We start from the raw sequence: 57,671 nt of genomic DNA, 5'->3' as shown, positions 1-57,671 counted from the left end.
GGTAAAGCCAAAAGTGATGGCGCAGGTGTCAATGAACCGGCCCTGCAGAATGGTATCGTCCATATCGAAGATGGCCATTTTGTGAAAGCCGGATAATTTCTCGCGCAGGGTTTTGTTCATTTCCCGGTTAATGGCTTCCAGGGAATGAATTTCTTCTTCGCTGATCTCTTCGGGATGTTGTAATTGCGCCTTGCTGATGATGGCCTTTGATACTTCCTTGCTCATTTTTCCCAATGCCTGCCAGGGTTTGCTCTTATTTTCTATGTATCCGATGTTCACTTCGGTTACCCGGGCTTTCATCAGGTACATATCTATGAGGATACCAATATCAACGCCGTAGTCATTGAAGAAATCGATCGTTTTGAAATACGACTTTTTACCGGCTATCATGCCACTGAGCGGTTGTGAGAAATGAGAGAGGCCGGGATAAAAGATATTCAGCAGGGGCTTGGCCACCAGTTCGGTTACCCGGCCGGCATTGCGGGCGAAGCTGCCTTTTACAAAGTCGGCTTCATCTGCCAGCAGGGGGGCGGCCAGGTTGGTAATGGTACCTTCCGGATAGGGATCAATATCGCCATCGAGGAAAATGATGAATTCATTGGTGGTAATGGCAATGCCATCTTTCATGGAAATGCCTTTTCCACGCACCTGACTGATAATGACAGTAGCACCGGCTTCCTCGGCAATTTTTACCGTATTGTCTTCCGACTTATCGTCAACCACAATGATCTCCGTTACCAGCGGGAATTGCTGGCAAAAGCGGATCACATTACCAATAGTTTTCTCTTCGTTTAATACAGGAATAATTACAGTTAGCATATTTCTATGATTTCTCCGGTTTATGATTCTACAGTGTGTATACGGGTGAGGAAAAATGCTTCTTGAAAATGAGCCTGCCTGGGACGTAATTCCGATGTTCCGGTAAAGTGGCAAAAGATGTGCCTTTCCTTTCACCGGACATTAAAATTGGTTATGTGTGGGGAAAAATCCACACATACTAACCCCTATACACCCCATTTTTCCTGCGTTGAAGATCAACTGTGAATATTGACTGGGCGTTAATTTGCTATTAAAAGACAATTAAATAAAACCCTGTGCCAGCTTGTTTCCAATGAGGGTGTGGGTTAGGGTAGGAACGTTGATAAAGTTGATATTGTTGACGGGGTTGATAAAGGTTGACTTCGAGTTTCAGTTCTTAGGTTCTTAGGTTCTTGGGTTCTTAGGTTCTTGGGTTATTGAGTTCTGTGTTTTTGAGTCGGGGGGAATTGCTTAGCAGTGACGTATTGCTTGTAGATTGTGGCGTTTTCCTATCTGACGTTTGCTTCGCCCGCCGCAGCCGCCGGCTTGCGGAGTAGAAGGGATTCGCCCGTAGACCAACCTACCGCCTACTGCCTACTGCCTACTGCCTACTGCCTACTGCCTACTGCCTACTGCCTACTGCCTACTGCCTACTGCCTGCCGGGGCGGGGGGAAATAAAAAATCCCTCCGGGGATACCGAAAGGATTTATATAGTGTCGTTGCGATTGCGATATTAATAGTCTCTGTTGTAACCACCGCCGCCACCGCCGCGATTGTAGCCACCTTTTTTGTAGCCACCGCCGCCGCCGCCGCCACCGAAGCTGCGTTTTTTGAATCCGCCGCCGCCACCACCTTGTGGTTTTGGTTGTGCTTCGTTAACGATAATCTTACGGCCTAAAACTTCAGACTCGTATAAGCTGGTCAGCGCGTTTTGAGCTTCGCCGTCCTCAGGCATTTCTACGAATCCAAAACCTTTGCTACGTCCGCTGGTTTTGTCTTTAACAATCTTAGCAGATGTAACTGAGCCGTACTGCTCGAACAGGGTTCTTAAATCCTCATCGGTCATTTGCCAGGAGAGGTTCCCTACATAAATGTTCATTGTAACGAAAATTTTAGTGTTCTGAAAAAAAGGATAATGGCAATAGTTGCTACAATGAACTGAGGAAACCGAAAAACAGGTAAGACACTGCAGAACATGAGAACTAAGACATTAATCTAACATGAAGATAGGAGAATTATTTTGATTTAAACAATAAAAAAAATCCCGCGTTCAATCGGGGAGCGGGTTTGCAGAAAATACCCGATTTATTGTATACAAGTACCTAAGAAACAGCTGGAGATATACAAATGAGCCGCCAGGCCCGCCGTTCTATGGGGAAACCCTTACTGCTTATGTTGTTTTTTTACATATCCGGCAAAAAGAAAAGCCTTCCCCGCCAAAGGCAGAAAAGGCTCACTTTTATTGAAGTTGGAACGAATTACTCAGCTACTACTTCGAAGTCCAGCTCGGTGCTATGACCATTGCCGAAATCGATGGTTGCTTTATAAGCGCCCAGTTCTTTTACTTCATCAGGCAGAGTGATCTTTTTACGATCGATCTCATAACCTTTTTGCTCGCGGATGGCGCGGGCAATCTGCAAAGAAGTAACAGTACCGAAGATCTTGCCGCTGGTACCGGATTTAGCTCCGATTTTCAGGGCGCCTTCTTTCAGTTTGGCAATTACTTCATTGATAGCAGAAAGCATTTGCTTTTCTTTCTTTTCAATTTGCTTTCTTTTTTCCTCTAATTGTTTCAGGTTAGAAGGACTAGCTTCTACTGCAAACTTTTGAGGAATAAGAAAGTTACGGGCATAGCCATTGCGTACTTTAACTACCTCGTTGGCACCACCCAGGTTATCTACGTCTTTTATCAGTATAATGTCCATGGTGTCCTCCTATTTTAAAAGGTCAGTTACGTACGGTAATAAAGCCATTTGACGGGCTTTTTTACAAGCCTGTGCTACTTTACGTTGGTACTTCAAAGAGTTACCTGTAATACGGCGGGGTAATAATTTACCTTGCTCGTTCAGGAACTTTTTCAAAAACTCAGCGTCTTTGTAATCAACGTACTTAATGCCATATTTTTTGAAGCGGCAGAATTTCTTCCGGGGCTTCTCGGTTTTAATGGCGGTCAGGTACTTAATTTCATTTGCTTTTGCCATGACTATCCTTCTACTTTTTCAGTTCCTGTAGGTACACCACTTCTCTTTTTACCATTGTACTCGACGGCGTATTTATCGAGCACAGTGAACATGTGACGCAACACATTGTCGTCACGCAGCAATTGAATTTTCAATTGCTCATTGAGGCTGGATGGCGCTTTGTATTCCATTACCCAGTACAGACCAGTGGTCTTTTTCTGGATCGGATACGCCAGTGATTTTAATCCCCAGGGATTTTCGTGCACAATCTCACCGCCAATACTTTTGATAAAGTCGGTGTATTTTTTCTGAGACGCTTTAAAATCATCGTCAGAAAGCACAGGGGTAAAAATCACCATCAATTCGTAATTGTTCATTGATCCCTGTTTGTTGGTTAAAAAATTAATTTGGGCTGCAAAAGTAATTAAAATATGTCAAAGGGGCAAATGGATCTGCTGTGTTTCAAATGAAATGCTAAGGTATTGATAAACAGGTAGGTTAAAAAAGAAAACCCCCAGGATGCCATCCTGAGGGTTTTAAAACCAGGTGGGAGCAATTATTCCACCATTATCTTTTCAGTCTGAATTCCTGTTGAGCTGGTGAACTTCATCAGGTAAATACCTCGTGGTAAGCTACTTACGTTGAAGGTGGCGGTGTAGGTGGCAGCAGCCATATTCAGTTGCTGCAATGTTTTTCCATTTACATCCATCAGTTCAACCCGCACTGCTTCATTGCTGCCCTGGCGGTAAATGGTTACTGAGCTATGGGCCGGATTGGGGCCAACATAAAAACCACCCGTTCTGTCGGTCCTCACCTTAACAACGGCAGACAGGATGGATTTTCCATCAAGGTCCACCTGCTGCAGGCGATAATAGTTCATGCCATTTACCGGTTGCGCATCAGTATAGCTGTAACTGGTGGCATGGTTGCTGTTACCAGCAGCAGCTACTTTGCCTATGGCATTAAAGGTGCGGCCATCGGTGCTTCTTTCAACAATAAACTCTTTACTGTTGGTTTCCTGGGCGGTTGTCCAGTCAAGCTTTACTTTCTCATTTACCAGTTTACCTGTAAAGGATAAAAAGGTAACAGGAAGTGAGGTATTGATATCATTCCTGGTATACCAGATGGGTGCGGTGATAATGCGCGCGCTGCCATTGGTGATATCGAGATAATAATATCCGGTTGCCAGATCTGCCAGGTTATTATCCTGGAAGGTCATACTACTGCCGGTTACGGAAGTGATCTTTTGAGCAGCAACGCCGCTGCCGGGTACGCCAGTCATCACATTGATCACGGCATTACTTACGCTGGTCGTATTATCTGAAAGGCTCACGTTGATGATCGGTGCGTTGCGATCGGTAAATACAGATCCCATCATACGGGTGTTGATGGTGAAGTCAACTTTTGTATCGCAATCCTGTGTTGCATAGAAATGCATATCACGGTAGCCTTTGATAATGTCGGTTTTTGTAAGAGAAGGCGCCAGAACAGCTGTACGTGAATACGTGGTATGGCCGAAAGTGGTATTGTGGTTGTCGTGGTCAATCACCGGTCCCAGGTGATACCCTAAAGCGAGCAGTTTCTGGAAATAACCCAGATAGAACATAGAACTGCCCGGGTTGGTATAGGTAGTGTTCGTAGAAGTTGCAGGGCCGCTTTCTACGGCTGAGCCGGTGATGGCATTATCAGCAACCGTGTTATAGGTTGTATTGGACAGGTTGTTATAATCGCTTGAGTTGGGGTGAGCCAGTGTAGCGAAGGTATTTTTAGCCACATTGTCATTGATGGTTTTGAATAAACCATTGGGGCCGGTATAGTCGTTCTTGGCTACGTATACGTCGTAGTTGTTGGAAGAACCCCAGCCGCCGCTGCCGCTTTCCCAGCCAAACAGATCGTCCATACCATCGCCATACACCACTACGTGGCCACCATTGTTGATCACTCCCCATTCCATACCATACAATGCCAGGAAGTTGGAATTGGCGGCTGTGAAGGCATTGGCCTGAACCGATCCCTTGTGATAATTATCTATCTGGTTACCCGGGTTGTCAAAGTTGGAGTAATGGTTATGCTCTGAGATCCCCAGGAAATCCATACACTGGGCATTTTTGGCGTACGCGTAATCATCGGCAGGTGTTTTACCAGGTTGGTCCTGGTTACCATCTGAATAATCAGAATGCGAGTGCAGGGTACCAAAGTAATAATTGTTCACCGGCAGGTTGTTGGTTGCCTGTGTACCTGATAATGGGGCCGTAGTGAGGTATTTTGTTCCGCCGGTGCAATTTTTATTGGCAGCGAAAACAAAGAAATAATTAGTCGTGTTCGGCGTAAGATTAGTTACCAAAAAGCTGGTAGTAGTTGTGTTGGCCACCACTACGCCGCCACCGATATTATCGCCCACATTGTAATCGGTATTATCAACCGGCGTGGCGCTTAATGTCGGTGAAGTACTGCTGATGACCAGGTAATCATCTGCACCGGTACCAGCTGTGAAAGCCCCTGAAATGCTGGTATTGGAAGCATTAAAGGTTATGTTGGCTGGTTGTACCGTTGGGGTGGCACATGGCGGCAAAGGCTGTGTATTCTGCGATGCCGTTAACGGGGCGGTGATATTGTAAGCAGGTCCATTCAAACAGTTTTGTAACTGCAGACTGAACACATAGAAATAATAGGGCGTGTTGGGCACCAGGTTGCTGGCTGTAAATGTAGTGGCCGAACTGCGGCTCACCACGGTGGCGTTGCCAATGACATCGCCGGTTGCATATGCCTGTGCATTGACCGGGTTACTGCTTAAGGAAGCAGAAGTGCTTACCAGTACCAGGTATTCATCTGCGGTAGTAGCAGTGAAAGAACCCTGTATGGTACCTGGCGTTGTAGTACCAAATGTGAGCGCAGTTGGTTGTGATGCCGGTGCAGCGCAGGGTGGCAATCCGGCATTGGTGGTTGCCTGATCAATGAGGGGCGTGGGATAATACAAAGGGCCGCCGGTACAAATACTGTTCAGCGAATAAATAAAGAAATAGTATTGGGTAGAAGCATTGAGCCCTGTAGCAGTAAAGCTGGTACTGTTGCCATTGGCGATAACGGTACCGTCACCCACGTTGTCCCCTATGTTATAGATCTGTCCGTCAACAGGGTTCGACGTAAGGCTGCTGCTGGTACTGGCAATAACCAGGTAATTGTCAACTGCCGGACTGGCCGCCGTAAAGCTGCCCTGTATCGATACATCTGTGATAGTACCAAAGGTTAATGCTGTTGGGGCGGCAGCTGGGTTAACACAGGGGGTGGTAGCTACGGCAGTTACCTTCAGATTGTCGATACTGATCTTGGGTCTGGAACCAGTTGGCGTGGTACCGGCTGCAGCATTGTGATAATAAAAGCGAAGCCTGGCAGTAGCGCTGTTATTGAAGATGGCAGGCAGCGCAATATTTGATTGCGTACCGCTGGTGGGGGAGTTATTAGTAAAATTCAGCACATCCGCAAAAGTGAGCTCAGTCCAGTTGGTACCGTCGATGCTGGCATACACACGCAGAGAGCCATTGCGATCGCCCGTGGCATTGTTGATGGAAGCCCAGTCAAAACTCAACGTACCGGCATTTACACCGCTAAAGTCCATATAAAAGTCAAACGCAGCGGAAGAGGTATTATCGTTGGGCCCTGTCGACAGCAGAACGATCGACTGGGTAGCCGGTGACTGGTCGGTACCTTTTTGCACCCCGCCCGAACTACCGGAAGCAAATGTGCCGGTTTGTGTGGTGATCACATTGGCATTGGGAATGGCGCCTGCCCCTGATACTACTAACCCGTTAAAATGATTCGCCCCATTGCCATTGATGAAGAAGCTGGTCCAGGATGCGATATCCGTAAAATCCTGGGTATAGGTCATTCCGGGCTGTGAAGCCATGGAAACTGGCAATGTAGTATTGATAAACGACAGTTCAGTACCATAGGCTGTGCCGCCGGAAGTGGTTACATAGGCCTTGTAATACATTTTTTGATTGGGGTTGAGACCAGAGAGTGTCACACTGAAATTGCCACCGCTCAGGTTAGATGCGGGTACCTGTGTACCGGTGCCCGCCAGCCAGGGAGATACAAGACTGTATTCCAACCCGTAACCGGTGATGGGGGAACAACCAGTACTGGCAATGCTGCCTGCAATAGCCATTGTTGTGGTAACGCCCGAACTGGCACCCGTGTTTACTGTTGCAGTGGTGTTGATACCGGTACCGGCAACCGCAATATTCACGGGCGTGATGCCACCGCCGCTTACAACGATATTGCCATCATACGCTTGTTCCACAATAGGGTTAAACGTTACATAAATGGTTTTGCCGGTAAAGCTGGTGCCTGCATAAGAAAAACCAAGTGTGCTGGTGTAAGGACCGCCGGCTGATTCACTATACAGGAAGCCCGGAAGTGCAGCCAGTGAAATATTACTGCCATCCAGGTCGGCGCCATCCATGGTAAAGGAGTTAGGGCCGGTGGTGGTATTGACACAAACGTTTCCAAAGCCACTCAATGCAGCACCCTGGATAATTGTTGGGGTGCCGGAAGTTGCCCTGGTAACGGTTATGGTATATGTTTTGGTTGTAACGCCATCCTGCGCAGTTACAATAGTTGTTATGGTATTAACACCCTCGTTCAGGGGGATAGCAGAAGAGGAATTGCCGCTTGTTACCGAAATGCCATTAACGGTAATAGTGGCTATTGCATTTGTTGTGGGGGTAACGGTTAGGCTATTGACCGCATTTCCTACCGAGGCTGTATAGCTGGTGGTCGCAGCGGAAAATGCCGGTGACAATGTACCGGAACTAATAACTAGTCCTGTCAGGGAAGCATCTGTAGAGGCGGCTGTAAGGCTGAAATCATCGATACCAAGTCCATCATCATTCCCGGAAATATTTACGTCGTTCCATCTGATATAGAAGGTGGCCCCGGGTGCTATAGAAAGACCCGAAATCGTGTAACTAATAGCAGTTTGGTTTGTGCTGGCATTGCCATCATACATACCGGTAGTAGTCCCGCCGGGGTTAGGTGTATTCAAATCAAGGTTGTCTACATCAGTCCAGGTACCGGTAGTAAGGCCGGTAGCATTAAGACTGTATTGAAAATCGAGCCTGTCTAAACGGCCACCCGTAGCGCCCAAACGCCATTGTTCACCGGTGAATGAAATGGTAAGGGCGTTAATTGTGCTGCCGGTGTTGTTGGTAAATCCAGCTCCGATAGCTGGTTGTGAGGTATTTGATGCAATAGTGCCGAAAGCACGGTCGGAGCTGCCCGTGGCCCCAAAGCTGTAGGTGTCTCCTGCTGTTGAAGAACCGGTGCTTGCCGTATAATCGGTATTGCCGGTGGTTTCGCTGAATAACCAGCCAGGGGGCATATTGGCAGCCAGGGTGCCTGTTCCTGAATTGACCAGCGTATTGAAATCCTGGGTATACGCTGTGTTCATGGTGGTTATACTAACCTGTGCAAATAATTCAGGGCATGCTATCAGCAGCATACCCATGAGTAGTAGGTACAATTTTCTCATTGCGTGCATAAAGGTTTTGAAGGAAAAATATTTAAAGGTTATTCAATGATACTGGCTCAGGTATAATGAGCTACCAGTTAAGGATTTTGCGGGTGTGGTGGTTGAAACCAAAGATAGAAGACCTGTATTATGCAAATGTTACGTTTGGCCGTAAATACAGCGTTTCAATAATACATTATTTTTAATTGTAAGAAAGCAACATGGTAAATGTTAGAAACTAACAATCTTGTATAGGCAGGATTTTACGGATGTGCTAAAAATGCATTTAATTGCATCCCTAACTCTTTGCCTATGGCCTTGTTTAAATCCGGCGATCCGGTGATTGACGAGTACAATAACTATTCTACCGAACAACTCATTCAAATCGTAACTGATAAGAATGGCACTTATGCACCTGGTGTGGTGGAGGCTGCCCGTAGCATTTTGTTAGGCCGGGGACATGATTATCGCACCAAAGAACAAAAAGCGGCTGAAAAGCAGCTGAATAATACCAATGCGTCCAGGAACACCCCTTCCACCAGCCCTATGCCGTTGCTTCGCCTGCGGCCCGACCAGTCCATAAAACGCAACCGGCCGCCGATAAGCAGTGCGTTGAAAGGCTGGTATTGGATCTGGCTGGTTTTTGTGCTGGTGCGGCTAATTGCCTGTCTGATGAAGCATTCCTAATCTCCCGGGACCCTTTTTTCTTTGCTTTCGGCTGACAATTTTGCCGATTTTGAGCCCTCAGCCGCCAATGGCACTCTCTTTGGTGGGGTTCAACCCATACTATTAAACTGCCAAAAAACGAATAAATATGCAAAAAGGGACCATACAGGTACAAACCGAGAATATTTTTCCGATCATTAAGAAATTCCTGTATAGCGATCACGATATTTTTCTGCGTGAGCTCATCAGCAATGCCGTAGATGCTTCCCAGAAACTGAAGACCCTTTCTTCCATAGGCGAAGCAAAAGGGGAAGTAGGGGAGTTGCTGATTGAAGTAAAACTCGATGAAGAAGCAAAGACCATCACCATTTCAGACCGCGGTATCGGGATGTCGGCGGCTGAAGTGGAAAAGTATTTGAACCAGGTGGCTTTTAGTGGCGCCGAGGAGTTTGTGAAAAAATACAAGGGACAGAACGAAAACGCCATCATTGGTAAGTTTGGTCTGGGTTTTTACTCAGCCTTTATGGTGAGTGATAAAGTGGAAGTGTTCACTAAGAGTTTTAAAGAAGATACCCCGGCTGTTCGATGGGAGTGCGATGGCAGTCCCGAATACATGCTGGAAGAAACCAACAAAACGGACCGTGGTACCGACATAGTTTTATACATCAATGAGGAAAGCGCTGAGTTCCTTGACCCCGAGCGCATTCGCGGCATTTTACTTCGGTTCTGCCGCTTTTTGCCCGTGCCCATTTATTTCCGTCATAAGAATGAGGAAGCAGATGCGCCCCCAATCAACAATACCCAGCCTGCCTGGAAGAAGAAACCGTCTGAGCTGAGTGCTGAAGATTATCAGAATTTTTATAAAGAACTGTATCAGTATAACGAACCACCGTTGTTCTGGATCCACCTGAATGTGGATTATCCATTCAACCTTACCGGTATCTTATATTTCCCCAAAATAAAACAGAGCTACGAAATTCAAAAAGACAAGATCCAGCTTTACAGCAACCAGGTATTTGTTACCGATGAGGTTAAGGATATTGTTCCTGAATTCCTGATGCTGTTGCATGGGGTTATTGACAGTCCGGATATTCCCTTGAACGTAAGCCGCAGCTACCTGCAAGGCGATCCCAATGTTAAGAAGATCAACAACCACATCACCAAAAAGGTGGCCGATAAACTGGAAGAGTTATTCAATAAAGAAAGAAAAGAGTTTGAAGGCAAGTGGGACAGCCTGGGCTTGTTTGTGAAGTATGGTATGATGACCGATGACAAATTCATGGAAAGAGGCAACAAATTCCATTTGTTTGAGATCGCCGGTTATGGGGAAGGGGAAAAGAAGTTCTATACGCTGGATGAGTTGCGCATGGCAACCGAAACCCTGCAAAAGAACAAAGATGGCAAACTGGTTATTTTATACACTACCGATACCGTGCAACAGGATGCCTACATAAGAGGCGCTGAGGCAAAAGGCTATATAGTAGTAAAAATGGATACCCTGATCGATCCTTCATTCGTTAACCAGATGGAATCGAAATGGAGCGATGTTACTTTTAACCGGGTTGATGCCGACATCGCTGATAACCTTATCGACAAACAGGAGAACCTGGACAGCATTTTAAGCAAGGATGATGAAGCTGCCTTAAAAGGGTTGTTCGATATTAAAATGACCGGTCTTTCCATGACAGTTGAAGTAAAAGGACTGAGCACAGAGGCGCCACCGGTAGTGGCTACCCGCCCTGAGTTTATGCGCCGGATGAAAGACATGGCTTCCATGAGTGGCCCCATGGCCAGCTTTTATGCAAATATGCCCGATGAGGTTACGCTGACCGTAAATGGTAACCACCCCATTTATCAGCAGCTGCTGAAGAACGATGATAAAGCAAAACAGGAGAAGGTAGTGCATAACCTGGCCGATCTGGCCCTGTTATCGCAAGGATTACTCAAGGGTAGTAACCTTACCAGCTTCATTAACCGCAGTGTTGATTTGATGGGCGCCGGAGAAGCAGAAGTAGGAAGTGTGAAATAAGAAGTAAGACAGGTATAATATAAAAACAGGCCACCAGTTTTAACTGATGGCCTGTTTTATTTTTGTCTATTTGATTCGTTGTCCTGTCGTACTAATTCCTGACTTATATATTTACATGGCCTGTCTTTTATGAGTCACGTGCTCAGCCTTATTTCCAACCACCGCCCAGCGCTCTGTACAGTTCTACCATAGCGTCGAGTTGGTTACGTTGAATTGTGGCATTGTATAACTCTGCCTGCAGCAGGTTGCTTTGGGCAGTGATCACTTCCAGGTAGTCGGCCAAACCACTTTTGTACAGCAGTTTAGCGTTTCCTATGGCACTGTTCGACAAATTCACCTGGTCGGTGCTGAGTTGGAATTGTGATTTCAGTTTGTCAATACTTACCAGCGCATTGGCTACTTCGCCCATGGCAGTGTAAGCTGACTGGCGGAAGGTGAGCGCTGCTTCATCGCGTTGCAGCTTAGCCACTTCAAACTGGGTTTTCAACGCGCGGCGTTGAAAGATCGGTTGTGTAACGCCTGCCAGACCTGTAGCAAACAATGAACCTGGTATATTGAACCATTTAGTGAATTCGTATGCATTCAAACCACCACTGGCAGTGATGCTGAGGGTGGGGTACATACTGGCTTCAGCCACACCAACGCGTGCATTGGCTGCCACCAGGGCCATTTCATTGCTGCGAACATCGGGGCGGCGGCTTACCATAGCGGCAGGTACACCTGTTGGTAACTGCTCCCATGATTTATATTCCTGCAATTTAGAGGTACGGGCAATAGTACCGGGTTGATCACCGCTCAGGATGTGGATCGTATTTTCCTGGATGGCGATCTGCTGCTCCAATTGCGGGATCAGGATCCTGGCTGTTTGTTGTTGGGAAGTGGCTTGTTGCACCGCTAACTCCGTAGCCTGACCAGCCTGTTTTTGCAAGGAGATAAATTGCACGATGGTATCGCCCAGGTTAACACTACGCTGTGCTACTGCCAGCTGCGCATCCAGCATCAGCAGGTTGAAATAACTGCTGGCGATGTTGGCTACCAGGGCTGTTTGCACGGCCCGGCTGGCTTCGTAGGTTTGTAAGTATTGAGAGTTGGCTACTTCACGCTGACGGCGCAGTTTGCCCCAGATATCAATTTCCCAGTTTAAACTGGCGTTCAGGTTGTAGTCTTCCAGATGTTCTTTATGCAGGAAGCTTTTTAAACTTAATCCATTCAAACTATTCTTTGAAGGAAAAGTACTGGAGGCGGTTAAATTCGCTGCAATGGTAGGTCCCCAGTTTACTTTAGCCTGTTTGGAATAAGCAACGGCTTCATCAACCCGTTTCATAGCCACCTGTACATCGAAGCTGTTTTCCAATGCATGACCTATCAATGTCTGCAGGGTAGGATCGGAAAAGAACTTTTTCCATTCCATATCTGCCACGCTGGAATCTGAAGGCGCCGCGGTGGTAGCGAACTGAGCAGGTAAAGAAAGCTCTGATCGCTGGTAGTCTTTACCCATGTGGCACGCTGACAGAAACGCCGCCAAAGCCAGTGTGGAATAAATAGTGATATTACTTTTACGCATGTATATCCTTATTTAAATTTTCGAACTTTTAAGAATTGCCATCCACCCGTAAGCGAATGGCAATTCATGAATGATTTATTATTCGCCGAGTTTGATCTCTTTCATGCCCGGACGGCCTGTTACTTTCTCCTGCAATGCCTGGAATATCACAAACAGAACCGGAATGAGGAACACACCCAGTATTACACCGGTAAGCATACCACCAATAGCACTCATACCAATAGAGTGGTTACCGAGTGCAGAAGCGCCATGCGTCCATACCAGCGGCAACAGACCTACGATGAAGGCGAAGGAGGTCATGAGGATGGGGCGTAACCGGAGCCTGGAGGCTTCGAGGGCCGCATCTATCAGTCCCATTCCATTTCTTCTGCGTTGTACAGCAAACTCCGTGATCAGGATCGCGTTCTTTGCCAACAAACCTACCAGCATGATCAAACCGATCTGCACATAGATGTTGTTTTCGATACCTGCAAAACCAATAAAGGCAAATACTCCTAATACACCTGTAGGTATGGTTAAGATAACCGACAGAGGCAGGATGTAACTTTCATATTGTGCTGCCAGCAGGAAGTAAACGAACAGGATACTCAACAGGAAGATGAAGATCTGCTGGTTACCTGTTTTAATTTCCTCGCGGGTTACACCGGTAAATTCAACCTGGTATCCTCTTGGCAATGCTGTTTTGGCTGTTTCTTCAATAGCCCTGATGGCATCACCGGTACTGAAGCCGGGTTTGGGTGAACCGTTGATGGTAACTGCGTTGAACAGGTTGTTGCGGGTAACGGTTTCAGGACCGTATACTCTTTTCAGGGTTACCAGTGTTTTGGCTGGTACCATTTCGCCCCGGTTGTTCTTTATATATATTCCATCAATTGAATTGATATCGGAACGGAAGGGGGCATCGGCCTGCGCCATTACGCGGTAGTATTTACCAAACCGGTTAAAGTCAGTAACGAAGCTACTTCCGTAATAGATGCCCAGGGTTTGCATCAGCTCGCTGATAGATACACCCAGCTGTTTTGCTTTCTGATTATCTACTTCTATGGTGAATTGCGGGTTACCAGCTGCAAAGGTGGTAAAGGCAAATCCGATCTCTTTCCGTTGCATTAAAGCGCCAATGAACTGCCAGGCGGTTCCACCCAGTTTACTGAGCGGGCCGTTGGTACGGTCCTGCAACATGAACTCAAAACCACTTGCATTACCAAAACCCTGTACGGTAGGGAAGTTGAAGAAGAAGGCGTTGGCACCTTTAACCTGGCTTACTTTCCCGATAAGGCCACCTGCGATCTTGTCGGGGTCTTTAACGGCTCCTCTCTCTTTATAATCTTTCAAACGCATGAAACCTGCTGCATACGGCGAAGCGTTTGCATTGCTCAGGAAGTTCAAACCATCGATCACATACAGGTGATTATAAGCAGGGTCTGCTTTAATGATGCTGTCAATTTGCATAGTAGCGTGGTGCGTACGCTCCAGTGAGCTACCGGGAGGCGTGTTAACAGCAAACAGTACGAAACCCTGGTCTTCTGTTGGAATAAAGCCTGTAGGGGTTGTTTTTGTCATATAGAACGCGCCGGCAGTAATTGCTATCAGTGCAACTATGGCGATCCATTTACGACGTACCAGGAATTTCAGGCTGCGTACATATCTGTTGGTCATTCCATTGAACGCGGCGTTGAAGCCGGCATAAAAGCGACCCATGAAACCTCTTTTACGGCCATGGTGTTCACCGCCACCTTCGCCTGCGTGCTCATTCTTCAGGAACAGGGCACACAAGGCAGGGCTCAGGGTAAGGGCGTTTACAGCCGAAATAAGGATCGCAATGGCCAGGGTAAAGGCGAACTGGCGATAGAACACACCCGCAGGGCCTTGCATAAAGCCTACCGGGATGAACACCGCCGCCATTACCAGCGTAATGGAGATGATGGCGCCGGAGATCTCACTCATTGACTGAACCGTTGCGGCTTTTGCCGGCAGGTTGGTCCGCTCCATTTTCGAGTGCACCGCTTCCACTACCACAATGGCGTCATCCACCACCACCCCAATGGCCAGTACAAGGGCAAACAGGGTAAGCAGGTTGATGGTAAAGCCAAACAACTGCATGAAGAAGAACGTACCGATAATAGCCACCGGAACGGCAATAGCAGGGATCAGGGTTGAGCGGAAGTCCTGCAGGAAGATAAACACAACAATGAACACCAGTATAAAGGCAATCACCAGGGTTTCCCGTACCTGATCGATAGAGGCATCGAGGAACTCCTTGGAGTTGTACATTACAGTAGTTTTAAGACCTTTTGGAAGTGTCTTTTCAAAGTTCTTCAACAGTCTTTCTACTTCGGTCAGGATGTCGTTGGCATTGGAACCCGCAGTTTGGAATACCGCGAAACCCGATACCGGTGTGCCATCCAGACGGGCATTGGTTGAGTAGGTATAAGAACCGAACTGAACGCGGGCCACATCTTTCAGGCGCAGCATAGAGCCATCGGGATTTGACTTGATGATCATGTTCTCATAATCTTCACCCTGGTTCGACTTTCCTTTGTATTTCAATACATACTCAAACACTTCGGCGCTGCTTTGACCTAAACGGCCGGGAGCGGCTTCGAGGTTTTGATCTTTAACTGCATTCAACACATCCTGGGGCGACAGGTTATTGGCTGCCAGGCGATCGGGCTGCAGCCAGATACGCATAGAGTAATCTTTGGTACCAAATACCTGGGCCTGACCCACACCGGGTACACGTTGTACCTCGGGAATAAGGTTGATCCTGATATAGTTTTCGATAAACAGTTCATCGTATTTGTCTTTGTTGTCGCTGCTGAGCGCCACGAACATGATGATACTGTTCTGTACTTTCTGGGTGCTGATACCTGCCTGTACCACTTCTGAAGGCACCTGATTTACCGCCTTCGATACGCGGTTCTGTACGTTTACAGAAGCGATATCGGGGTTGGTGCCCTGTTTGAAGTATACAGTCAGTGTCATACTACCATCGTTACTGGAGTTGGAGGTCATGTAAGTCATGTTCTCCACACCATTGATGGCTTCTTCGAGCGGAGTGGCAACGGAACGTGCTACTACTTCGGCGTTGGCGCCTGGGTACAGTGCTGTTACCTGTACGCTTGGTGGCGCAATATCAGGGAACAGTGTTACAGGCAGCGTGAATAACGACAGCCCGCCTAGCAAAAGCAGTATGATTGATACAACCGTTGATAGGACCGGTCTTTCAATAAATCTTTTTAACATGAGGGAATTTTTTTGAAATTGAAGTCTTATTTCTGCGGCAAAGGCAGGAAACAGGAGGTAAGATTGGTAACATCAGGCACAAGGACTCCCTGTAGTCAAAGTAGGTAAACTCTGACTTTCCTACGTCGTCTTACTTCCTGCTTCGTGAATTATAGAGGTTTCGCTTTCAGCAAGCTGTCGGCCGAAATTGGCTGCGGTACTATCGCAACACCATCCTGCAGGTTTCCAGCTCCGGCAAATACGATCTTGTCACCTGCTTTCACACCATCCTTAACAAAGTAATAGTTAGTTGTTTTACCTGTAACAGTGATGGGCTTGCTGGCCACTTTATTGCTGTCACCTACAGTGAAAACAAATACTTTGTCCTGCACTTCGAAGGTAGATTCGATAGGCACGATCATCGCATCGGTAAATTGTTGCGGAATGCGAACCTTTCCGGTATTACCCGTGCGGAGGATACCACCAGGGTTAGGGAAGGTAGCGCGGAAACTGATGGCGCCGGTTGTTTTGTCGAATTGTCCTTCTACAGTGCTGATCCTTCCTTTTGAACCAAATATGCTGTTGTCGGCCAGGGCCAGTTCAACTGCTGGTACATGCTTTACTTTTTCTTCAATGCTGTTACCAGCAAACTGGTTTTTAAAAGAAAGGAAGTCGGGTTCGCTCAATGAAAAGTAAGCATACATTTCACTGATGTCTGAAAGTACGGTCAGTACATCGTCTTTACCAACAAGAGCACCTTTTTTGCTGGGAATACGGCCGATGTAACCATTAGCGCTTGCTTTCACTAACGTGTAACCGACGTTGATCTGTGCGTTGGCTACTGCAGCCTCCGCTTGTTTAACGGCAGCTACATTAGCGTCGTAAGCGGCTTTGGCTGTTTTGAGCTGAACATCGGAGATCACATTGTGCTCAACCAGTGGCGTCAGGCGGTCAATTTCCACCTGGGCTTTTGATACGTTGGCCTGAGCAGCGAGTAAGGTCGATTTCGCGTTGTTCAATGACTCATTATAAGTGCGTGGATCGATTTTAAAGAGGGGCTGGCCAATTTTTACATAGGCGCCTTCATCTACAAAAATCTGTTCAAGATAACCTTCTACCTGAGGTCTGATCTCTACGTTCACTTTACCTTCCAGTGAAGCAGGATATTCACGGAAAGTGGTAGCATTGGCGGTAGTTACTGGTACTACCGGTAATGCTGGTGGGGGTTGCTGTGGCATTCCAGGTGTAGCAGAGCTATTAGCGCAGCTATATAAAACTGTTGCAACACTGATTGCTGTTAGTAACTTTACCCAGCTGTTGTACTGTTTGATATCCAAAGGTTTCATCATACTTGGTTTAATAGACATACAAAAAAAATCGTTAAGGACAAGCAAGTCGTTATTGCATGAGGCCACGGCGCGCAATAGCGCTCTGCGCAGGTTCAGATGGTAGCAGTATACCGGGATCAGTTGGCGTCAGGTACGAGAAACGATTCCAGGTTTCCGGAGAATTATTAAGTGTTGTAGATTGCTGTATTAACAGGTAGCTGTTGCCATGCTGTTGGATAATGCTAAACTTTTATCAATATAACCTGCCCATTAAAATCATCCCGTAAAAGTAGTAATGATTGTGACTTTCTTAGTTTACCTTATTGGGGGATTAATTGTACTTTTCCCGGATTGTCCTTTGAAACAGGGCGGGGGTGTTACCAGTATGTTTTTTAAAAAAGCGGTTGAAATAGGCATCGTCTTCAAAGTTCAAACGTCCGGCAATTTCTTTTACCGAATGTTCGCCCCAGAATAATAAGCGTTTGGCTTCAAGGATCCTTCTTTCGTCGATAATTTGTTTAGCTGTTTTACCGGTGACAGTTTTTATCAGGTCATTCAAATGGCCGGGCGTTACATATAACATATCGGCGTATTGCGTTACCTGGGTAGCATTTACAAAGTTTTCATCGATGAGTGATTTGAATTGACGTACTATGCGGTTTTGTGAGTAGTCCATGGTAACTACAGGAGCAGGTGCCACCTCAGTTGTTTCATTTTTACAATTTACCAGGCGGCCGGCACAAATAATAAAGGCATTGAGCAGGTTCTTGAGAATAAGGCCTTTTTGTGGCTTATCGTCTTTAAACTCCTGGTACATTAGGTCGATGTATACAGATATCTCCTGCATTTGTTCAACATTCATTACAGGTAATACCACCTGGCTGAACATACATTCCCAACAGGCAAGAACACCCTGTGTTTCAGTTAGCAGAAATTCTTTGTTGAAGGAGATATGCATCATCTTATAATAGGAGTTCCCTGTTTGCTGATGCACCTGATCGGGAGCCAGCATTAATAATGCGGGCGCCTTTATAGTGAATTTTTCAAAGTCGGTATAGTGTGTAACTTCGCCTTCCTGCAAAAAACTGATCTTGTAATCAGCATGACGATGAGGAATGGCCATATAGGATGGTACAGAATTACCTTCGGTTTTTTTAATAATGAAATTGGTGCCTGGTATACAAGCGGCCATGTCATAAATAGGTATCAGTGCCTGGTTATTTTTCATACAATCACAACATTGGTAGCGGTGAAAACCAACCCTACGCTACGGGTGGATAGTAAAAATATTATAATAATGGCAAACTCCTACCGTCGAAAGTATTATTGTACCATAAAATTTTAAAAGCTAAACCTTTTCCTGGGATGGATTGTTAAAGCGGTTTACTGTTAATTGACAGGTTAAAGTACAGCAAAACAGGTTAAATGCAAACGAATGTTCATAAATTGATAACCTGGCGGGCCTGGCAATTGTCGTGATCAAGATACAGCTTTTTGTGCAATGGTGTTGTCTTCTGTCAGTCTAAAATCTATAACACGCAACTGTAAGTGTTTTTCATTGTTCCATTCATTCTCGTCCAATGTAAATACAACGTCCACCGGTTTTTTAGATTCAAGCAAATGGAATTTTTTGGCCATGCCAAAGCCAATGCCATTAAACAGGATGTTATCCTGACGCAGGGAGAACTTGATATGTTGTTCTTTTACAATGCGTGAATAGCCTGAGTCGGTAACATTGCGCACAACAAACAACGGCCGCATGTTCTCGGGGCCAAAGGGCTCCATTTGATGAATGATATTATAAAAGGGCTGCTTAAGATCTTTGAACTCCACCTCTGCATCGATGATTATTTCAGGCACCAGTAATTCTGGTGTAATAGTGGCTGCCACTACTTCTTCAAACCTGTCGCGAAAGGCTTCTACTTTATCCAGGGCCAGCGTCATACCTGCTGCATAAAAATGGCCGCCATAACCCAACAACAGGTCCTTACACTGATGAATGGCTTCGTACACATTAAAGCCTGCCACGCTTCTGGCAGAGCCGGCCACATATTCACCACTTTGTGTAAGTACAATAGTGGGGCGATAGTAATAATCTATAAGGCGGGAGGCTACAATACCTACAACGCCTTTATGCCAGTGTGATTGAAATACAACGGTTGATTTACGGCCTTGCAGCAAGCCATCATTCTCGATAATAGCCAGAGCTTCTTCCGTAATATTTTTATCTGCTTCCTTGCGCTCGGTATTGTCTAAATGTAATTGTTCTGCATAATGTTTGGCCTCAAGGGGGGTATTGGCAATAAACATTTGTACGGCCTTGCGGGCATCATCCATACGCCCGGCGGCGTTAACCCGCGGGGCTATCATGAACACCAGGCTGTTTATAAACAGTTCTTTTTGTACACCGCTCAGTTCCTTTAAGGCCAGGATCCCGTAATTGGGGTTTTCATTGGCTTTTTTTAATCCGTAAAAGGCCAGCACCCGATTCTCACCCGTCATGGGTACAATATCCGCGGCAATGGCAGTAGCTACCAGGTCGAGGTATTCAAATGAGGCTGAGTCATCGAGCTGCAGATGGCGGGCCAGGGCGGTGATCAGTTTAAAACCCACGCCGCAGCCGCACAATTCTTTATAAGGGTATTCGCAATCTTTTTGTTTGGGGTTTAATATGGCTACTGCCGGGGGCAGCAGGTCATCGGGCATGTGGTGGTCGCATACGATAAAATCGATGCCGTTTTCCCGGGCATATTTTATAAGATCAACTGATTTAATGCCACAGTCCAGCGAAATGATAAGGGTGAATCCATGCTCAATGGCAAAGTCGATCCCTTTCTTCGATACGCCATATCCTTCCCGGTAGCGGTGGGGTATGTAAAAGTCGACTTTGTCTTGTTTGTACACCTTCTGTAAAAAGCGCAGCATACACGATACAGCCGTGGTGCCGTCCACATCATAGTCGCCAAAAACCAGTATTTTTTCCTGCTGATCAAAGGCCGTGCTTATCCGGGCAACGGCTTTATCCATATCCTTCATCAACGAAGGGTTGTGAAGGTCGGTAAGCTGGGGGCGAAAAAACTGTTTGGCTTTATCGAAATCATTCAGGTATCGTTGCGCGAGTACTTTACAAAGAACAGGATGTATTTTAAGGCTGGCATACAATTGCTGCACTTTATCTTCATCTGCCGTCAGTATGTTCCATCTCTTTTGTAACATAAAAAAATCCCAGGTTTCAAGCCGCAAGGGCTTGAGCCTTGAGCCTTGTTATCTTTTGCCTTAATATTTTCTGTCTGTAGTATACCGTACCAGTTCTTCGAGGCCGTTTCGTATTTCCACGTTGTCGAATTCGTGTAATATGGCCAGCGCTTCATCCCTGAAGCTAAACATTTTTTTCTCAGTATAACTAATGCCGCCGGTTTGTTTCACTACGTTAATGACTTCCTGTACCTTTTGGGGGTCTTTATTTTGATTTTTGATAATATATATCAGTTTCCTGCGGGTGGCGGGGTCGGCATGTTGCAGGGTATATATTAAAGGCAGGGTGAGTTTCTTTTCGCGGATGTCGTTGCCGGTAGGTTTTCCTACTGCTTCATTGCCATAATCGAACAGGTCGTCTTTTATCTGGAATGCCATCCCTACTTTTTCGCCAAACAAACGCATTTTTTCCGTAATGGCTTCATCCTGGGTGGTACTCCAGGCGCCGGAGGCGCAGGCCGAAGCCAGCAGGGAGGCAGTTTTACCTTTAATGATCTCGAAATAGGTAGCTTCTTCAAAATTGAGGGTGCGCGCTTTCTCCATTTGCAGCAATTCTCCCTCACTCATAGCCCGTATCGCATTTGATAATAATTTCAGAATGCGGTAGTCGTCGTGATCGAGGGAAAGGAGCATACCTTTGGCCAGGAGATAGTCGCCTACCAAAACCGATACCTTACTTTTCCACAGCGCATATGTAGAGAAAAATCCCCTACGTTCCAGCGATTCGTCCACCACATCATCATGTACCAGGGTAGCCGAATGTAGTAATTCTACTAGCGAAGCAGCCCGGTAAGTGGTATCGTTAACAGGCCCGCACAGCTTGGCTGAAAGGAGTACAAACATGGGGCGTAATTGCTTACCTTTCCTTTTCACAATAAACCTCATAATCCTGTTCAGAAGCGGCACCTGGCTCTTTACTGCCTCATGGAATTGCTTTTCAAATTCGGGTAATTCTTCTCGTAATATTGCTAGTGATAATTTCATGTGAAATTTAAGAGGAGCAAATTACTATTTATTAATGTATAACCGTAAGAGGCATTTAATTTGCTCTGTAATGATCTTACTGTGTGAAAAACAGCAAGATAATGCACATTGTGTTGGGGAAAAAAATTTGGTAGTTAGCTGTCAATTAATATTTTTGCACAGATTCTGAGTTCTGGTTACTTAATCCTTCACATAAAATTTAGTTATGGCAAGCAAAAAGTACGTAAGTATTCTAAGCTTAACGTTCCTGTTGGCATCTGCTGCCTCCCAAGCACAATTGGGTGGTACGTACGACGTACAGGATTCTTCTGTTATACCTTCCAAGAGACTGCCTCAGCACACTGAGTTCATGGCAAACAATTATCCCTATCCTGCCAAACCCCGCAACCAATGGGAGCTGGGCTTACAGGTAGGTGCGTTTGGCATTTCCGGAGACGTTCGTAACCGTTTTCCCGGTATCGGTGCTGCAATACATGCCCGTAAAGCTCTGGGTTATGTATTTTCATTAAGAGCACAGGCAGGTTTTGGAACTACCAAAGGTTTGAACTTCCAACCTTCGCAAAATTTCACAAAAAATCCAGCGTGGTCAGCCTATGCTCCTGGTAGTCATGTGTTTTATAACTATAAAACGAATGTGTACGACCTGAGCTTACAGGGCGTTGTTACCTTGACTAACATTCGCTTTCATAAAGCGAAAAGCAGCTTCAATGTATATGCGTTCGGTGGTTTAGGTGGTATGATCTACGATACTAAGATTGATGCCCTGAACGGCAGCACTCCTTATACTGCTGAGTTTGACGATGTGTATAACCAATTTTTAGGCAATCAGTTTTCTTACAAAGACAGAAAAGACATCAAGAAAGCGCTGAAAGATAAATTGGACGGTAGTTATGAAACAGAAGGTCAACGCGATCCTGGTCAACCTACATTGTTCAAAAAGCCTTTCCGCGTTATCTTCAATGTTGGTGCTGGCGTTCAATTCAAACTGAACAAGAAATTCAGCCTGGCTATCGAAGACAAGCTGACTATTCCTAAAACTGACCTGTTAGACGGTCAACAGTTCCAGGAAAACGACAACAGCATTACCGGTGCTGCTACCGCTCAATCAAGAGACTACGATACCTATAACTTCCTGTCTTTAGGTATTAACATGGCAATCGGTAACAAATCAGTTGAACCTTTGTGGTGGCTGAATCCTTTGGATTACGCTTACAACGAGGTTAACAAACCACGTCACATGAAGCTCCCCAAACCAGTATTGGATGATGCTGATGGCGATGGTATCACTGACCAATTCGATCAAGAGCCTAACACACCTGCCGGCGCTCCTGTTGACAGCCATGGTGTTAGCCGCGATACTGATGGTGACGGTGTTCCTGACTACAAAGACAAGGAACTGGTTACACCAACACAATGTCAACCTGTTGACGCTGATGGTGTAGGTAAATGTCCTCCTCCTGCATGCTGCGATTCTTTGATGAAGATCATTGAAGAAGGTGGCCTCCACAAATGCAAAATAGGCAACTTACCAAGCGTTACCTTCAAAGCAAAATCAATCACATTAAGCAACGACGCTAAAGCTTTACTGGCTTCAGCAGCTTCACAAATCAAGAATAATCCTGATTGTAAGATTGCTGTAGTAGGATATTGCTCTTCAAGCAAATCTGAACAACAGTTAAGCTGGGATCGCGTGAATGCCGTTATCAGCTACCTGGTTGATAAAGAAGGCATTAGCCAAGACCGTTTCATCTTCAAATATGGTGAAGCCGGTGGCGATTGCAACACTGTAGACCTGCAAGACGGAACTGGTCAGGAAGGTCCTACCACAGTGCCCGCTCCGCACCCGAACTTGCGTCGCGGCAGATAATAAAAGTACTTTAGCTTAAATTGCTTTAACTAATAGTATAACCCCGGCGATTTCGTCGGGGTTTTTTTTATGTTTATCTTAACTAGTTGTTTTTTGGGTTACAACTCCTTTCCATACATATTTGCAGGAAAACCTTAACTTTGCCCACTTTATGCGTTCAGTTCTAATAATTGCAATAATAGCCCTAAGCGTAGTGTCCTGCTCCAAGTTTTCTAAGGTGCAGAAGAGTACCGACTATGATTACAAATTGCGCATGGCAGAAAAATACTATGTAGCCAAAAAGTATAATTATGCCTCGCAGTTGTATGAAGAACTCTTCCCCATAATGAAAGGACAGCCGCAGTTCGAGGACTTATTTTATAAATATGCCTACTGCTCCTATTATTTGCACGATTGGCTGCAGGCGGAAAACCTGTTCAAACAGTTTGTAGAGGTATTCCCCAACAGTGCCAAGGCCGAAGAAATGGAGTATATGCGGGCATATGTATATTACAAGCAGTCGCCCAAGGCCGAACTGGATCAAACCAATACCGAGAAAACAATTGGTTTGATGCAGACGTTTATCAATACGCATCCCAATTCGCCCAAAAACAAGGAAGCGAGTGAGATCATGGATAAATGCCGGATAAAACTGGAGGAAAAAGAGGTTGGCAGCGCCTTGTTATACTATAACATGGGCCATTACCGGGCAGCAGCCATCGCATACACCAGTTTAATGAATGATTTTCCCGATTCGCAAAAAGGCGATGAATATAAAATGCAGGTGATCAAATCATACTATTTATTTGCAATGAATAGTGTAGAAGAGAAGAAACTTGCCCGTTTTGATCAGGTAGTTACAGAGTGCCATGATTTTATGGACCGTTTCCCTGAAAGCAGTTTGAAAAAGGACGTAGAGAATTACGAGACATTATCAAAAAACAACATTAAAGCCATCAATAATGAGCAAATTACGAAGACAAATTAGCGCCAACACCGCTAACACGGCCGAAACTAAAGATCTGAATGCCATTAAAGCTAAAACCGGCAATGTGTATGAGTCAATTGCCATTATTGCTAAACGGGCTAATCAGATCAACATCTCTTTAAAAGAGGAATTGCATAACAAACTGGAAGAATTCGCCAGCCATACCGACAGCCTGGAAGAGATCCACGAGAACAAAGAGCAGATCGAGATCTCCAGAGCATATGAGCGTATGCCTAACCCGTCATTGCTGGCAACCCAGGAATTTTTCGATGATAAGATCTATTATCGTAAAAACGAAGACGACCTGTTTAGTTAATTATAACGGTAAAAAATGTATGGAAAGCGTCACGATCTATCGGGACGCTTTTTTTATTTTTATAGTGGTTTGCGCACTGTTGTGAGTATGTTATTGTTGATAATCCGGTTACCCTGGTATCCACTTTGTTTAGCCCAAATGACCTAATTTTAGCCAATTATGTTCCAGCACAAAAAGATATTACTGGCTGTTACGGGAAGCATTGCGGCGTATAAATCCATTTTACTGGTTCGCCTGCTGGTAAAAGCAGGGGCCGAGGTAAAAGTGGTATTGACCCCTGCTGCAAGGGAATTTGTATCGCCGCTGACCCTGGCAACATTGTCGAAAAATGCGGTCATCAGTGACCTCGCCAATAACGACTCCTGGAGCAATCATGTGATGCTGGGCCGCTGGGCCGATGTGATGGTGGTAGCCCCGCTGAGCTGTAATACCCTGGCAAAAATGGCCAATGGGATGTGTGATAATATGTTACTGGCTACCTGGTTATCTGCCACCTGCCCCGTTGTAGTGGCCCCTGCCATGGATGAGGATATGTGGCACCACCCGGCTACGCAGGCCAACCTGCAAAAGCTGCTGTTGTATGGCAATCGCATTATCCCGGTTGAAAAAGGGGAACTGGCCAGTGGCCTCCACGGCGATGGCCGGATGGCCGAGCCGGAAGCCATTCTGCATTACCTCGAAAACAACCTGTTTGGAAAAAAAGAGCTGGCCGGCAAAAAGGCCCTGGTAACTGCCGGACCAACCTACGAACCTATCGACCCCGTTCGGTTCATAGGCAACCATTCCTCGGGTAAAATGGGAGTGGCCATTGCAGAAGAACTGGCCAGCCGCGGCGCCGAAGTTCACCTGGTGTTGGGTCCTTCTTCCGTAAAAACTACGTTCCCTGGTATATATGTGCACAAAGTGCAAACCGCCGGTGAAATGTACAATACCTGCATGGCCGAATTTCCAACGGCCGATATAGCTGTAATGAGCGCAGCCGTAGCTGATTATACACCGGTTGAAACTGCACCGGAAAAGATCAAAAAAACAAGCGGCACGCTGGTTATTGAACTTACAAAAACAAAGGATATTTTAAAAAGCCTGGGACAGCTGAAACGCAATGGACAATTGCTGGCGGGCTTTGCCCTGGAAACAGCCAATGAACGGCAGTATGCCCTGGATAAACTGGCGGCAAAAAACGCCGATCTTATTGTGCTGAATTCCCTGAACGATGAGGGGGCCGGTTTTGGATATGATACCAATAAGGTTACTATTTTTGAAAAAGGCGGTAATGAGATTGCTTACGACCGCAAACCCAAGCAACAAGTAGCTAAAGATATCGTTGATAGAATCGTAAACATGCTATATGTGTAGAAAGATCGTATGGATATTTTTTGTAATGGTAATGGCGCCGGTATGGTTATCGGCCCAGGAGCTGAAAGCCCGCATTACCATCGACACCCGTGCGCTTAGCACACCGGCCGATAAGAAAGCTTTCCAGACCTGCCAGGCGGCACTCAATAATTTTTTGAATAACCGCAAATGGTCGAAGGAAACATGGCAGCCCAATGAAAAGATCGTATGTAACTTTCTGCTGCGTATTACTGAGGCACAGGGTAGTAATGTATATAAAGCCGCCCTTACGGTGCAGGCTGCCCGCCCCATATACAATACCAATTACGACTGTCCCATCATCAATTTCCTGGATGAGAATGTGATCTTTAAATATGTAGAATACCAGTCGATCGAATACAACGATAACCGGGTATCGGGTTCAGACCCTATAGTGGGTAACCTCACTGCTATCCTGGCTTATTATTCATACCTGATAATCGGGCTCGATTTCGATTCTTTCTCGTTACGCGGTGGCGATCCCTATTTCCAGAAAGCCATGAATATTGTGAACAATGCACCCGAAGGCCGGGATATTACCGGCTGGAAAGCATTTGATGGTTTGCGTAACCGGTACTGGTTGACAGAGAACCTGACCAACAACCGGTACAACCTCATACACGATGCTTTTTACAGCTATTACCGCCTGGGAATGGATTATATGTATGAAAATGAAACAGAGGCCCGCAGTGCCATCCTCAACTCCCTGAGTTTGATCAATACCATGAACAACGATATTCCCAATACCATGATCGTACAGTTCTTCTTTCAGGGCAAGTCGCAGGAGTTGATCCGGATCTTTAAAAAAGGAACGCCTGAAGACAAACAAAAAGCAAGGGAAATTTTACAAAAGATAGATATCTCCAATTCCAATACGTATAAACAGGAGTTAAAATGAGCCGGCTATTACTGGTATGTTTGAGCGCTATAGTGTGGTGTTTGGTAAGTTGTACAGATAAGGACAAGGTACCCAAGGGGGTATTGGGAAAAGAAAAGATGCAGAAAGTGTTAATGGAAATGATCCAGGCTGAGCGGTATAACGAAAGCTTTATTGCACCGGACTCATCCAAAGACTCGAAAAAAGAAACCTTTAAATTGTACGCACAGGTATTCGAGTTGAATAAGATTACCAAAGACGAGTTTATAAAGAGTTATAAATTTTATATGAGCCGGCCCGATATGGCCAAGGGAATATTCGATTCCCTGTCAATGCAAACGAATAAGCTCCGGGAAAATCTGAATAAACCGCTCGATACAGCGGCAAAGGCGAAATCAGCTGTGGATAGCGCAAAAGCGAAAACTGCAGACAGTCTAAAATCAAAAACAGCTGCTGATAGCTTAAAAGTAAAACCTGCAGACAGCGCCAAAATACAAACCCCACAACCAACTGCACCGCCACCGTCACATGCTGCATTGCCCCGGGTTCTGGGAAACAGGCGGGCTGCATTGGGAAGATTCAGGGTAAAGGATACGTTACTACGCTTAAACCGTAAACCCGGGCAATAAATAATACAGGCCGGCTTTGGCTGCATGCGGTAGTTCCTTATTTTTATCAATAAATTGCTTGCTATGCAAAAAGTTGTTGCCAATGCCGATGCCGCCATTGCCGACATTCAGGATAATGCTACCATTATGCTGGGTGGATTTGGTTTGTGCGGTATACCGGAAAATTCCATTGAAGCCCTGGTACGCAAAGGCGTTAAACACCTCACCTGTATCTCCAACAATGCCGGGGTAGATGATTTTGGATTAGGCTTACTACTCAAAACCCGTCAGATAAAAAAAATGATGAGCTCCTATGTGGGCGAAAACGCCGAGTTTGAACGGCAGCTGTTAAGCGGTGAACTGGAAGTGGATCTGATACCCCAGGGCACTCTGGCTACCCGCATTCAAATGGCCGGGATGGGTATTCCTGCATTTTACACACCGGCAGGGTATGGTACCGAAATAGCAACAGGAAAGGAAGTGCGCGAATTCAATAACAAAATGTATTTGATGGAATACGCACTGCACGCCGATTTTTCCCTGGTAAAAGCCTGGAAGGGCGACCGCTTTGGGAACCTGGTATTTCGCAAAACCACCCGCAATTTCTCCACCTCAATTGCAAAGGCAGGCAACATTACCATTGCTGAAGTAGAACACCTGGTTGAACCTGGTGAACTGGACCCTGATCATATTCATGTGGCCGGTATTTATGTGCATCGCATTTTTCAGGGAACCAACTATGAAAAACGAATTGAGCGTAAGACGGTGAAAATGGAGAAATAACTTTAAACCTTGAACTTAAAACTTCAAACTAACGATGGCTTTAGATAAATACGGTATCGCAAAACGGATCGCTCAGGAATTGCAGGATGGCATGTATGTAAACCTCGGTATAGGTATTCCAACCCTGGTATCAAATTACATTCCTGATGGTATTACCATAATGCTTCAATCAGAGAATGGCATATTGGGTATGGGGCCGTATCCTGTTGAAGCAGATATGGATGCCGACCTGATCAATGCCGGTAAAGAAACGGTAACCGTGATCCCTGGCGGCGCTTTTTTTGATAGTGCAGAGAGCTTTGGAATGATCAGGGCGGGTAAGGTTGACCTGACCGTACTGGGCGCCATGGAGGTTAGTGAGAACGGTGATATTGCCAACTGGAAGATCCCGGGTAAAATGGTAAAAGGCATGGGCGGCGCCATGGACCTGGTTGCCAGTGCAAAAAACATCATCGTGGCTATGATGCATACCAACCCCAAGGGCGAATCGAAAGTATTGCCCGCATGCACCCTGCCGTTAACCGGGGTAAAATGCGTAAAACGAATTGTAAGTGATCTGGCAGTGCTTGATGTATTGTCCCAGGGCGGGTTTAAACTGATTGAACGTGCCCCCGGGGTAACGGTAGAGGAGATCCGCGCAAAAACCTTAGGCAAACTGGTTATTGAGGGGGATATTCCCGAAATGGCTATCTAGTATTTTATGGTTCGCCGGTTCACCCGGGTCGACAGAAATGGGGGCATTGGCTGAATCTCTGTATCCTTGTTGTTATCGCTATTGTTATCCTTTTTACCGGCAACCGAGGCGGCTACAATAAAGAACACCATTCGCAAAATATCGGCAGTAGTTATAATAAGCGTTTTTTCCTGTTGTATCTGTTGCGACAGGTTAGATTGACTGCCCGCCATCGCTTCCATCAATACCACCATCCCATTGTAACAAAGCAGACCACCTGCAATCCAGAAGGCCGGTTCACCGGCCAGTACAATATGCCGGTTGTTGATCAACTGTAATAAAATGGCAATGGCCAGCACGGTAAGTATGCCTGCCTGTATAATGGTGAGCATATCGGCATAAGCCGTAAACCCTTTTAATGCGTAAATGGTAATGATTACTGAAAGAAAGGACACCAGCACCATCCTCATAAGATCTTTTCCCCGGGCTGAGGTCATCAATAAATTGAACAGGTAGAATACAAGCGTAAACTGGGCGAGTTTGCAGGCTGTTTGCAGGGCCGGGAGGCCGGGTTGAATGAAAATCAATAAGAGGTATTGGCCAATTACGAAAAGACAAAGGATTTTCAGCACGTTAAGAGTAGCAGAGTCTGCTACTTTACGGATATAGAGTAGGCATACGGGTAGTAACGCCAGTAGCATCACTACCAGCGCCAGGGCAATAAATATACTTCCACCGGTTTCTACCATGGTCAAACAGTTCAGGGTCAAACCGGTTCTTCATAGGGGCTCTATTGTTTTTGACGCTGTTAATAAGGGTATCCAACATAATGCCGGCTGTTGTGTGTTAAACAAAAGATTGCCGGGAGTTTAATCAATCAGGTTATTCTTAACTGCAAAAAATACCAGGCCAGCCGTGTTTTTAGCTCCAAAGCGTTCCATTAACCGGTCTTTGATCGCTTCAACCGTTCTTGGGCTCACCTCTAGTTTTTGTGCAATTTCATGGGCGGTAAACTCCATGCAAATATATTTGATCACATCGCGTTCGCGGTCGCTCAGGGTGATTTCGCTGTTTAGGCTGGGCACCACTTTAACCCGGGCGTGCGATTTTTTTAAAAGGATCCTGTTTACAAAGTTGTTCAGGTAATACCCCTTGCTCATTACCTCCATAATTGCCTTCTTTATCTCGGAAGGGTCGGCGCTTTTGAGCAGGTACCCGTTAGCGCCAATTTCCATCATATGACTCACAAACCGTTCATCTTCATACATCGTCAGTGCAATTACATGGATGTTTGGATATTGACGGGCAATTACTTTCGTAGTTTCAATGCCATCTTTCAGGGGCATGCGCAGATCCATGAGTATAACATCAGGTTGTTCAGGGGCTGCTGGTAGGTTATCCAACAGTTCCTGACCGTTTTCTGCTTCAAGTACGAACTTTATGTTTGTATAAGGCCTTAACGACAATATTACTCCTTTACGGAATATCTTGTGGTCATCAGCAATAGCCACTTTTATAGGTCCCATCTGTGTATTGATATTGGCAAAACTAAATTACTAAAAAATTTAAGTGTTTAGGTTTTCAGGGGGTATGGGTTTTACGTTAGTATAAACACTTATTCCGCACTGCATCTTAAGATAGTAGTAGCCCTTATCAAAATATGAACCAATATTTTATTATTGTGGTGCCACCGTTTCTTCCTCCAATCGGGGAATTTCGATAGTAACCTTATAGTATGTTTGCGAAATGTCTTTTTCGAAATATATACGCCCGTGCAATAGCTTCAACCGGCTCTGAATGTTTTTTAGTCCCAGCCCCACATTACTTTTATTCAGTTTATCAAAATCGGCCTGGGTAATACCGCGTCCATCGTGATGGAGGCGAATATACAATTTATTACCACTCAGGTTTTGGGTTAGATGGATGAAGCTGGCATTGCTGTGTTTTAGAATATTATTCACCAATTCCTGTATAACCCTGAAAATTATCAATTCCTGGTCTGCGTGCAGGCGTTCGCGGTAATCGTGAAAACGGCAACTGGCGTTCATACTGCCCGATCCGCTGATCTTCTGGAACAGGTCATTCACCGCAGATTCCAACCCAAAGTTTTTGAGGGTGGGGGGCATCAGGCTGTGTGAAATATTACGAATCAGCTGAATAGTGTCGTCAATGATCTGTTTGGCGTTGTAAATGCTTTGCAGCTGGGCGGTTTTATCAAGATTCACCAGGTTTTCGTTCAGGTATAAACGCGCTGTAGCCAACAGGGGACCGGCATCATCATGTAAATCGGCTGCAATGCGTTGCCGCTCTTCTTCCTGCAGGCGGATAGAGGCATTCAACAGCATTTTCTGCTGTTCCTGCTCCATGTGTTGCAACTGCATTTGATAACGGATAACCTTTCGCTGATGAAAAATAATGAAAACGATGAGGCCGATGGTTAAAACCAGCATGCCGATGGTGCCAAAATACAGTACCATGGGAAACTGGCTGGTGCCATGTGTGACCTGCAACAAGATCATTAGTATATGAGAAGCAGGGTTTATAATGGGTTATAGGGGTTTTTAAAAAAATTATCGTATGAGGACAGGCCGGTACTGCTGCTTTTGTCCTTTGCTTCTCTCAGCGAAAAAGCAATGCTAAAGAAAAGATTTTTTATGGTATTGAATATGAATGTGATAAACCAAAATTTCCCAATGTCTTTACTGTCTATCTCGTCTACGAAAGTATAAATAAAAAAAGACCCCGCTAAATACACCAGAAACCCAAGTATTACCCAGAACATGGAAGTATTATAGATAAACAACACCCTGGGTTTGTTTATTTGTTCGAATAAATAATACAGGGAAAATGTAAAGATCAGAATAGATTCGCAAGCCACTGGCACTGAATCAAAAAAGTTCCACTTGGTTGTAAAAAAGTAATAGCAGATAAATATAATAAACAATGTTGAAACAGTGGCTATGACTTTTTTAAACAGCCGGCCTTCAATAATAAGCCAGATAAAATAACTGAAAAGGAAAAACTCCACCAATGTATAAGTGCTGAGGAAGAGCTTGGCCGACAGGTTTAAAAGTATTATATCATTCAGGAATGAGTAGAGTGAGTAAATAAAGATTACCCATAATTCCTTCCTTTTAGTATGCCTTAAAAAGGCAAGAAAGAGAATTACGGGTAATAGTGAAGAATATAAGCTGATATGTAAGAAAAAACTCTCTATATCAGGGGGCTTTACCTCAAATATAGAGATTCAGGTTTATTTAATCAATAATAAACCATGAGTCACCCCAAAGATCGTCACCGGAAGGAGAGGGGATGCTTCTGTCAGCAACAATGCCTTTTTGTGTTTGAAGCTGGGCGTCTTCAGTCACTACAGTGTAGTTAATCAGCTGTTTGCCATTTTGATCGAGGCCTACGTAAACCAGGGTTTTTTGGCCCATTTCATTAATGGCGTTGTAGAACTGGATACCGGCGCAACCAGGCTGAGCTAGGATCTGGTTCAGAATTTCTTTACCGATAATGTAACCTTGTACATCATTCGGGTTGGCCTTGCGGTAATTGTTAACCAATTCTGCGCCTAATTCATGAGTAATTTCTTCACCAATAGTAGCAATGTTACGTTTAGTGATAAGTTCAGTCTGCATCATAGTAGTAAGTTTTTAGAGGTTGTAAAAAGTGGTTCCGGATAGTAAGAAACCTCCAAAAAAAAAGATATACAACGGGTTGCGAGCACCCATAAATGCTGTAATTTTGCCCGAAATGCTCTATGGGCCTGCGTTCTGAGGGAATTTTCTAAGAAATATTACGAGGTAAAATGAGGGAATTCTTCTCTTTGTATACCGTATATTTACTATTCACAAAGTTCGTATAACCTACATTTGCGAGATGATTATTCACACATGTGAATAAGTGTAATTGCTTAAGTATCGTAGGATTAGTGCTTAAGTAGTGTGTGTTGGATTTTAAAAACGGGGCGCAGTAAGTGGCAGCTCTTACAGTAATAATTTCCTTTTCTTATTTACCGGCTGAGTGATTGCAATACAACTGATTTTTAAAACAGGTATCAATTGAACTATGTTTTCGAAAGGGTATGACCTTGTATTGGCCAGGATGAGGCAGTTACCTGGAAACAGCGTAGTTAAAATAAAAAGAAGAAGTTGACCGATATTGGATTTGACAGATGGCATTCATAAGATTGTTGGAAATACTTTTAGGACGGTGATCGTGATATTGGATGTTTTAAGGTTGCCATTCCTTATCAATCAACTTCTGAAACAAAAATAATCGGCTACCAGTCAGTCCACAATAGCGGAAACGCTCTATTTTAAATGTTCGGGAATTACCGGTAAATGTGTAAAATATTCGTAGATAAACTGGTACTATTTCGATTGATCCTGGTAAACTAACGTTTACAAAGTGACTGGAATCATTTTTTTATGCGATATTGCCTGAAGGTTAGGGCCCCGGACGGTATCAAACACCATTAAGGGGTTAAAACGGTAGGGCAAATTTGACCAGAAAAGGACAACTTATAACCCATTAATAAGCCAACCTTACCCATTATGAGCACTGAACTGGTTATTAAAGTAGCACTTGCCGACGATCATAAGATATTTCGCGACGGCATTAAAATGGCCCTTAAAGGAAAAGAATACCTGAAGATCCTTTGGGAAGCCGAAGATGGTAAAGATCTGATGCACAAAATGCAGATCAAAAAACCAGATGTTTTACTGATGGATATTCGTATGCCCGAGGTAGATGGGGTGAATGCGATTGGGATTTTGCGTAAGGAATACAGCGATGTAAAGATCGTTGTATTGACCATGTACGACGAACAGGAAATGATCACCAAGATGATGGAAATGGGCGCCAACGCTTATCTCACTAAAACCTCTGACCCTGAAGAGATCTATCAGGCCATACTCACCTGCATGAATGATGACTTTTACTTTAATGATCTTGTAAACAAAGCGGTACTGTCAAAATTGCAAACCAAAAAACAGGTACGGCAGTTTTACCCCAATCCCGTAAAGTTCTCCGAAAAAGAAATTAAGATCCTGAAGTTGCTGGCAGCCGATAAAACTACCGAGGAAATTTCGAAAGAAGTGTTCCTGAGCCCCCGTACTATTGAAACCATTCGCCAGAACATGAAATCGAAAGTAGGCGCCAAAACCATTGCCGGCCTCATCATGTACGGTATGCGCAACAAACTGATCGATTAAAAACTAACCAGCCCATGCCTGATGGCATACATGGCTAATCCCACCCTGCTTTTTACATCAAGCCGATTGAACAACTGATCGCGTAAGGCATCTACTGCCCTTGGACTAAGCTGCATTGCTACCGCTATTTCTTTATACGTGAACTCGGTGCAACTGAGTTTAAGGAATTGTAGTTCCTGCTCATTGAGCAGGTTTTTCTTTTGGGCAAGGTCTTCCAGCGTATTGCGGAACAGGTTTACCAGTTTGCCGGTTACTGTATGCGAATAATAGTAACCCGATTCCATCACCGACCGAATAGCAAATTTCAATTCATCGGGATGAACGTCTTTTTTCAGAAACCCGCGTACTCCTGCCTGTAACAACCTGATGTGTGTGAGATCGGTGTCGTACATGGTTAACATCAGCACATGAATGGCAGGGTAATGGGTGTGCAGCCATTTGGAAGTGTCGTACCCATCGAGCAGGGGCATGTTCAGGTCAAGGATCAGCACATCGGGGATCTGGTTGGCTTTTATTTTTTCCAGTGTTTCCTGTCCATTACTGGCTGTAAAGATCACTTTGCAATTGTCGAATGTATTGATCAGTGAGGCCAGTGCATCGCGCAAAAGAATATGGTCATCTGCCAGCGCTACCTGTATAGTTGAATGGGAATTGTTCATAGTTTAATAAGGGATTTTCATTTGTACGGATGTGCCCTTGCCCGGTACACTGTTTATTTGGCAGGTGCCATTTATATACGCAGCCCGCTTAATGATATTCATTAATCCGGTTCCTTTTCCTTTATAAGCCGGGGCCGACTGACTGATAAAACCTTTTCCATTGTCGTTTATTTCAATGTCGACCGCAGTGTGCTGGTAATTCAGCCGTACCGCAATTTCAGTTGCCTGTGCATGTTTGATACAATTGTTCAGTACTTCCTGCATGATCCTGAAAACAACCAGTTCTTTTTGGGTTTGCATATAAACGGGCGAGCCGGTTACATCGTATTGGATTTTATAAATATCCAGCTTTTGTATTTTGTTTAATTCCAGTTCCAGCGCTTTCAGCAATCCGTTCTCTTCAATAAAACCGGTGTGTAATGCCTTGGATATATAACTCAGGTCTTCAATGGCGCGGGAGATAAAATTTATGGAACCGCTTACTTTTTCGCGGGAGTGGTTAACGTCGTTCCAGTCGATGGTATTCAGGTTCAGCTTGGCCAGTGTAAGTGAAAGCCCGATGTTGTCGTGGATTTCGCGTGAGATACTTTGAAAGGTTTGTTCCTGTATTTCCAGCTGGGTAGTCAGCAGGGTTTTCTCAAAATCAGATTTCAATATTTCCAATCCTTTTTTGTAGGAAATATGCCGGCGCTGATAGAGGAATAAAATGAATACAATAAACGCTATCAGGATCAGAATAAAAAGGGTGGTGACAATTATAAAAACGACAATGTTTTGAGGCTCCCCGGGCATAAAAGTGAAATTACTATTTTTGCAGGTATGCAGGCGCCGGTTTCGTATAAATTATTAGAGCAACAACTTTGGTTATCAGCACATAGAAGTGTTTTTTGGGAAGAAGAGAAAGCCCTTATTGTTTCGGATCTTCACTTTGGCAAGACCGGACATTTTCGCAAATCGGGGATTGCAGTGCCGCAGGCGGTGTATAAAGAAGACCTGCAGCGGCTGGTGCACCTGATCCAGTATTTTCAACCCCGGCAGTTAATTGTGGTAGGCGATCTTTTTCACAGCCATCAGAACAAAGAACTGGAACTGTTTCAACGGTGGCGCCACGATTTTCCCGATCTGCCGGTTCACCTGATAAAAGGCAATCACGATATTCTGCACGAAAGCTGGTACAAACAATGTAATATTCAGGTTACCGACGGGGAATTACAACTCGGGGCTTTCCGGTTCAGGCACGACCTGGATAATGCAGTACCCAATAATACCGACTATTTTTTCTCGGGCCATATTCATCCTGGTATTCGATTAAGGGGGGCTGCCAAACAATCACTCAGCTTTCCTTGTTTTTACTTTGCCAAAGCGTTTTGCGTGTTGCCTGCCTTCAGCCGGTTTACCGGTATTGCGCTGGTGCAACCTGAAGACGAAGAGAATGTATTTGCCATCGTAAACGACAATATTGTACAATTGCAATGAGCCCGACACCACCAGTATTGAAAATAGCATTCGATCCCATCTATGCGCATCCGTTGCCTGAGGGGCACCGGTTCCCCATGCTTAAATATGAATTGATCCCTGAACAGTTGTTGTACGAAGGCATAATTACGCCGCATAACTTATTTGCACCGGCGCCTTGCGCTGATGACATCGTGTTATGGACGCACGATGCGGCGTATGTACAGAGACTGCACCGGCAAACATTATCGGCCCGGGAACAGCGGCATATTGGTTTTCCGCAATCGCCTCAGTTAACGCAGCGTGAATTGGTGATCACCCAGGGAACCATTGATTGTTGTCACCATGCATTTGTTCACGGCGTATCGTTGAATGTAGCCGGTGGTACCCATCATGCGTTTGCCGACCGGGGCGAAGGATTTTGTCTGTTGAATGACTTTGGGGTAGCGGCCAATTACCTGCTTAAAAAAGAGCTGGCGCATAAGATCATTATTATCGATCTCGATGTGCACCAGGGCAATGGCACCGCCAGTTTATTTGAACAGGAGCCCCGGGTGTTTACCTTCAGTATGCATGGTGCTCATAACTATCCTTTTCATAAAGAAAAAAGCGATCTCGATATTGCACTGAACGATGGTACAGAAGATAACCTGTATTTAAGCCTGCTGCAAAGCAACCTGCTTACCCTGCTCGAGCAGTTGAAACCTGATTTTGCCTTTTATTTATCGGGGGTAGATATTTTATCGACCGATAAATTTGGTAAGCTGAAAGTGAGTATGGAAGGTTGCCGTCGCCGCGATGAACTGGTTTTCTCCCAATTGAAGCAACATAAGATCCCCTGTGTGGTGGCCATGGGTGGCGGATATTCGCCCGACATAAAAACCATTGTAGAAGCGCATTGCAATACATTCAGAGTAGCAAAAGATATTTACGAATTATAATTACGATCGCTTATTTCCTCCCTTTAGCTGTTGATAGTTTAGAAAGTAAATAAACCGGATAGTAAACTCATTGCCATGCGGGGTGTTGAACAACTGGCGGGCATTAGTAGTGTAATATTTATAGGTATTGGCAGGGAGGGTATATTCATAATCCTTTCCCAGCCAGTTCTTCCAGCCAATAATTAACCGGCTGCCTAACCGAAAATCCCAGGTATAAAAAACATCCAGGTTAAAGGCATTGTAATTGATATCGTATTTGCCGGGCATCAGATCGTACCGGGCTTTCCAGTATCCGTCTTCCTGAATAGTGAACAGGTTGGTGTTTTGTAACCGGTTCCAGTAATGACGGGCCCTGAAGGTAAGATTCATCCGGGAGGTAAAATTGTACACGCCACTGAATATGGCTGTTACATCGGCATACACACGCCGGGCCAGAAGGGGCGCGCCGGTAACCGGGTCGCGAACAAATGCATAACCATACTGGCCATTATCATGTTGTCGTTTATAACTCATTTCCAGCATAAGCTTATCGCTGAACCGGTACCTGATTGCCAATTGAAAGCCGTAATAAGGGTCATTGGGCAACGGTCCTTCCGCGCCGCCAATAAGCCAGCTTATTATTAATGATCTGCGATTATCGGTATTGCCTTCTATAAACAGGTTGTAATAGGGAGCGCGTTTCAATGGTTGCCGGGGTGTTTGAAACAGGCTGGTGGGGGTTTGCATTTCAAAGAAGTCGTTATACCACCAGGGGGCAATATCGGCAGTGAGTGTAAGGCTCCAGAAGTTTTTAAACAACCAGGACGTGTAGGCTTCAAAGGCCGTTTTCTGATACGTGAATGGTTTGAACAGATAATCTCGGTGCACCGACAGGCTGTAACTCTGGTTTAAAAAAGAAGGCGTTGCCTGGTAAATATTATAACTGACAGTACCGGTATTGCTAAAGGCATTGGGCGATGACTGAAAGCCGAGATCGTTGGGATCATATTGGGCCGTTCTTAATTCATTGGTGTAAGAGAATTGCAGGTTGCCGCTCACTTTGCCTGCCTGCAGGTTATTGGCAAACCCATTATACCGGCCCGGGCCATCATATACCAGGCTATACCGTGGCTTTACAACCAGCCCGTACCGGTTGGCTTTGTCGTACAGAGCAACATCAAGGGCGGTTACATTGGCATCGCGCTCCTGGCCGTTGCGCAATACATTGGTATTGGTGAAGGTTATGTAAGAACGGTTCTTCAATGCCTGGTCTAACACAATAATATTATAATTGGCAAGCGGTTCGGTTGTTACCATAGAGTCTTTACCCGTACCGCGATTACGTAAGGTTGCTTTTACATTTTCTGTAACCGCATTAAAGATCCCAATGCCCAGGTTACCGGCCGTGCGGCCCGAGAACTTAACGGCATTATATAACCGGGTTACCGATGGATTTTTTAGCAGCTGATAACCATCCAGCCTGCCGGCGTTGACCATATCCTGCAGGGTATCGTATTTATCGGGTGTTTTACCAATACGGCGCGAATAAAAGATGCCGGCCTTATTGAACAGTTCGGTGCCTTCGGTAAAAAAAGGACGGTTCTCGCGAAACCTGATCTCGAAAGGACTGATGTTATTGATCACATTATCTGAAACTACCTGGCCAAAGTCGGGAATAAGCGTAGCATCGAGGGTAAAGCTTTCGTTGAGGCCATATTTTACATCCATACCACCGCTTTTGAGCGTTTCATATTGTTGCACACTGTTGTTGTGCGGCGTTTGCCGATAACCGCCACTCACATAGGGGGAGAAGCTCAGTCGTAAAGGCGGAACAAGTTTGTTTAAACCGACAATATCGCCAAACTGGTTGGCAAAGCCGCTCACAGCCGGGTTTACGGGATTCCAAAAAGAGGTTTCATTTAGGCGGCGGCTGAAGCGCATGAACTGTATGCCCCAGTCGGCTGTAGTTTTGCGGGAGAAGCGTATAGAAAAAAGCGGGATGCGCATTTCAACAACCCAGCCATCGGAACGAAACCCTACTTTGCTTTCCCAAACGGCGTCCCAACCTGCATCGCCATACATCCCTTCATTACCGGTATAATTAGCGCTTACCCGGGCATCGGTTTGCACGTTGCGGGCGGTTACCAGAAACTGAAAGGCATTCTGCCTGTCTTTATAGGTATCCAGGAAAACAGAGAAATAATCAACATTCGCCTGCTGCAGGTTATCGCGGGGCGTATACTGGCGCCTGATAGCGGCCGAATCGTCGTACAGGTATGCGCCTATGTAAATTGCGTTGTTATCATATAACACCCGAACGGATGTTTTTACAGTAGCTGGCTTACCGTATACAGGTGTGTTGGTTATAAAATCAATTGCTTCGGGAGCTTGCAGCCATACGGAGTCGTCTAAGGAGCCGTCTATGCGGGGCGCCTGGGTCACTTGCACAGCCTGTGTTGTTTTGGGTTGAGCCAACAGTTTGGTATAGGTAAAAAGTAATAGTATAACAACCAGGCATTTGAGCATAGATCGTGTTAAGGGGCAAAATAGTATTGTATATAACGCAGACGGGTAACGTGGTTATCGCTAACCATTAAATAGGAAAGGAGGTATTACAAATTACGGGTGGGAATGTCTGGTCGCACGTAGACAGGCCCCTTCAAATATCGCTAAATATAAGAAGATTCTGGTTATCAGTTACCGGGTACCAAATACCGGGGAACCAATACCCAGTTAGGGGATGTCGAAATTGATTGGGATGCTCAATGAAAACGCCCGGAAACCGGGGACCGGTAACCGGGAACAATTAGTTAGACGTGTAGCTGAACTTATACTAGTTTATCTTCTTCTTTAGATAGCTCACCTGCTCCTGTAATGTATTTACTACATTGGCCAGTTGGTTTACATTCCAGTGCGGTTGTGCATTGGCCTTTCCAATGATCATCATGGCTTTCCAGACTTCAATGATGTCTTCGCCATTCACCTGGTAAGGCTGATAGGTGGGGTTGTCGCTCACAAGGGTGTACTTGTTCCTGGTGCGGTTGTTCTTCATCACTCTTTTGTACACAATGCCTTCATTGCGCGATACCACTATATAGGTGAAGCTGTTCTTTACATCATTGATGTCTTCTACCTTTTCACCCACGATGATCGATCCGCTTGGGGTTGGCAGCATGGAATCACCCACTATTTCAAAGGCACGGTATTGGCCGGGTGCCAGCATGGGAAGGGTGAAGGTATTCAGTTCATCAATAAATTCCGGATCGGCATAACCTGCCAGGTAACCGGCGGCTGCTTTTACCGGTACAAATTGAATTTCATTAGTGCCGGCGCTTAATTTTTGCGCACGTCGTTTAGCCAGGTAATTGCCCTTGCTGTCTGCCAGGTCTTTCAACAACAACTCATCCAATGTGAGTTTGAATAGTTCACCAACCAGTTCCAGTACATCGATACGGGGTTCAGCCCGTTCTTCTTCATAAGCGCCCAACAGAGAGCGTTTGATCTGTAATTTGGTGGCAAATTCTTCCTGTGTCCACCCGCGTAGTTTACGCAGATACTTCAGATTTTTACCGGCCGTTGACATAGACTAATAAGTTTAGCGCTAAAATACTAATTATTTTATCATAAAATGTGAAAAGTGGTCATTAAAATTTCATTTGGAGTGTATTGTTGAGCCATCCTATCTTTGCACATGGCAACAAGAAATAGTGCTCCACAGAAAAAATCCCCCCAGTCAAGTAAGTTTTTTGGTGAAGGTTTAACGTTTGATGACGTTTTACTGGTTCCCGCTTATTCACAAGTGCTACCCAGAGAGGTAGATATAAGCACCTGGCTTACCAAAAATATCAAGCTAAATGTTCCCATGTTATCGGCCGCCATGGATACGGTAACAGAGGCTAACCTGGCAATTGCCCTGGCCCGTGAAGGCGGTTTGGGTATTCTGCATAAGAATATGAGTATTGAAAAACAGGTTGAACAGGCGCGGAAAGTGAAAAGAAGTGAAGCCGGGATTATTTTTGACCCTATTACCCTGCATGAAGACGCCACCATTGCCGACGCCCAACGGTTAATGAAAGAAAACCGCATCGGTGGTATTCCCATCGTTGATAATAATAAAAAGCTGGTTGGTATTTTAACCAATCGCGATCTGCGTTTTGAAACTGATAGCAAACGCATTGTAAGTGAGGTAATGACCCGCGAAAACCTCGTTACCGCCCCTGAAGGCACTACCCTCAAAAAGGCAGAAAAGATTTTACAACAACATAAAATTGAAAAGTTACCGGTCGTTAAAAAAGACGGTACCTTGTTTGGACTGATCACTTACCGCGACATTCTGCAGGTAGTGAGCTACCCCAATGCAGTAAAGGACTCATACGGCCGTTTACTGGTGGGTGCAGCGCTGGGTATTACCCGCGACCTGCTCGACCGGGCTGCCGCACTGCAACAAATTGGCGTTGATGTAGTTTGTCTGGATAGTGCACATGGCCATAGCAAAGGGGTGCTTGAAGCGTTGAAGACCTTGAAGAAAAACTTTAAAAAGCTGCAGGTAATATCTGGTAACGTAGGTACAGCTGCCGGAGCAAAGGCCATGGCCGAAGCAGGGGCAGATGCGGTAAAAGTAGGTATTGGACCCGGTTCAATTTGTACTACCCGTATCGTTGCCGGAGCCGGCGTTCCGCAGATCACAGCTATTATGGAAGCCGCTTCTGTATTGAATAAATTGGGTATCCCCTTAATTGCCGATGGCGGTATCCGTTATACCGGCGATATGGTGAAAGCACTGGCCGCTGGCGCCAACATGGTAATGATGGGCAGCATTTTTGCCGGAACCGAAGAAAGCCCTGGCGAAACCATCATCTATGAAGGCCGGAAATTCAAACAATACCGGGGTATGGGTTCACTGGGTGCTATGAGCCAGGGTAGCGGCGACCGCTACTTCCAGGATGTAGAGGCCGATATTAAAAAATATGTACCCGAAGGCATTGAAGGCCGGGTGGCATTTAAAGGTAATTTGAGTGAGATCGTTTATCAATATGTAGGTGGCCTTAGATCAGGTATGGGCTATTGCGGTGCAAAAGACATCAAAGCTTTACAGCAGGCACAGTTTGTTCGCATTACCAATGCCGGTATGAAAGAAAGCCACGCGCACGATATTGAAATTACAAGAGAAGCGCCGAACTATAGTAGACGATAATACATGGTTGCCAGTTACCAGTTTCCGGTTGCCGGGCTTATATTCGGGACTAATCCTTAATATTTGTCACTCCGATTTCCGCGAACTGGTAACCGGTGACCGGTAACCGGTAACGTTTAAATTCATCCTGATGAATCTTCGTAGTATATTGTCATGTCTTATCCTGATTAGCTCTTTCTCTACTTTCGCCCAAACCGACACAAGTCATCTGCGCATCAGTTTGCTTACCTGCAGCCCGGGCGTGGAATTGTATTCAACCTTTGGGCACACTGCCCTGCGGGTTACCGACAGTGCCCGCGGTGTAGATATGGCTTATAACTACGGTACTTTCGATGACCGCGATCCTAATTTTTATGCCAAGTTTACCAGGGGGATCATGTTGTATGCCCTTTCCAATTATTCGTATCAGGAATTTTTACAGGAATACCAATACGAACACCGGGGTGTTATTGAACAGGAATTACTGCTGACCGGCGAACAAAAACAACACATGTATGCCGCCCTGCAGGAAAACGCCCAGGAGCAAAACCGGTACTACAACTATTATTTCCATACCGACAATTGTACAACCCGCGCCCGCGATATGATTGTTCGGCAAACCGGCGCTTCCATAGTTTTCAAAAACATTCTTCCGGAAAAAATACCTACCTACCGTAACCTGATACATACTTATCTCGATAAAAGCAATCAAAGCTGGAGCAAGTTTGGCATCGATATGTGTTTGGGCAGTAACCTCGATGACCGGGTAACAAACGATCAGTCGATGTTTTTACCAGATTACCTGATGAAAGGGATCGATCAGGCAATTGCTGATGGTCACCCGTTGTTAGCGCATACGCAAACCGTTGTTGCCGCTCCGCCTGTTCCGCCGGCAGTGAACCTGGTCACGCCGATGTTTTTATTCTCTATACTGTTTGTTATAACCGGATTGTTATCATTCAGCAACAACAAGTGGGCGCAGCGGTCCCTGAATGTATTTGACTGCATCTTCTTTCTTTTCGTTGGCATCTTCGGTATCCTGATCGTAACCTTATGGGCTATACGGGTTGATACGGTTTGCCGTAATAACTTCAATGTATTCTGGGCATTGCCCACCCATTTCCTGGCGGCGTTTGTGGTGTATTTAAAAAGGAAATGGCTGCAACAATATTTCCGCATTGTATTTGTACTCACCTTATTATTTACGCTCTGCTGGTTCTTTATTCCACAGCAAATTAATGTTGCCGTATTGCCGTTATTGGGCATCCTGTTAATGCGGAGTTATTTCCGCGGGAATTTACCGTTGAAAAAACGAGCAACTACGAACGCAGCAAACATTTTCCAAAGCTCAAAGGCGATAGATATTGAATTGTAGTACCTTCAGGCCATGGCAACTGAAAACAATATTCTTCTAAATGATAAACCGGTATTTTATCGTGTAGAAGGGCAGGGGCAACCCGTTGTGTTGATACATGGCTTTGCTGAAGATGGTACTGTTTGGGAGCATCAGGTAGAATATTTAAAAAGCAAATTTCAACTGATCATCCCCGATCTGCCTGGCAGTGGCCATTCACCCGTTAATGATATAACCTGGTCCATGGAATATTTTGCCGAATGCATTCGCCAGATAATGGACCAGGAAAATATTAAAACAGCCAGTATGATCGGGCATAGCATGGGTGGATATATTACCCTGGCGTTTGCAGAAATGTTCCCCGACCGCCTCGAATCTTTCGGTTTGTTTCATTCCACTGCCTATGCTGATAGTGAAGAAAAAAAGACTGCCCGGCGCCGGGGCATAGAATTCATTCAGCAATATGGTGCTACCAAATTTTTAGAGCAATCTTATCCCAATCTTTTTGCCGACGTAACAAAAAAACGCCAGCCCGAACTGGTGAATAAAATATTAGCCCGCTACACCAACTTTGTAGGCCTGGCACTCGTAAATTATTACCAGGCCATGATGGTGCGTCCCGATAGGACGCACGTTCTCAAAAACTTTTCCCGCCCTGTGTTGTTCATTATGGGAAAATTGGATAATACCGTGCCATACGAGCAGGTAATGCAACAGTCTTATATGCCTGGATTGTCATATATTCATACACTTGAACAATCCGGCCATATGGGAATGTGGGAAGAACCTGAACTAAGTAACATTTTTGTTTCAGACTTTTTGATGAATGGCCAATTTGTATAACGTAAACAGTGTTGTAGCCCAGCCTAATGAGAAGAACCCTGGCGATAGCTTTGTTATTGTTTTTTGGAACGATCCAGTCCCTCTTTGCCGAGCATATTAAGGGCGGAGAAATGTTTTATGAATATCTGGGACCGGGTGACGTTGCCAATTCTTCCAAATATCGGGTTACGTTAAAGTTATATATCGATTGTAGTGCTACCAGCAGCGGACAGCTCGATACGGAGATCGGGCTAACCATATTCGATAAATCTACCAATGCACAACGTGGCAATCCGGTTACAGCGCCTTATATAAACGATGTCTTTCTGCGGTTCGATCCAAATTCCAATCCCTGCATCAGCAATCCGCCAACGGATGTTTGCTATCGCGTGCGCTCGTTTTCCACAGAAATTACAGTACCCATCAATGCAGACGGATACACCATTGCTTATCAGCGGTGTTGCCGGATCAATAATATCATAAACCTGACCGCACCCAGTAATTCCGTGGGTGCTACCTATGCGTGTGAAATTCCCGGCACCAATGTATTACCAGACGCCTACGAAAATTCAAGCCCCCGGTTCTTACCCAACGATGCTACCGCCATTTGCCGCGGCAGTAATTTTAGGTTGAGTTTTGCTGCTACTGAACCCGATGGTACCGATTCCCTGGCCTATACGTTTTGCAGCGGTTTTTCTGGAGCTTCGCCCAGCGCACCCAATCCTTCAGTAGCATCAAGGCCGCCTTATTCAGCATTGAATTACAAGGGACCCTTCAATGGCAATGCCCCGTTGGGCGGTTTAGTGACCATCAATTCCAAAACGGGTATTATCAGCGGTATTGCTCCTTCGACAATTGGTCAATATGTGATCACAGTTTGTGCGTATGAATACCGCCGGGGTCGGTTGATCAATATTCATAGAAAGGACGTGCATGTAAAAGTATCGGATTGTATTCCGCTGGAAGCCCTGCTGGATCCCGACTATTCTTTTTGCGACGATTTCCTGGTAACTTTTAAAAACGAGCAGGTAAACCCAGGCGGTTCTGAATACACCTGGGATTTTGGTGATGGTTCGCCTGTTGAAACCACCACCGATTTGGAAGGCCGCGTTCAGCATCAATATGCAGATACCGGTACGTATACCGTTAAGTTGAAAGTGGTATTGGCCGGACAGTGTGAAGATGAGACCACAACGCTGGCAAAAGTGTATCCCGGTTTCTTCCCCGCATTTACAGTACAGGGTAGTTGTTTGTTGCTGCCATTGCAATTCATTGATCAAACTACTTCAAGGTATGGGCGGCCGGCAAAATGGACCTGGGATTTTGGCGATGAAACTACTATTAATGATGTGTCTACTGTGCAAAACCCGGGTTGGAAGTACAGCACCACCGGTTTAAAAACAGCCACGCTGACCGTAGAAAGCGACAAGGGTTGTGTGGCCACCATTACCAATGTGGCCGATGTGCGTGACAAGCCTCTTATTTATCTGCCTTTTACCGATACATTGATCTGCAGCATCGATACGTTGCCCCTGATTGCCGGCGGCAATGGGATCTTCTCCTGGTCGCCCGTATATAACATGCTGTATGAAAATACGCCCAACCCGTTGGTATGGCCAAAGACCACTACTACCTATACCGTTACCCTAAACGAAAACGGATGTGTGAATACAGCTGATGTGCGGGTGCGGGTGGTTGATTTTGTAACGTTAAGTGCGGGTGTCGACAGCACCATTTGCCTTACCGATACGGTTCAGTTAGATCCACAGACGGATGGGCTGAAGTTTGAATGGACATCGAACATTCCGAGCTACTTCGATAATCCCAATGTGAAACAACCGTGGGTGCGCCCTGCTTTAAACACCACCTACCATGTGGTAGCGCATATTGGTAAATGTTTTGCAGAAGATGATGTTACCCTGTACACCATCCCATACCCCATAGCCAGGGCGGGCGCCGATACGCTTGTTTGTTATGAAGATACGGCCAGCCTGCACGCCAGTATGGTAGGGTATCGCTTTCTTTGGAGTCCCGTAAGTACGTTAAGCGATCCAAATAGTTTAGATCCATTGGCCTGGCCTAAAAGAACAACATCGTATGTGCTTAGCGTGTATGATACGCTCGGTTGCCCCAAACCAGGCAGGGATACGGTAGTGGTGAATGTGAAAAATGAGATCATTGCTTTTGCCGGCAGAGACACTTCCATAGTGGTGGGCCAACCGTTGCAATTAAATGGCCAGGGTTCCGATTTTTACGAATGGCAACCGCCCCTGCACCTTAACCGGAACGATATTTCCAACGCCGTTGCCATCCTGGATGATAATTTCACTTACCAGTTAAGAGCTTATACGGCTGAAGGGTGCTACGACCTGGATACCATCAACATAAAGGTGTTTAAAACAATGCCTGATATTTTTGTCCCGAATGCTTTTGTCCCGGGTAGCAGTCGCAACAACGTACTGCGGCCAATACCGGTTGGTATTGCCACGCTCGATTATTTCTGCGTATTCAACCGCTGGGGACAAATGGTATACAGAAGCTATTCGGCCGAAGCAGGGTGGGATGGCACCATCGGCGGCAAACGCCAGGACCCCGGCACCTATGTATGGATGGCCCGCGGAACGGATTACACCGGTAAAGTAGTTATGAGAAAGGGAACTGCAGTTTTGTTACGATAGTTGAAAGTTGAAAGTTTAAAGTTTAAAGTTGAAAGTTCGGGTTCCGGTTATTAGGTTATTAGGTCCTTAGGTTTTTGAGTTCTTAGGTTCTTGAGTTATTAGTTCTCAGGTATTAGCTTTTGGTTTCCGAGTCGCGGCCTTTCTGCATCGCCCGCCGGAGCCTCGGCGTAGGAGGGCCTTCTGCCTTTCTCCATTGCCTGCTGCCTTTCTTTATTTAGCTTCGTGTTTTTAAATAACCGCTTTCTTCTAATGAAAACAGTACTAATAACAGGCGCTACATCGGGCTTTGGAAAAGCAATGGCTGAAAAATTCGCTGCCAACCAATACAGGATAATTATCACCGGCCGCCGGGCCGACCGGCTTAATGAACTGGAAAAGCAATTGGCGGCTACTTATAAGGTGCCGGTTCACTCCCTCGAATTTGATGTACGCGACCGGGAAGCTGTTTTTACCGCCATTAAACAATTGCCGCAAGAGTTTGTTACAATTGATGTTCTCGTTAATAATGCAGGATTAGCATTGGGACGTGACTATTTTGAAGATGCTGATACGGAAGACTGGGAGATCATGCTCGATACCAACGTGAAAGGCGTGATGTATGTAACAAAGGCCGTATTGCCCGGAATGATAGCAAGAAAACAAGGCCATATTATTAACATGGGATCCATTGCAGGGAAAGAAGTGTATGAACGGGGAAATGGATATTGCGCTTCAAAATATGCGCTCGATGCACTTTCGCAGTCGATGCGGATTGATCTGCTAAGACATAAAATAAAAGTTACCGGTATCCATCCCGGCGCTGCAGAAACAGAATTTTCAATGGTACGTTTCAAAGGCAACGCAGAAGCTGCTGATAAAATGTATGAAGGTTACCAGCCGCTGACCGCCGCCGATGTCGCTGACGTTGTATATTATACCACCACGCTGCCGCTGCATGTGTGTATTAACGACCTGGTGCTAACCTGTACGGCCCAGGCAAATTCATTTTACCTGCAGCGGTAATCTTCCGTGCTGAAATACTTTCTCCTGATTAGTAGTTTTCCTTTAGAAACCGTTAGTCCATAATGGGTATTTAATGGTTTCTGAATACATAGTTCATTTAGAATATATTAATTCTTAGCAAAACTACTTGCAGGAGCCGGCAATTTGTGTAGTTTTATACTGCGACACATTTCCAAAATCCTGCATAAAAAACCATTAACTTATGTGCAAGCCCCTATGCGCATGCTTTATTGCATGTTTTTGCATTCTGTTTTCCCCCACATTACGAGCCCAGGGTGATGTGATAAAGCTTCAAAGTTGTGAAGGTAACCCCTATCAACATGCTGTTGACAGCATAAAAAAAGCCTGCACTGAACAGGGATATGTACTATTACGCGAAGCCTCCATTCAAATGGAAAGCGAGTATGAGATGCCCGTAGTTTTACCAATGACGGGCGGTACTATTTACCAGTTTTTTTTCATTGGCGACCCAACCTCAAAGTTATACGAAGTACGGATGTACGACTTTAGTGAACGCCAGGTTGTCTATAAAAGAAACCAGTGGGGCGATGTGGATGGTAACATTATCAGTTATACTTATACGCCGCAGGCTAGTGAGTACCACATGATAAAACCGGTACAGGTTAATAAAAAGAAAAAGAATCTCTGCGGTTATGTAATGCTGATGAAAAAACCGGAACCAACAGCCAGAAAGTAAATAATAGGATTAAGTAATAAAAAAGTGCCCCGGCGATTTCGCCGGGGCACTTTTTTTTGGCAGACGGCCATCCTTCTTCCCTCCATTTGTTTGTGGTTTGCCTATAAAAAAAGCCCCCGGTTTCCCGGAGGCTTCTTCATTTGTATTTCTTACTGCGCTAACGAGATCCTTAACTGTAAGCCGGCCCTTGTAGTGGTAATGGGCGGCGAGGTAGAGATCTTCGGTTCAACCCTGCGTTGTTCAAAGTATAGTTTTATATTAACCCGGTTACTGATCACATAATCTATCGTTGGGTTAATGGTGATCACTTTTTGTCCGTTGGTTGGCAATGCCTGATCCTGGTCTAACCGGCTGTTGGCGGTGATGTCGTCGCGTAAACCAACGTCCAGTCTGAAGCTGGCGTCGTTCTGCAGCGGTTTGCCTTTGAACTTGATCCAGGAGAAAGCGCCCCGCTTTCTATATCCTGCACCTATGGTAAACTCGGTTGAACGGGATTCGCTCAGCTGGAAATCGATCAAACTCAAACTTACCGTTCTTGATTTTTTATATTCAAACCGGGCCGTGAGTTGATTGGTGAACTGCATATCCACATCTATCAATGGTACAAACTGCTCGCTGATAGAAATGTTTGGTACCAGGAAGTAAGGCACATAGTTTCCGGTAAGCGTATCGATAAATGAAGGATAGGCCAGGCGCAGGGAGTCCTGGTAGAACAGGGCCGAGGTAAAGCTGTTCATACTCAGAATACCAGTATAACCATGGGTAATAGTAAAGTTGGTAAACACCTTTTCCATTCCGGGGATCCTTGTTAATCCGTTATAAGTAAGCCGCCAGTTGGGTCTGGGTATAATGCCCGAGAACGGGTTCGACTTAATATTTGGATTATCCTGTTTGATCAGCGGCACATTATTGGGCGATGTGCCGGTATAGGCTGCAAGGAATGAAGGTATCAATACATCCTGTGCATAACGGCCATAACCAGCGTAATAGCCATCGGCAGTCTGGGTTTTATTTGAATAAGGGTTTTGTTCAGCCAGCCTTTTCGACAGTGCCAGGCGGTAATCCTGGAACTTCAGGAAGGTACTGGTTACTTCATTTGGTTTAACCGGGGTGAACATGGTCTTTAATGCAACATAGGTTACGCTAAAGCTACCGGAGGTGTAGGGGTTCAACCGGGCAAAGCTGTTGCCGGTACCCGTAGTGTCTTTGTACAGCTCACTGTACATTTTACCAAATGTTTTATCTACCGTAAGGTCAATAGTTAAATCCCGAACCGGAATAAGCGTGGCCGTTATGGTCAGTTTCTGTTGGTAGTCCTGCCGGTTCTGATAGTTGAAATTCGAATCGGCGGTTAGCCAGCCTTTTTGCGCCATCATGTTCACGAAGTTGGTATCGGGCTGTTTACCGAAAATGAATCCAAGCCCCGGCGCCATCGATTTAAAGTTCATTCCCAGCACGTGGGTGCTATCGGTATAACCATAAATGGAAGAGGTAGCGTTTTCTGAATATTGAATATTCGCCCGTTTTATCATGGTGAGCAGGCGGCCACCAACCTTGGCGAAGCCGCTTAACTCCAATGGCTCGTTCTTATCCCGTTTCTTTTTAGCGGTCGAATCGGTTTTTTTGCCTATACCCGGTGGTGGTGGTGGTGCCGGCGGCGCATCTTCATCAAAGGCCCGCAATAACCTCGATTTGGCGTACAACCTGGTAAAGTCCATTTCGAACGTCAGGTTTTTGCTTTGGGTGTTCGAAAGCGTATTACCCAGTTCGCGGGCCAGCAACGACGCGGCCAGCCAATCGTAAGTGGCCGTGTAACCGGCACGCAGGTTGGTCCAGTCAAGGAATGGCAGTTTGCTGGTAGGGAAGGTATACGATACCGTTGCTTTGTGGTTGTATTCAATGGTACGGCCGCCTTTCCAGAAGTTATTCCACATGCGTTTTTTCTCCGCTTCATCCAAACGTCCGCTGTCTTCATCAACCCAGGCGCGGTTCAGCGCGGTAAAGTCGAGGTTCAGTGAACGGGTAAAGTCCCAGCGCAAATTATAAGTACGGTCAAAGGTGAAGTACTTGTCGTAGGTTTCTGGTATCAGGTTCTTGGGGGTACCAACAGCGCGGGGGCGATAGATGCCCATCTGGCGGTTCACATCGGCCCTGAATCCAAGCAGGGTAGGCAGCGGGTTTATGTTAAAGTCTTTTACGGCTGCTACCCAGGGCGATTTTGTTTTGATCATACCTTTTACCGGCTCCCAGTATTTGGGGGTAGAAGTATAGTTATAACCCAATCCCGCCCGGTGCCGGGTTATCGCATTGCTTTCAATAAGCGGGTTGTGCTGTTCTTCTTTGTAATAAGAATAGCTCACGTCGAAGTTCTCGATGCTCCAGATCTGTGGTTTTTTACCATTGGTATTGTTCTTCTTCACATTGGTGAAGTTGACCGTTTTAATGGTTTTTACATCGATGGCATCTCTACGGATGGAATCTTTTTGCGCGGCCGATGCAGCATTGAGTTTGTCTTTCAGTTTTATATCCAGGTCATATGGATCGTACTCAGGCGTGGTCACTGTTTTCTGATAGCTGGCATACACGGGAATAGAGATGCCTGCTTTAGCCGGCAACAGTTTACCGAGCTCCAGGTTGGTGGCAACGTCTAACTGAGTATAGGCTTCGCGGGAACGTTCGTTCACCCGTTGTTCCAGTGTTCCCCAGCCTGCAGTTCTGGCGCTACCTGCTATGTAAATCGTACCCAGGTCGGCGAGTTTAATGTCTAAGCGGCCGGTGGCAGCCCACGCGCCATGTTCATCTAATCCTGATAACCGCAGCTCATTGAACCAGACTTCGGTACAGGCATCCTGGCGATTGGGGTTTTGTACCCCAATGAAAAAGGACTGTACCTCACCCAGGTTGGGGTTACCCAGGATCGCAAACTGTTTGCCATCGGCATCAGTTTCCTGGTAGTATTTATAAGTGTTGCCACTGTTGTTACGGGAAACTTTTAAGGCGGTCAGTCTGTCGAGCGCCAGATCGAGATTATTGGCTGCCGGCCAGATCAGATCATCATCGGTAGTTCCCCAGGGCGTTATATTCAGGGGCACCTTTATTTCATAGAAGTTACTGATGAGGTCGTTACCCAACCGGATAATGGCGTACAGCTCTCCGTTTTTAATGTCGCCGGCGCTTTTAACCGACTCGGCGTGTACGTACATCTGTAACTGTTTGTATTGGCGAAGGTCGAGGCTAATGGTTTTGAAAACACCTCTTGCATCGCCCTTGTTCAGGTTACAAACCTGTAAGCTCAGTGATTGCTCGTTCTGCAACAGGTTCACGTTGTTGTTGCTTAATTGTTGCTGACGAACCACGCCGGGGGGCGTTTTATAGTTAACAGGGTACCTGGAAGCATTTTCTTCCACATTCACGGCCAGTTGTTTTACCGTAGTAGGGGTATTGCCGGGAATGGGTACATACTGGCTCGAAGTATCAAGCAGGTAGTTGAACTGACGCCATTGGTTACGTACCAGTTCCAGTTTACCAAAACGCAACACCACTGAATCTTCAAAACCGGTGAGGTACATCCTTATGAAACGGATTGATTTGAAGTCGGGGATGTTACCAACCTTTGCCTGAAATTCTTTGATGGGGATACGGAACAGGTACCAGTTTTCAGCTCCGTGGCTGCTGGTTGCATTCATGTGTACGCTATCGGTAATGTAGTTAGCACCAACATGCAGATCACCTGGTTTCAGCTCCACCTTATACTGGAAGTATTCTTCCAGTTCGTTCAGTGTGTTGTCGCGGTTGAATTCTTCCTGATCCGGATACAGTGTAAAGGCGCTTACAAATTTATCGCCGCTGTTGGCAACGGGTGAGTTGCCCTGCGGGTTGTTGATGTTTTTATAACGAATAAGGATACCATCGTTCGAGGAGAATTGCGAATTACGGTAGTTAATGTAGTCATCGCTTGAAGGGTCATTCAGGGCACCCTGGTAAGCACCGCCGCCAATGGCCTGCAGCTGATTTAAGTAGCCCTGGAATTTTACCTGCTCTGCGTCGTCAACCAAACCATCAAAACCGGCATCCTGCAACGGGCGGTCACCGGGGTCATTACTGAAAGCCTGCGTTACCTGTATAGGGTTGGCTGGCACTTTACCCCAGCGGGTAGCTGTATCTTCCCGGGCGGTGGTAACAGCACCGCTTATCCCGTTTTCAAAAAAGCGCTTGCCATCTTTTAAAACGTCTTCCGAAATATTACCCAGGTTGAAATACAATTCACCACCTGAGCTGCCGGGATTCAGTATGTAAGGGTCCTGTAACCAGAACTCAATGAACTCTACGTTGCCGGTTTCAAAGTCAACCTGGTCAAGCCCACGCATAATACCACCCCAACGACTTCTGGGATTCAGTAAACGGCCGCTGGGATCAATGCTGCCGGGGCGGGCATCGAAGTTATAAGGACCTCTTTCGGTAGGGTAGTAGGCCATATCGAAAGTTACCAGGCTTCCCTGGCCCAGGTCGATGTTTTGTTTTTGCGGATAAAGCTCCTGTACACTCACAGAACGAACGCGGGGATCGTTCAGCAGCGTCTTATTGATTGGGTTATCGGGGCTTGTTTTGTCCTGCAATACCGGCTCGATGTTATACCAGGCCAGTTTGGAACGGTTGTAACCATATTGCAGGGTATCGCGCATGGATGCTTCAGGGAACAGGCCGTTGCCGGCGGGCGTACTGGCCAGGCCCCAACTTACCAGCGGGAAGCGCAGATCGATCGCATTACGTGCCCCTTCAAAGTCATCGATGAACACCTGGCTTTCGCTACCCTTACCAATTTGCGGCGGGTGGCCTGGTTGCAGGTAAGCTGCTTCACCATAGGCGGTAACCGTACTCATTTCAGTAGTATGGTAGAAAGGCAGTTTGTCTAACCAGCGGGTAATACGCGGTGCCTGGGTCATGTAGTTGAAGTCCACGCCATACATGGTATTGCGAATGGGGTCTTCGTTGTAACTGGTTTTGGTAAAGAAGGGGCGTTCACCCAGTCGTACCAGTGAGGCGCCGATAGATAATTGCTCCCGCGCCGTTTGTTTGGCCAGGTAGTCGAGCCGCAGCCCCATAAAGTTTCGTTGCTGAACGCCATACCCGGCATTGTTCTCGAACTGCACATTAACGGGTAAACCTGCATTCAGGATCCCCTGGTTCAGGATCTTCACCGTACCCAGGTTATAATCTACCGAATAATCCACGTTCTCAACAAGCACCTGGCCGCCGGCGGTTACACTTACCGAACCCTGCGGCACGTTGAAGGCGCCCAGTGAAATTTCAGAATTGCTCGATCCCTTGGCGTACCCACTGATCACATACCGGTCGAGGTTAGCGTAGGTTTTAGCTATTTCCTTGATGGTATCATACAGGGGGAGGAATTCGTATTTGGCTTTTATGTCTGCCGAACTGTTTCTAAAGGCTACCGAATCCAGGTCACGCCCGAATGGTTCCAGGAAAGGGAAGATGATACGTGCCTGTTGTGATTGGATGGTAAAACCTTCCAGGTAATCGAATACCCCATCGGGCAGGGGATCGTTATGGGCGTTTAACCGGTCCAGGTTCAACAGAGTGATCAACGGCGTTCCGGGGTTATCGCCTTCGGGTAAAAAGCGTTTCTGACCTAAACTTGGTTCTTCGTATAAAATGTTCAGTTTAAAATCTGCTGACTGTACACCGGACAAATAGCTTCCGTCTTTTGTTTTCAGGGTGTACACGTTTTTCATCATCAGGTCCCACAGCGGCAGGTTGGTACGTTGGGAGGTAGCTTTTAACAATTTCAGGAACAGTACCTTTTGTGAACCAGCCGATAAATTGGTGGTATCGGGTGGTACATCCTGTGAAAACTCACCCACCTGGTAAATACGGCCATTATAGCTGTACTGGTAAGCCACACCCAGTACCTCATCGGGTTGCAGGGGCTGGTTTACCGAGATATAACCGATCTGTGGGTTGAAAGAGAAGTCGGTGGGATTTAATTTCCGGGCAAATGTTTTTTCAAAATCCTGTACCGGCTGTAACCCCATCGATTGCAACTTGCTGGTGATGGCCGATGAGTTACGGCTGGTGGGATCGTTTACGATGTTCCGGAACAGGCTGTTGGCATCGTTACTGGGTAATCCGTTATTGGGTTGCGCAAAGTTTTGCTTGTAAGGATTGGATTCACCAAGGTCCATCAAACCAACGATGTCCCTTGTTTCCGTCGTAGAACCATTCCGGTTGGTTACCCATACTTCCACCCGCATTATTTGTACCTGCGAACTTACTATGGGTAATTTCGACATGGCTTTGTTGTAGTTATTGCGGAAATACTGGGCTAACAGGAAGTGGCGGTTCTCCTCATAGTCATTGGCCTTGAACTCAAAATAGGTATTGGCCGACCCGCCCTGTAAACCAAGCGATTGTTTTTGCGATCGCTGGTTGGCGAGTACACCGGTAACGTACAGTTTTCCGAACTGCAGCTGGGTTTTTATCCCGAACAATTGCTGGGCGCCTGGTATCAGGGTTCCCTTTGAGGAGAAGGAAATATTACCCGCCTCGATCTTCTTTATGATCTCGTCGTCACTGCCGGTATAGTCGAGTTTGAGCTGGTTGTCGAAGTCGAAGTTGGCCAGGGTGTTGTAGCTGATGGGTAATTTGAGCTTGTCGCCGATATTACCCACTACGCTGAGGTTGGCGTTCATGTCAAAATCGAAGCCTCCACTGCGCCGGGCCCGTTCCGGCAGGGCCGGGTTCTTGATATTCTGGCCCTGGTAGCCCGCAATGATGTTCACCTCTCCCTGGGGTTTGATCTCGATTTTACCATTCCCGAAAATGCGATTGAACAGGTTGTCCGTCATCGACATTTTGGGTTTCAGCAATTTTCGGTTGAGCGAGTTGAGGATATCTGATCTTTTCTTAAAGTAGTCCGTTTCCTGTTTACGCGCCTGAATGGCCATGAACTCGTCAAAGGTGAGGTAGGTGGGCTTCCGGTAATAGAAGTCGCCTATCTTCTCGATGATGTAGTACTGTTTTGTTTTAGGGTCGTAAATGATGGAATCCTGGATGTTGGCCGGGTCTCTGAGGCCCATGGAATTCCGTTGAGGAAAGGTAAATTTATCGCCCCGCCGGTCGTGCAGGGGATACTTCAGTGTGTCAATAGTTTGCTTTCTGCTTGAATCTTGGAAAGGAGCATAGAAAGCCCTTGCTGTTGAACTCAAACCAACAATAGCAGTCACCAACACAATGGTTAATCGGTTTCTGTATGAGCGTAACAATCTTCTCTAAAGAATTAGTTAGGTAGAGTTCCAGTCCGATAGGCTTATATGGTTTTTAGAGCTTTCTTAATTATTTCCTCAACTGCACTTAGAGAAGGTTCCGCTTTCACAACGCGTTGAACTGCCTGTTCTGCTGCAGACCGGGCTATTCCCAGTGCAATTAAGGCATTTAACGCATCCTGTTCCAACGTATTGTTAACCAAAGGTGAAATATTTAGGCCTGGCTTGGTTTTGCTGAGTTTATCCTTCAGTTCCAATATGATCCGTTCGGCCGATTTTTTACCTATCCCTTTTATAGCTTCCAGCTGTTTGGTATTTCCCGTTACAATGGCAGTTGAAAGCTCTTCAGGTTTCAGGGAAGACAGCATCATGCGGGCGGTAGCTGCACCCACTCCCGACACGCTCACCAGCTGCAGAAACAGCTCTTTTTCAGCCACATCGAAGAACCCATAGAGCGTATGTGCATCTTCTTTAATATGCAAGTGCGTATACAACAATCCTTTTTCGAGCGACTGGATATGTGAATAGGTATTCAGGCTTATGTGTAACTCATAGCCTATACCGTTGGCTTCGATGTGCACAACGGCCGGAGTTTTTAAAACAAACTGGCCTCTTATGAATGCGATCATAGAGCGAAAATAACGGATTCTGGTTGATAGTTCAGTGAATGTGCCTATTTCGTAATAAGCCTGGTTTTTATATAACTTTTACTTAATGAGAACGTTATAGTAGCGTCAGAAATGATGCCGGGAAAGGGCAGAGGGCAGTAGGCAGAAATAGAAAGGCAGTGGGCAGTAGGCAGTAGGAGAAAAGGCAGCAGACGGCAAACGGCAGACGGCAGGCAATAAAGGCGGGCGAGGCCGCAAACCTGGAACTAAGATCATAGAACTAAAAACTCAGAACCCAATAACCCAATAACCAAATAACCCAATAACCCAGAACTAATAACCTGAAACCGGCAAACTGGCAACCGGTAACTGGTATTCTGCTTTGTCCTATCTTTGCCAGCTTATTTACTCATTGATAGTGATTTTGTTCCTGAAAATAATTCAATATCAAACTTGTATAAAGTAGCATGACGCAAAAAATTACTGCCGCCATCACAGCTGTTGGTGGCTTTGTTCCGGAAGACAAGCTGACTAATGCAGATTTAGAAAAGATAGTAGATACCAATGACGAATGGATCCGGACCCGTACCGGGATTGAAGAAAGACGCATTTTGAAAGGACAGAAAGGTACTTCAGATCTCCTTACCCCTGCTGTTGAACAACTCCTGAAAAAAAGAGGCATAAGCCCACTGGAAATTGATGCCCTGGTAGTAGGAACGGTTACGCCCGATATGATGTTCCCTTCCACCGCCAACCTGGTATGCCACAAAGCCGGTTTGAAGAATGCCTTCGGTTTCGAC

The 57,671-nt window shown here is 45.8% G+C and carries 42 protein-coding genes (2 of these 42 running past the window's edge); 20 read left to right on the top strand and 22 right to left on the bottom strand.

The window, feature by feature from the left end; translation table 11 throughout:
- From BMX95_RS28290 to BMX95_RS28260, 6 genes are all read right to left on the bottom strand, one after another.
- On the bottom strand, positions 1 to 819 hold the 5' portion of the coding sequence (locus BMX95_RS28290) for an HAD-IB family phosphatase (RefSeq protein WP_081198472.1). 558 nt of this gene lie to the left of the window's left edge; the window shows 819 of its 1,377 coding nt (coding positions 1–819); the start codon lies at positions 817 to 819; its stop codon lies off the left edge, out of view.
- A 713-nt stretch (positions 820 to 1,532) separates the two neighbouring features.
- The gene (locus BMX95_RS35730) at positions 1,533 to 1,898 is read right to left on the bottom strand and encodes an RNA recognition motif domain-containing protein (RefSeq protein ID WP_081198473.1); all 366 of its coding nucleotides are present in this window, start codon (positions 1,896 to 1,898) and stop codon (positions 1,533 to 1,535) included.
- A 379-nt stretch (positions 1,899 to 2,277) separates the two neighbouring features.
- Entirely contained in the window at positions 2,278 to 2,724 is a 447-nt protein-coding gene (gene rplI / locus BMX95_RS28275) for a 50S ribosomal protein L9 (RefSeq protein WP_081198474.1), read from the bottom strand.
- 9 nt (positions 2,725 to 2,733) lie between these two features.
- Positions 2,734 to 3,000 carry a 30S ribosomal protein S18 gene (rpsR, locus tag BMX95_RS28270; protein ID WP_014221276.1) on the bottom strand — a complete coding sequence of 89 codons (267 nt, stop codon included), beginning with the start codon at positions 2,998 to 3,000 and terminating at the stop codon, positions 2,734 to 2,736.
- 2 nt (positions 3,001 to 3,002) lie between these two features.
- Complete coding sequence (gene rpsF / locus BMX95_RS28265) at positions 3,003 to 3,356, bottom strand: 30S ribosomal protein S6 (protein WP_081198475.1); 354 nt, start codon at positions 3,354 to 3,356, stop codon at positions 3,003 to 3,005.
- 179 nt (positions 3,357 to 3,535) lie between these two features.
- Complete coding sequence (locus tag BMX95_RS28260; RefSeq protein WP_165758846.1) at positions 3,536 to 8,509, bottom strand: cadherin-like beta sandwich domain-containing protein; 4,974 nt, start codon at positions 8,507 to 8,509, stop codon at positions 3,536 to 3,538.
- A gap of 291 nt (positions 8,510 to 8,800) precedes the next feature.
- Here BMX95_RS28260 and BMX95_RS28255 point away from each other — a divergent pair, with 291 nt between their 5' ends.
- Positions 8,801 to 9,175 carry a hypothetical protein gene (locus BMX95_RS28255; RefSeq protein WP_081198477.1) on the top strand — a complete coding sequence of 125 codons (375 nt, stop codon included), beginning with the start codon at positions 8,801 to 8,803 and terminating at the stop codon, positions 9,173 to 9,175.
- Between the two features lie 127 nt (positions 9,176 to 9,302).
- Positions 9,303 to 11,183, top strand: a complete 1,881-nt coding sequence (gene htpG, locus BMX95_RS28250; RefSeq protein ID WP_081198478.1) for a molecular chaperone HtpG — start codon at positions 9,303 to 9,305, stop codon at positions 11,181 to 11,183.
- A gap of 148 nt (positions 11,184 to 11,331) precedes the next feature.
- On the opposite strand, the gene BMX95_RS28245 is transcribed toward htpG, so the two are convergent.
- The 6 genes from BMX95_RS28245 to BMX95_RS28220 form a co-directional block, all read right to left on the bottom strand.
- Complete coding sequence (locus BMX95_RS28245) at positions 11,332 to 12,747, bottom strand: efflux transporter outer membrane subunit (RefSeq protein ID WP_081198479.1); 1,416 nt, start codon at positions 12,745 to 12,747, stop codon at positions 11,332 to 11,334.
- Between the two features lie 78 nt (positions 12,748 to 12,825).
- A complete protein-coding gene (locus tag BMX95_RS28240; protein WP_081198480.1) occupies positions 12,826 to 15,990 on the bottom strand; it encodes an efflux RND transporter permease subunit in 3,165 nt (1,054 codons plus the stop codon).
- 149 nt (positions 15,991 to 16,139) lie between these two features.
- Positions 16,140 to 17,318 (bottom strand): efflux RND transporter periplasmic adaptor subunit, encoded by a 1,179-nt coding sequence (locus BMX95_RS28235; protein ID WP_090519643.1) that lies wholly within the window; start codon positions 17,316 to 17,318, stop codon positions 16,140 to 16,142.
- Positions 17,319 to 17,628: 310 nt separating this feature from the next.
- Positions 17,629 to 18,525, bottom strand: a complete 897-nt coding sequence (locus BMX95_RS28230) for a helix-turn-helix domain-containing protein (RefSeq protein ID WP_081198482.1) — start codon at positions 18,523 to 18,525, stop codon at positions 17,629 to 17,631.
- A 251-nt stretch (positions 18,526 to 18,776) separates the two neighbouring features.
- Entirely contained in the window at positions 18,777 to 20,513 is a 1,737-nt protein-coding gene (gene recJ, locus BMX95_RS28225) for a single-stranded-DNA-specific exonuclease RecJ (protein WP_165758847.1), read from the bottom strand.
- Positions 20,514 to 20,573: 60 nt separating this feature from the next.
- Positions 20,574 to 21,536: a polyprenyl synthetase family protein gene (locus tag BMX95_RS28220; protein ID WP_081198484.1), complete on the bottom strand. Its 963-nt coding sequence runs from the start codon at positions 21,534 to 21,536 to the stop codon at positions 20,574 to 20,576.
- A gap of 205 nt (positions 21,537 to 21,741) precedes the next feature.
- On the opposite strand from BMX95_RS28220, the gene BMX95_RS28215 reads away from it, so the two are divergent.
- From BMX95_RS28215 to BMX95_RS28180, 8 genes are all read left to right on the top strand, one after another.
- Positions 21,742 to 23,403, top strand: a complete 1,662-nt coding sequence (locus BMX95_RS28215) for an OmpA family protein (RefSeq protein WP_081198485.1) — start codon at positions 21,742 to 21,744, stop codon at positions 23,401 to 23,403.
- A gap of 151 nt (positions 23,404 to 23,554) precedes the next feature.
- The gene (locus tag BMX95_RS28210; protein ID WP_081198486.1) at positions 23,555 to 24,370 is read left to right on the top strand and encodes an outer membrane protein assembly factor BamD; all 816 of its coding nucleotides are present in this window, start codon (positions 23,555 to 23,557) and stop codon (positions 24,368 to 24,370) included.
- Positions 24,345 to 24,686, top strand: coding sequence for a DNA-directed RNA polymerase subunit omega (locus BMX95_RS28205; protein WP_081198487.1), 342 nt, complete (start codon positions 24,345 to 24,347; stop codon positions 24,684 to 24,686). Before BMX95_RS28210 ends, BMX95_RS28205 begins: the two co-directional genes overlap by 26 nt.
- Positions 24,687 to 24,845: 159 nt before the next feature.
- The gene (gene coaBC, locus BMX95_RS28200) at positions 24,846 to 26,042 is read left to right on the top strand and encodes a bifunctional phosphopantothenoylcysteine decarboxylase/phosphopantothenate--cysteine ligase CoaBC (RefSeq protein ID WP_081198488.1); all 1,197 of its coding nucleotides are present in this window, start codon (positions 24,846 to 24,848) and stop codon (positions 26,040 to 26,042) included.
- A complete protein-coding gene (gene porD, locus BMX95_RS28195) occupies positions 26,035 to 26,958 on the top strand; it encodes a type IX secretion system protein PorD (protein ID WP_081198489.1) in 924 nt (307 codons plus the stop codon). Before coaBC ends, porD begins: the two co-directional genes overlap by 8 nt.
- Positions 26,955 to 27,566 (top strand): DUF4296 domain-containing protein, encoded by a 612-nt coding sequence (locus BMX95_RS28190; RefSeq protein WP_081198490.1) that lies wholly within the window; start codon positions 26,955 to 26,957, stop codon positions 27,564 to 27,566. Before porD ends, BMX95_RS28190 begins: the two co-directional genes overlap by 4 nt.
- Before the next feature lie 63 nt (positions 27,567 to 27,629).
- Positions 27,630 to 28,328, top strand: a complete 699-nt coding sequence (locus tag BMX95_RS28185) for a CoA transferase subunit A (protein ID WP_081198491.1) — start codon at positions 27,630 to 27,632, stop codon at positions 28,326 to 28,328.
- A gap of 34 nt (positions 28,329 to 28,362) precedes the next feature.
- Positions 28,363 to 29,022 (top strand): 3-oxoacid CoA-transferase subunit B, encoded by a 660-nt coding sequence (locus BMX95_RS28180; RefSeq protein WP_081198492.1) that lies wholly within the window; start codon positions 28,363 to 28,365, stop codon positions 29,020 to 29,022.
- Here the strand turns inward: BMX95_RS28180 and BMX95_RS28175 are convergent.
- The 4 genes from BMX95_RS28175 to BMX95_RS28155 form a co-directional block, all read right to left on the bottom strand.
- Positions 29,019 to 29,750 carry a hypothetical protein gene (locus BMX95_RS28175; RefSeq protein WP_081198493.1) on the bottom strand — a complete coding sequence of 244 codons (732 nt, stop codon included), beginning with the start codon at positions 29,748 to 29,750 and terminating at the stop codon, positions 29,019 to 29,021. The genes BMX95_RS28180 and BMX95_RS28175 overlap by 4 nt on opposite strands.
- A gap of 120 nt (positions 29,751 to 29,870) precedes the next feature.
- Positions 29,871 to 30,527: a response regulator transcription factor gene (locus tag BMX95_RS28170; protein ID WP_081198494.1), complete on the bottom strand. Its 657-nt coding sequence runs from the start codon at positions 30,525 to 30,527 to the stop codon at positions 29,871 to 29,873.
- Between the two features lie 150 nt (positions 30,528 to 30,677).
- Positions 30,678 to 31,520 (bottom strand): sensor histidine kinase, encoded by an 843-nt coding sequence (locus BMX95_RS28165; protein WP_081198495.1) that lies wholly within the window; start codon positions 31,518 to 31,520, stop codon positions 30,678 to 30,680.
- Between the two features lie 738 nt (positions 31,521 to 32,258).
- Entirely contained in the window at positions 32,259 to 32,645 is a 387-nt protein-coding gene (locus BMX95_RS28155) for a hypothetical protein (protein ID WP_081198497.1), read from the bottom strand.
- A 915-nt stretch (positions 32,646 to 33,560) separates the two neighbouring features.
- Here BMX95_RS28155 and BMX95_RS28150 point away from each other — a divergent pair.
- Positions 33,561 to 34,220 carry a response regulator transcription factor gene (locus tag BMX95_RS28150; RefSeq protein WP_081198498.1) on the top strand — a complete coding sequence of 220 codons (660 nt, stop codon included), beginning with the start codon at positions 33,561 to 33,563 and terminating at the stop codon, positions 34,218 to 34,220.
- Here the strand turns inward: BMX95_RS28150 and BMX95_RS28145 are convergent.
- Together BMX95_RS28145 and BMX95_RS28140 are read right to left on the bottom strand one after the other, a co-directional pair.
- Positions 34,217 to 34,879, bottom strand: coding sequence for a response regulator transcription factor (locus tag BMX95_RS28145; RefSeq protein ID WP_081198499.1), 663 nt, complete (start codon positions 34,877 to 34,879; stop codon positions 34,217 to 34,219). The genes BMX95_RS28150 and BMX95_RS28145 overlap by 4 nt on opposite strands.
- Before the next feature lie 3 nt (positions 34,880 to 34,882).
- Positions 34,883 to 35,671 carry a sensor histidine kinase gene (locus BMX95_RS28140; protein ID WP_081198500.1) on the bottom strand — a complete coding sequence of 263 codons (789 nt, stop codon included), beginning with the start codon at positions 35,669 to 35,671 and terminating at the stop codon, positions 34,883 to 34,885.
- On the opposite strand from BMX95_RS28140, the gene pdeM reads away from it, so the two are divergent.
- A complete protein-coding gene (pdeM, locus tag BMX95_RS28135) occupies positions 35,654 to 36,355 on the top strand; it encodes a ligase-associated DNA damage response endonuclease PdeM (RefSeq protein ID WP_244898126.1) in 702 nt (233 codons plus the stop codon). The genes BMX95_RS28140 and pdeM overlap by 18 nt on opposite strands.
- Complete coding sequence (locus BMX95_RS28130) at positions 36,352 to 37,275, top strand: histone deacetylase family protein (RefSeq protein WP_081198502.1); 924 nt, start codon at positions 36,352 to 36,354, stop codon at positions 37,273 to 37,275. The genes pdeM and BMX95_RS28130 overlap by 4 nt, the downstream gene beginning before the upstream one ends.
- Here BMX95_RS28130 and BMX95_RS28125 read toward each other — a convergent pair whose 3' ends face one another.
- On the bottom strand, positions 37,276 to 39,780 hold the full coding sequence (locus BMX95_RS28125; protein WP_081198503.1) for a DUF5916 domain-containing protein: 2,505 nt from the start codon (positions 39,778 to 39,780) through the stop codon (positions 37,276 to 37,278). It abuts the gene before it with no gap.
- Between the two features lie 307 nt (positions 39,781 to 40,087).
- A complete protein-coding gene (locus BMX95_RS28120; RefSeq protein WP_081198504.1) occupies positions 40,088 to 40,837 on the bottom strand; it encodes an XRE family transcriptional regulator in 750 nt (249 codons plus the stop codon).
- 108 nt (positions 40,838 to 40,945) lie between these two features.
- Between BMX95_RS28120 and guaB the strand changes: the two genes are divergently transcribed.
- The 6 genes from guaB to BMX95_RS28090 all read left to right on the top strand — a co-directional run bounded on the left by guaB (position 40,946) and on the right by BMX95_RS28090 (position 48,980).
- The gene (gene guaB, locus BMX95_RS28115) at positions 40,946 to 42,448 is read left to right on the top strand and encodes an IMP dehydrogenase (RefSeq protein WP_081198505.1); all 1,503 of its coding nucleotides are present in this window, start codon (positions 40,946 to 40,948) and stop codon (positions 42,446 to 42,448) included.
- A 130-nt stretch (positions 42,449 to 42,578) separates the two neighbouring features.
- Positions 42,579 to 43,802 carry an Lnb N-terminal periplasmic domain-containing protein gene (locus tag BMX95_RS28110; RefSeq protein ID WP_081198506.1) on the top strand — a complete coding sequence of 408 codons (1,224 nt, stop codon included), beginning with the start codon at positions 42,579 to 42,581 and terminating at the stop codon, positions 43,800 to 43,802.
- Between the two features lie 12 nt (positions 43,803 to 43,814).
- On the top strand, positions 43,815 to 44,624 hold the full coding sequence (locus BMX95_RS28105; RefSeq protein ID WP_081198507.1) for an alpha/beta fold hydrolase: 810 nt from the start codon (positions 43,815 to 43,817) through the stop codon (positions 44,622 to 44,624).
- 26 nt (positions 44,625 to 44,650) lie between these two features.
- Positions 44,651 to 47,281, top strand: coding sequence for a PKD domain-containing protein (locus tag BMX95_RS28100; RefSeq protein ID WP_081198508.1), 2,631 nt, complete (start codon positions 44,651 to 44,653; stop codon positions 47,279 to 47,281).
- A 249-nt stretch (positions 47,282 to 47,530) separates the two neighbouring features.
- The gene (locus tag BMX95_RS28095; RefSeq protein WP_081198509.1) at positions 47,531 to 48,283 is read left to right on the top strand and encodes an SDR family NAD(P)-dependent oxidoreductase; all 753 of its coding nucleotides are present in this window, start codon (positions 47,531 to 47,533) and stop codon (positions 48,281 to 48,283) included.
- Positions 48,284 to 48,563: 280 nt separating this feature from the next.
- Positions 48,564 to 48,980 carry a hypothetical protein gene (locus BMX95_RS28090; RefSeq protein WP_090519641.1) on the top strand — a complete coding sequence of 139 codons (417 nt, stop codon included), beginning with the start codon at positions 48,564 to 48,566 and terminating at the stop codon, positions 48,978 to 48,980.
- A 149-nt stretch (positions 48,981 to 49,129) separates the two neighbouring features.
- On the opposite strand, the gene sov is transcribed toward BMX95_RS28090, so the two are convergent.
- Entirely contained in the window at positions 49,130 to 56,077 is a 6,948-nt protein-coding gene (sov, locus tag BMX95_RS28085; RefSeq protein WP_242673037.1) for a T9SS outer membrane translocon Sov/SprA, read from the bottom strand.
- Between the two features lie 230 nt (positions 56,078 to 56,307).
- Positions 56,308 to 56,892: a Holliday junction branch migration protein RuvA gene (gene ruvA / locus BMX95_RS28080; RefSeq protein WP_081198512.1), complete on the bottom strand. Its 585-nt coding sequence runs from the start codon at positions 56,890 to 56,892 to the stop codon at positions 56,308 to 56,310.
- Between the two features lie 446 nt (positions 56,893 to 57,338).
- Here ruvA and BMX95_RS28075 point away from each other — a divergent pair, with 446 nt between their 5' ends.
- On the top strand, positions 57,339 to 57,671 hold the beginning of the coding sequence (locus tag BMX95_RS28075; protein ID WP_081198513.1) for a beta-ketoacyl-ACP synthase III. It continues 657 nt past the right edge of the window; 333 of the gene's 990 nt are visible here — the first part of the coding sequence; it begins with the start codon at positions 57,339 to 57,341; its stop codon lies beyond the right edge, outside the window.

It is taken from the genome of Niastella yeongjuensis (assembly GCF_900110245.1).
In the GTDB taxonomy this organism is placed as follows: Bacteria; Bacteroidota; Bacteroidia; order Chitinophagales; family Chitinophagaceae; genus Niastella; species Niastella yeongjuensis.
The sequence above is the reverse complement of the archived record's forward strand: the minus strand, read 5'-3'. Positions and strand labels throughout refer to the sequence as shown.

What these genes read in the sequence shown, in the direction of transcription:
- BMX95_RS35730 (WP_081198473.1), bottom strand. Translation starts at nt 1,898, where the DNA reads ATGAACATTTATGTAGGGAACCTCTCCTGGCAAATGACCGATGAGGAT.
- rplI (WP_081198474.1), bottom strand. Translation starts at nt 2,724, where the DNA reads ATGGACATTATACTGATAAAAGACGTAGATAACCTGGGTGGTGCCAAC.
- rpsR (WP_014221276.1), bottom strand. Translation starts at nt 3,000, where the DNA reads ATGGCAAAAGCAAATGAAATTAAGTACCTGACCGCCATTAAAACCGAG.
- rpsF (WP_081198475.1), bottom strand. Translation starts at nt 3,356, where the DNA reads ATGAACAATTACGAATTGATGGTGATTTTTACCCCTGTGCTTTCTGAC.
- BMX95_RS28260 (WP_165758846.1), bottom strand. Translation starts at nt 8,509, where the DNA reads ATGAGAAAATTGTACCTACTACTCATGGGTATGCTGCTGATAGCATGC.
- BMX95_RS28255 (WP_081198477.1), top strand. Translation starts at nt 8,801, where the DNA reads ATGGCCTTGTTTAAATCCGGCGATCCGGTGATTGACGAGTACAATAAC.
- htpG (WP_081198478.1), top strand. Translation starts at nt 9,303, where the DNA reads ATGCAAAAAGGGACCATACAGGTACAAACCGAGAATATTTTTCCGATC.
- BMX95_RS28245 (WP_081198479.1), bottom strand. Translation starts at nt 12,747, where the DNA reads ATGCGTAAAAGTAATATCACTATTTATTCCACACTGGCTTTGGCGGCG.
- BMX95_RS28240 (WP_081198480.1), bottom strand. Translation starts at nt 15,990, where the DNA reads ATGTTAAAAAGATTTATTGAAAGACCGGTCCTATCAACGGTTGTATCA.
- BMX95_RS28235 (WP_090519643.1), bottom strand. Translation starts at nt 17,318, where the DNA reads ATGATGAAACCTTTGGATATCAAACAGTACAACAGCTGGGTAAAGTTA.
- BMX95_RS28230 (WP_081198482.1), bottom strand. Translation starts at nt 18,525, where the DNA reads ATGAAAAATAACCAGGCACTGATACCTATTTATGACATGGCCGCTTGT.
- recJ (WP_165758847.1), bottom strand. Translation starts at nt 20,513, where the DNA reads ATGTTACAAAAGAGATGGAACATACTGACGGCAGATGAAGATAAAGTG.
- BMX95_RS28220 (WP_081198484.1), bottom strand. Translation starts at nt 21,536, where the DNA reads ATGAAATTATCACTAGCAATATTACGAGAAGAATTACCCGAATTTGAA.
- BMX95_RS28215 (WP_081198485.1), top strand. Translation starts at nt 21,742, where the DNA reads ATGGCAAGCAAAAAGTACGTAAGTATTCTAAGCTTAACGTTCCTGTTG.
- BMX95_RS28210 (WP_081198486.1), top strand. Translation starts at nt 23,555, where the DNA reads ATGCGTTCAGTTCTAATAATTGCAATAATAGCCCTAAGCGTAGTGTCC.
- BMX95_RS28205 (WP_081198487.1), top strand. Translation starts at nt 24,345, where the DNA reads ATGAGCAAATTACGAAGACAAATTAGCGCCAACACCGCTAACACGGCC.
- coaBC (WP_081198488.1), top strand. Translation starts at nt 24,846, where the DNA reads ATGTTCCAGCACAAAAAGATATTACTGGCTGTTACGGGAAGCATTGCG.
- porD (WP_081198489.1), top strand. Translation starts at nt 26,035, where the DNA reads ATGTGTAGAAAGATCGTATGGATATTTTTTGTAATGGTAATGGCGCCG.
- BMX95_RS28190 (WP_081198490.1), top strand. Translation starts at nt 26,955, where the DNA reads ATGAGCCGGCTATTACTGGTATGTTTGAGCGCTATAGTGTGGTGTTTG.
- BMX95_RS28185 (WP_081198491.1), top strand. Translation starts at nt 27,630, where the DNA reads ATGCAAAAAGTTGTTGCCAATGCCGATGCCGCCATTGCCGACATTCAG.
- BMX95_RS28180 (WP_081198492.1), top strand. Translation starts at nt 28,363, where the DNA reads ATGGCTTTAGATAAATACGGTATCGCAAAACGGATCGCTCAGGAATTG.
- BMX95_RS28175 (WP_081198493.1), bottom strand. Translation starts at nt 29,750, where the DNA reads ATGGTAGAAACCGGTGGAAGTATATTTATTGCCCTGGCGCTGGTAGTG.
- BMX95_RS28170 (WP_081198494.1), bottom strand. Translation starts at nt 30,527, where the DNA reads ATGGGACCTATAAAAGTGGCTATTGCTGATGACCACAAGATATTCCGT.
- BMX95_RS28165 (WP_081198495.1), bottom strand. Translation starts at nt 31,520, where the DNA reads ATGATCTTGTTGCAGGTCACACATGGCACCAGCCAGTTTCCCATGGTA.
- BMX95_RS28155 (WP_081198497.1), bottom strand. Translation starts at nt 32,645, where the DNA reads ATGATGCAGACTGAACTTATCACTAAACGTAACATTGCTACTATTGGT.
- BMX95_RS28150 (WP_081198498.1), top strand. Translation starts at nt 33,561, where the DNA reads ATGAGCACTGAACTGGTTATTAAAGTAGCACTTGCCGACGATCATAAG.
- BMX95_RS28145 (WP_081198499.1), bottom strand. Translation starts at nt 34,879, where the DNA reads ATGAACAATTCCCATTCAACTATACAGGTAGCGCTGGCAGATGACCAT.
- BMX95_RS28140 (WP_081198500.1), bottom strand. Translation starts at nt 35,671, where the DNA reads ATGCCCGGGGAGCCTCAAAACATTGTCGTTTTTATAATTGTCACCACC.
- BMX95_RS28130 (WP_081198502.1), top strand. Translation starts at nt 36,352, where the DNA reads ATGAGCCCGACACCACCAGTATTGAAAATAGCATTCGATCCCATCTAT.
- BMX95_RS28125 (WP_081198503.1), bottom strand. Translation starts at nt 39,780, where the DNA reads ATGCTCAAATGCCTGGTTGTTATACTATTACTTTTTACCTATACCAAA.
- BMX95_RS28120 (WP_081198504.1), bottom strand. Translation starts at nt 40,837, where the DNA reads ATGTCAACGGCCGGTAAAAATCTGAAGTATCTGCGTAAACTACGCGGG.
- guaB (WP_081198505.1), top strand. Translation starts at nt 40,946, where the DNA reads ATGGCAACAAGAAATAGTGCTCCACAGAAAAAATCCCCCCAGTCAAGT.
- BMX95_RS28110 (WP_081198506.1), top strand. Translation starts at nt 42,579, where the DNA reads ATGAATCTTCGTAGTATATTGTCATGTCTTATCCTGATTAGCTCTTTC.
- BMX95_RS28105 (WP_081198507.1), top strand. Translation starts at nt 43,815, where the DNA reads ATGGCAACTGAAAACAATATTCTTCTAAATGATAAACCGGTATTTTAT.
- BMX95_RS28100 (WP_081198508.1), top strand. Translation starts at nt 44,651, where the DNA reads ATGAGAAGAACCCTGGCGATAGCTTTGTTATTGTTTTTTGGAACGATC.
- BMX95_RS28095 (WP_081198509.1), top strand. Translation starts at nt 47,531, where the DNA reads ATGAAAACAGTACTAATAACAGGCGCTACATCGGGCTTTGGAAAAGCA.
- sov (WP_242673037.1), bottom strand. Translation starts at nt 56,077, where the DNA reads ATGGGCCTCAGAGACCCGGCCAACATCCAGGATTCCATCATTTACGAC.
- ruvA (WP_081198512.1), bottom strand. Translation starts at nt 56,892, where the DNA reads ATGATCGCATTCATAAGAGGCCAGTTTGTTTTAAAAACTCCGGCCGTT.